The following is a 55,668-nucleotide window of genomic DNA, read 5'->3' as shown; positions in this document are numbered from 1 at the left end:
CGCCAAGCCAAGCTGATCGTCGCGACGATCGCGCCCGAGATCGAGCGTAATCTCAACATCTACAACTCCGATACCTATTGGGGCCAGCAGCTGCGCAAGTTCGTCAACGACAATCCCGCCAGCGGGGTGCCCGAGATCGAGATGGTCGTGCGCAAGGGCGCCGTGCATCGTCAGATCGTCAAGCTGGCAGACGAGCGCAAGGTGGACCTCATCGTGATGGAAGCCGCCAACCCGAAGGTGAAAGACTATCTGCTGGGCACCACGGCGTCGCATGTCGTGACCCATGCGGAGTGCTCGGTCTACGTCGTGCGCAGCTAAGGACAGGGCCCGGGATGCGACAGCACACCGGGCAGCGCGCACCCCGCTCCTGCGGCATCCCACGCTTATATTTGGGAAAAGCCCGCGCCTGTCGCGCGGCGGGTCGGACCCGCCCCAATACAGGGGCGGATCCCTTTCTTCTTACCTCTTGGCGGTTTCGCCCGAGGATTGCGCGGGCACCAGCGCGCGCATGATCGAGGGCATGGTGAGGCTGCCCACCGGCTCGCCCCCCATCATCACGCGGTAGCGGCGGTCGAGCGCCCCTTCCGCCTTGGCGATGACGCTCTCGAGGTTGTCGTTGCCGTCGATATCGCCCGACATTTCGCCTTCCGGCGCGCCACGCTCCATCACCGAGCGCACGCGCAGCACGCGGGCGCGGTTGATGTCGGCCACGAAGTCCTCGATGTAGGGATCCGCCGGGTTGAGAAGGATCTCCTGCGGTTCGCCCTGCTGGACCACCCGACCGTCATTCAGGATCACCAGGTGATCGGCGAGCTTGAGCGCCTCGTCCAGATCGTGGGTGATGAAGATGATGGTCTTGTGCAGCTCGGCCTGAAGCTCGAGCAGCAGGTCCTGCATGTCGGTCCGGATCAGCGGATCGAGCGCCGAGAAGGCTTCGTCCATCAGCATGATGTCCGAGTTCGACGCCAGCGCCCGGGCGATCCCCACGCGCTGCTGCATCCCGCCCGAGAGCTGGTGCGGGTGGTGGTCCCCGTAGCCCCCGAGCCCGACACGGTCGAGCCATTTCTCGGCCTCCGCGACATAGTCCGAGGCCGGAAAGCCGCGGGTGGCCAGCGCCATCGCCGTGTTCTCCGCCACCGTGCGGTGGGGCAGAAGGGCGAATTTCTGGAACACCATCGACATCCGCTCGCGCCGCAGCTTGCGCAGCTGCGCCTCGTTATAGTCGAGGATGTTCTCGCCATTGACGAGAACTTCCCCCGCGGTCGGCTCGATGAGCCGGTTGAGGTGCCGGATCAGCGTGGATTTACCCGAGCCCGAAAGCCCCATGATGACGGTGATCTCACCCTCTTTCATGTCCACGTTGATGTCGCTGAGCCCGAGCACGTGGTTGCGCTTCTCGAGCAGTTCCGGCTTGCCCATGCCTGCCTTCACGTCTTCCAGCGCCGCTTGCGGATCCGACCCGAAGATCTTGTAGAGGTGTCGGATCGAGACCTTGATTTCCTTGGTCATGCCTGTCTCCTCACTTGCCGCTCTTGCTGGTGTCGATCCGCGCCAGCGAGGCTTTCGTCACGCGGTCGAGCAGGATCGCGATGATCACGATGCCGAAGCCCGCCACGAGACCAACACCCAGTTCGAGCGACCGGATACCGCGCAGCACGAGCACGCCCAGACCCGGGGCCGAGACGAGCGAAGCGATCACCACCATGGCGAGGCTCATCATGATCGTCTGGTTCACGCCGGCCATGATGTTGGGCAGCGCGAGCGGGATCTGCACGCCGAACAGCTTCTGGCGCTTGGTCATGCCGAAAGCGTCGGCTGCCTCGATCACGTCGGGATCGACCAGTCGGATGCCGAGATCGGTCAGGCGCACCACGGGCACGATCGCGTAGAGGATGATCGCGATACCGTAGAGCTTCGGCTCGGTCACCGAGAACAGGAAGATCAGCGGGATCAGGTAGACGAAGGGCGGCAGCGTCTGCAGCATGTCGAGGATCGGGATCACGGTGCGCTGGAGCCTGTCGCTCCGCGACATCGCGATACCTATGGGCACGCCGAAGAGAACGCATATGAACGCACAGACGAAGATGATCGCCAGCGTCTGCATCGCCGCGTCGTAATGGTTGATGAAGGCGAGGAAGGCGATCGAGACCAGCACGAAGACCACAAGTCTCCAGGACCGCGTGACCAGCCAGGTGATCAGCATCAGGATCGGCACCATCAGCCACCACGGCGTGTTGGTCATGATCCAGAGCATGTCGCGCAGCGCCCAGCTCAGCGGCTGTGTCAGCGGGTCGACGACGGCACGCAGACCGCCACGGATCGCGAGAAATCCGTCTTCGAGGCCCTGCGTCACGTCGCGCGAGGGCGGGATCGCCGCGCAGGCCTTGTTGAGGGCGTCGAGCGAGGGAAAGGGCCAGTTCCACAGGGAGGGGCCTTGCGTCGTGGTGCCGTCGGTCTGTGCGATCAGGTCGGCCATCGACGTCATGCCGCCGCCACCGTCACCGCCAGCCGAGCACCAGTCCTTCAGCCCCACGGCGTTAAAGAAATTCTCGTAAGCTGCCATTGGTTTTCCGGGTCATTGGGGAGGACCCGCCCCATGTTGTTGCGTGATGGATCGAAAAAGGACGGGGCCTGCCTCGGCCCCGTCCAAGGTGTGCGCATCAAGCGCGCGTCACGATCATCCGCCGATCAGCTTCGAAAGCTTCTTCTGGGCGTCTGCGTTGAGCCAGTTCTTCCAGGTGTCCTGGTAGTTCTTGATGAAGTAGACCGCGGTCTCTTCACCCGACGCCTTGTTCTCGTCCTGCCACGCGAGCAGTTTCGACATGGTGTCGGTCTTGAAGCTCATCTTCGAGAAGAACTCGGTCTCGGCCGGGTGGGTCTTCGCGAAGTCGCTCGTCACCGAGGTCAGCACGGGCGCTGCCGGGAAGTCGGAAACCTGCGGATCCTTGGTGTCCTTGTTCTGGAGCTTGTCGAACTTGGCCTTGTCGTAGTCACCAAGCTTGACGCGGGTCATGTCATAGTTGCCCATGACCACGGTCGGGCCCCAGTAGTAGCCGAACCACGGCTTCTTGTCGGCGAAGGCCGAACCGATCGACGAGGCGAGCGTCTGGCCGGAGCCGTGGTTGAACACCTCGATGCCCGAGCTCTTGAGGTCGAGCGCCTTGATCAGGTTGTCGCTCACGACGCGGCAACCCCAGCCGTCCGGGCAGTTGTTGAACGTGCCGCCGACCCAGTCGGGGTGCGCCATCACGCCCTCGATGGTCTTCAGCTCGGGGTGCTCCTTGGCGAGGTAGGTGGGGATCCACCAGCCTTCGACGCCGCCCGGCTGGAGCGTCTTGGCGACGCGCTTGATCTTGCCTTCGCTCTCGAGCTTCTTGTAGGCGTCGCCGGCCGAGTTCAGCCACAGGTTGGTGACGACGTCGGGGCGGCCGTTTTCGGCGATCGAGGTGATGGCCGGGATGGTGTCGGATTTGACCAGGCTGGTGTTACAGCCGTAGCCTTGGTCCAGCATGAATTTCGCGATGTTGGTGGTGACCTCGGCAGCGGCCCAGTTCATCTGGGCGATCGAGATGTCGCCGCACTGCTCGGCAGCGCGGGCAGTCCCGGTCTGAGCTGCAAAACCGGTCACAATTGCAGTCGCACCGGCGACCGCGAGAAGTGTCGTCTTCCGCATGTGTTTTCCTCTCATCCGTTGGATTGTTTGCGATCGTTGTCGGACCGCATTCGCTTTGCGCGTGATGAGACCGCCTGACCTCCCCGCACGGGCGTGTTTTCCCACCCGGAGGAGCGTCTCGGCCCATCGTCGACCATCAGGTTGCGCAATGCACGCGAATGCGCCCGCTCGACGATTGCCGCAAAACCTAGCCTCCACGGCCCCGATCAGCAATCGTCCGCCGGTAACATTAATTTGAGAAAAGCGTCACGGAACCCAATGATTATTGAGAAAAATTATGTAAACGCCGCCGCTTGCCCGACCTTCCGCCAGTACAACAGCCCGATCGCCAAAAGGCATCGGACTGCCGATTTCGGTGCCTTTGAACGGCGAGCTAAGGCCTGCGCCCTGCCCTGCGGCCCGGGATGAGCGCCCGGGCGCGCGGTTTCAGACCGCCATGCCATCGGCGTCGAAGAACACCGTGCGGTCGGCCTCGAAGGCCAACCCAGAGACATCGCCCGGGCGCAGGTCGGTATCGCCCGCGACGCGCACATTGATCGCGCCCAGCGGTCCGCAATCGAACAGGATGAACGTATCGGCGCCCAGGAATTCCACCACATCGACGCGACCGTCGCATTGCCCCTCGCCTTCAGCCACGAGCGAGATATGCTCGGGCCGGATACCAAGCTGCGTGGTCTGCGGCGCGGGACAGGCCCCGCTGCGCCCGCCTTCGAGGCTGTAGCGACCATCCGTGACCGCGCAGGGCATCACGTTCATCTTCGGGCTGCCGATGAATTGCGCCACGAACAGGTTCGCGGGCTTCTCGTAGAGCTCGCGCGGGGTGCCGACCTGCGCGATCTTGCCATATTCCAGCACCACGATCCGGTCCGCCAGCGTCATCGCCTCGACCTGGTCATGGGTGACGTAGATCATCGTGCGCTTGAGATTGCGGTGCAGCCGCGCGATCTCAAGCCGCATCTCCACGCGCAGCGCCGCATCGAGGTTCGACAGCGGCTCGTCGAAAAGGAACGCGGTCGGGTCGCGCACGATCGAGCGCCCGATTGCCACGCGCTGACGCTGGCCGCCAGACAGGTCCTTGGGCCGCCGGTCGAGGAAGCTCTGCAGTTTCAGGATGTCCGCAGCCTCGTCGACCTTGGCGCGCCATTCGCCCTGCGGCGCCCCGGCCATCTTGAGCGAGAAGCCCATATTCTCGGCCACCGACATATGCGGGTAGAGCGCGTAGGACTGGAACACCATCGCGAGGCCGCGTTTCGAGGGCGGCTGATCGGTGACGTTCGCGCCGTCGATCTCGATCGCCCCGCGCGAGGTATCCTCGAGCCCGCCGATCATCCGCAGAAGCGTGGACTTGCCGCAGCCGGACGGGCCCACGAAGACGACGAATTCGCCATCCTTGATCTCGAGGTCGATCCCCTTGATGACCTGCACCTCGCCGAACCATTTCTCGACACCGTTTAACGTGATCGAACCCATGTCAGCCCTCCTTGCCGGCCCAGGCGAGCCAGACGGCCGCCGTCCAGGTGAATGCCTTGCCGCCCGCAGCCGCGCCCGTCATCGGGTCGAAATACTCGACGAAACCGTAGCGCCCGATCACCTCGCGAGTGCGCTTGCGGACCTCTTCGCCAAGCGTGACGCCCCGTTCCGAGGCGCCCTCGCCGATCATCATGTTCATCATCCCCCAGGTCGGGCCGCGCCAGTAGCGCTTCGCGTCGAAGCGCGGATCGAACGGCGCGAGCGAGGGCACGCCATAGGGCGCGGCATCTAGCACGCGGGCGAGGTGTTGCTCCATCTGCGGCGCGTCGAGCCCGCCGAACCAGCACAGGAAGGAGGCGTTGGTCAGCGCGTTCGACCAGATGCCGTTGTTGCAGTTGTAGCTGTCGTAGAAGCCCATGCCGGGGTTCCACAGCGCCTGAGCACCGGCCTCCAGTTCGGCCAGCTGCGCGGCCATGTCGCCGGTGTCGAGATCCTGCGCCTCACCTGCCGCAAGAAGGTCGCGCAGGCCCCGCATCAGGATGAAATGCATGGTCGGATCGGCCACCTTGAACGGGTTGTCCTCGGCGACCTTGGCATCGTCCCAATCCAGCGCCTTGGCACGCTGCACCAGCCAGATGTAACGGTCGTAATCGTATTTCGTGGGCCGCATCGAGGCGTCGACATGCTGGGTGTCGCGGCGCTCGTAATAGCCCACGTCCTGCGGGTCGATCTTGCTCATCGCGTCGTCCCAGTCCGGCGCATTGTCGCGGCCGGATTCCCACGGATGGATCACGAAGATCGCGCCCTTCTCGTCACGGCGCCATTTCAGGAACCACTCCGCCCATTTGCGCATCTTCGGATAAAGGGCTGCGAAGCGAGCTTTCCCCGCCTCCGGATCGGCCGCCAGAAGCCGCGTCGCGAAGCTGAGTGCCACGGGCGGCTGGGTGATGCCCGAGGACGCGATCGGCCCGTTGCAACCCCAGACGTCGGGACCGGGGAAATAGCCCGGATCGGGTTTGTGGAAGATGATATGGGGGACCATGCCGCTGTCCCATTGCCCGGTGAACAGCGTCTCGATTTCCTGCCAGGCGCGGTCCAGGTCGAATTCGGCGAAACCGAGACTCGCAAAGGCGCTGTCCCAGTTCCACTGGTAGGGATAGAGGCCATCGGTCGGCACGGTATAGCCGCCCCGGTCGTTCTGCGTAAGGATTTCGCGCGCCGCAGCGTCCCGGTCGGAGAAATCGGTGGCGGCCACAGTTTCGGTCATCATGTCTTATCCTTTCACCGCGCCGGCCGTCAGGCCGCGGGTCATGAAACGTTCGAGCCCGAGGAACAGCGCCATGATCGGCACCGTCGCGATGACGGCGCCCGCCATCAGGTGCTGGCGCGGGATCTCGGAGGAGTTGAGCGAGGCGATGCCTCGCGTGAGGGTGAATTTGCTGGGATCGTCGAGCAGCATGAAGGCGAGCAGGAACTCGTTCCACGCGATCATGAAGACATAGAGCCCGACCGAGGCCATCGCGGGCAGCGCCAGCGGCAGCGTGATCTTCCAGATCACCTTGAGCCGCGAGAGCCCGTCCATCAGCCCCGCCTCCTCGACCTCGACGGGGAGGCCGCGGAAATAGCCCTGCAGCATGTAGAGCGCGACGGGAATAGTGGTGACCGGATAGATCATCACGATCCCGAGGATCGAGTTGCGCAGACCCACCATCGAGTAGGCGATGTAGATCGGCAGCGCGAGCACGATCATCGGCACCATGTAGATCAGCAGGATACCGCGCGAGAACACTTTCTGCCCACGGAAGCGCAGCCGCGCCACCGCATAGGCGCCGGGCACCGAGAACAGCAGCGTCAGCAGCACGGTCAGCACCGAGACGTAGAAGCTCGTCCAGAGGTAGCGGCCGAAATGGAACCGCGTCATCAACTCGTAATAGCTGTCGAACAGGTGCCAGCCCCGGCTCAGGTCGATCGAGAAATCGAGCGGGTTGAGCATCAGCTGCTGCTGCGACTTCATCGAGGTCATGACCATCACGTAGAACGGGATGACCACGATCGCGGTGAAGAAGATGTAGCCGAAACCGGTCAGGAAGCGGATCACCGCATCCTCGAACTGGTGGCGGGTGAGCGCGCCGAATTGCAGCTCGCGCAGGATCGAGTTGAGCGGGATCGACACCGTGCCCGCGAGCACAACGCTGAGGACGACGCGCCAGACAAAGTTGAAGCTTTCGTCGAATTGCAGCGCGCCGAGGCCGATGGCCATCAGCACCAGCGCCACGACCACCGCCACCGCATCCGCAGCCCAGCGATTGGCGATGCGCACGCGGGCAAACCCGGTCGCAAGCCCGAGGATCAGCGAGCCGATCAGCGCAGGCTTGGCCGCAGCCCCGGTGGCGAAGGAAATCGCGACCCCCAGCGTGACCGACATGACCAGCGCCCAGAGCGCTCCGATGATCGGCCCGGCGAGATAGCCTTTATGCAGGATTTTCATAGCCCTTCCTCCCGGCTCATGGTGCGGAAGAACAGCCCCGAGAAGACCAGAAGGCAGGCGAAAATCACCACGGCGACCGCGGCACCCGCACCGATATTCGACACCGCGAAAGCCTGTTCGTAGACATTGACCGTCAGGACCCGCGTGCCGGCATTACCGCCGGTGAGCAGGAAGATGTCGTCGAACTTGTTGAAGGTCCAGATGAAGCGCAGCAGGAACAGGACCGAGAGGATCCCCAGCAGCTGCGGCATCGAGAGATACCAGAATTTCTGGAACGGCGAGGCCCCGTCCATATCCGCCGCTTCGTACATATCCGTGTCGATGCTCTGCATCCGCGCGAGGATGAAAAGGAACGAGAGCGGGAAATAGCGCCAGATCTCGAACACCGTCACCATGATCAGCGCGAGCGGCTTGGCCCCGAAGAAGTTGATCGCGCCTTCGCTCACGCCCATCTGCACCAGCAGCGCGTTGGCGGAGCCGGAATAGGGATCGAAGAGCGTGATCCAGGTGAAGGCCACCGCGATCACCGGGGCCACATAGGGAAACAGGTAAAGCCCGCGCAGGATACCCTGCCCGCGGAAGCTCTTGTTTAGCAGCAGCGCCGCGAACAGCCCCACGACCAGCGCGCCTAGCGTGCCGAAGACCGTGTAGAACAGCGTGATGCCCAGCACGCTCCAGAACTCGCTGCCCGAAAAGAGCCGGCGGAAGTTGTCGAGCGTGAAGGTGGAATTCGTCAGGACGTTCGAGACGTGACCGGTCGACGTGACCTCGGCGTCGCGCATCGCGCGCTCTGCCGCGCGGGTATCGCCGGTCACCTGCGCATCGACGCGGAACCGCTCGTTCGCGCCGGGTTCGAGCGTGCCGAAATCGCAAGACAGGTCCTGCCCGTCCATCGCGCAGCCCTGAGGCAGATCGCCGGTCAGCGTCACGCCCTCGGGCAGGGTCACATTCAACCCCGCCTTGGTCATCTCCTGCTCGCCCGACGGATTGATCACGCGCAACTCGAGAAGCGGCTGATCGCCCCGCTCGCGCAGCGCCACCCGCGTGCGGATCTCGGCGGGACGCAGATCGCCCAACGTCACCGGCTTCACGGAGATCCAGAAGATCGCCAGCAGCGGCACGATCACGACGAGCGCCACGATCGCGATGGTCGGGAACAGCAGGCCCCAGGCGAGACGCGCTTCGCGACGGGCAAGCGCGCCGCGCCCCTTGGGCGGCGATATGTCGGTCATGACAGTCTCCAATCCATGCAGTCAGAGCGGGCTTCGGCCCCGGGGCAAGGCGCGACCGCCCTGCCCCGGCCAGAGATCGGATCAGTTGATCTTGCCCAGCTCGTCATTCATCTTCGCGACCGCATCCTCGGCCGAGATGTTGCCGTCGATGAAGTCGCGCACAACCCGGTTGATGACCTGGCTGTTGAGCATCTTCGAGGCCAGCGCGAGCTGCCCGTCTTTCACGCCCCAGCGCTGTGCAGTGTCGAGACCCTTGGTGATCTCGTCGACCACGGCCGGATCGTAGAGATCCTTGAGCGGCGCCTTGCGATCCACGCCCACCGGCAGGGTCGCCCAGAGCTTGGTGAACTTCTCCGGATCCGCGTCGGTGCCGCGACGGGTCGGGAACTTGCCCTCGGGCGCGATCGACAGCGTCTGCTCGTAGCCGTCATTCATCGAGTAATCGACGAATTTCTCGGCCGCATCGGTGTCGGCGTCGGCGGTGATGGTGAAGTAACGCAGGTCCGCCCAGCTCGCACCGTCGGGATTCGACGGGCCCGCGAGGTTGGTCACGACGCCAGTATCCTTCGACAGCTCGGTAGAGGTCGGGTCATCGTTGATCATCGGCGGAGCGCTGTCACGCAGGCCGGCCAGTTCGTCGAGGATGAAGGGCGACCACATGATCATCGCCGCCTTGCCCGCGAAATACAGCTCGCGCGACTGCTTCCAGTAGTTCTCGCCGGGCGGGGAAGCGTCGGCCAGCTTCTTGTAGAAGTTCAGCACTTCGACCGTCTTCTTCTCGTCGAGCGGCTTGAAGCCGTCCGGCCCCACCGGCGAGACGCCGTTGGCGAGGAAGATCTGCTCGAGGATCTGGCTCATGTAGTTGTCGTCGACCTTGGTCGCTGCGACGAAACCATACATGTTCGGCGGATCGTTGAGCTTGTCGAGCGCGGCCTCGATCGATTTGAAATCGGTCGGCGGCGCGAGGCCCGCCTTGTCGAACAGATCCTTGCGGTAGAGGATCATCTGCGTCCAGCCATCGACCGGCACGGCGGCATAATCGCCATCGGTCTCGACCATCTTCAGCGCGCCGGGCGCGAAGGTGGCCGGATCGAGCTTGTCGACCACGTCCGAGCTCGCCAGCGTGTCGAGAATGCCCGCATCGGTCCAGGGCAGCACGTTCTGCAGCGGCGTGTAGATCACGTCGGGCAGGTCCCCCGCCGCGAAGGCTGCGGTCGCGCGCTGGTTCAGGTCGCTTTCGGTGACCGGGATCACGTCGACGGTGATGCCGGTCTTGGCCTTGAAGTCGTCGGCCATTTGCTGCTGCTTGGCCAGACGCTCGGGCTGTTCCTCGGTGGTCCAGAACTTGATCGTCTGCGCCTGCACCGCGACGGCGCCCGCCATCAGCGCAAGCACGGTCGAGCCCATCAGCATCGCCGTTTTATGTCCAAGTATCGATTTCATTTACTTTCCTCCCGGTAGATTGCGTTACTCTTATGGGTCGACGGGCGGCCCGTCGGAGCCTCCCGGTTCCAGTTGCGCCGCCACCAGTTCCGTCAGCTCACCGGGCGGCGCACCACGGAGCTGCGCGATCAGCAGCGACGCGAGACGCGCGCCCGCATGCTGGCTGTCGACTGCGAATGTCGTGAGGGGCGGATCGACCATCCGGCCCTCGGGAATGCCGTCATAGGAGATGACCGACAGATCGCGCCCGATCGTCTGCCCCCGCTCGCGCGCCACGTCATAGGCGCCGAGCGCCGTCGCGTCGGTGGAGTAGACGATCGCCGTCGCGGGCTCGGCCAGATCGAGCAACTGGCGCGCGGCCTCTGCCCCTTCCGCGCGGTTCGAGACCTCCATCACCTCGAGCGCGGGATCGAAGGGCAATCCGGCCTCTTCCAGCCCCTTTCGGTAGCCGTCTCGGCGCAACAGCGCGAAATTGTAGCTCGTATGCGACCCGGCGAAGGCGATGCGGCGATGGCCGAAACCCGCCAGACGCGCGACGGCGGCGCGCATCGCCCCCTCGCCATCGACGTCGAACCACGACAGGCCCGGATCGGGCTTGCCGTGACCGGTGCGGCCGAACAGAACGAAGGGCACATGTTTCGATTGCAGGAATTTCACCCTCGGGTCGACGACCTGCGTTCGCGGCAGGATGAAACCATCGACCTTGTGCTCCTGCAGAAGCCGCGTGACCGTGTCCTCCATCTCCTCGCGCGAATTCGACGAGGCGATCGTCAGGGTCCAGCCTTCCAGCGAGGCTTCCTGCGTGATCCCGCCCAGAAAATCCGTAAGGAACGGGCCGTAGCGGTCCGGTGCGTCCAGTTCGAGCACCAGCCCCAGCGCCCGTACCCGCCCCGTACGCACCGCCTGCGCATAGGGCATCGGCGCGTAGCCCATCTCGGCCGCCACCCGCGCCACGCGTTCGCGGGTTTCGGGCGAGATGTCGGAATAGTTGTTGAGCGCGCGCGACACGGTGCTCTTGGTCAGCCCCAGCGCCTGCGCAAGGTCGGAGATCCGAACTCGGCGCGGTGCCGGCTCGGACGGTTTCTTATCGGTGTCGCGAATCTCCTCCATGGCGAGAGACTAGGTCACCGAAACCGATTTCGTAAAGCCGAAACCGGTTTCGAAGCGCGATTTCAGCCTCAAGTCGCCGTGTGCCGCACTGCGGCGTCGCGGGCGCGGATCATTTCGGTTGGGGGCGCGCCGATTTCGAGAAATCATTCAAAACCAAAACCCTAGGAGGCGACTTTAAAGTGAGAGTATGCCGCCGCAGGTTCCGCTCACGTGCCTGCCTTTCGTCGATGACGAAAGCTGACCGTGGAACCGGTGCGCCAGCCAGCGATCACAGCTTGGTGTTGAGGTCGGAAAGCTGTGCAGATCCAATAACACGAAACCAAGCGCTTTCAGGCACCTACAAGGCGACCTTAAACCTAGAGGATAACGTCGCGTGTCCCCGCTTTCTCCTCCTTGCGGCTGAACCAAACCCGGCTCCGGGCCGTTGTCTTACAGGGTAGTCCAGCGCGCCCCCGAGATTTTCGAACAGTTTCCTCAAGGACTGACCAGCATCAGCCTTCAGCGAAAAGGAATTGCCATGTCAGTTTACCTCCACGGTCTCTCCACCGCCCTGCCGCCGCATTGCCTCGCGCAATCCGAGGTGCGCGAGCGGGCCGAGATCATCTTCGGCGAGACCTACCCGCAATTCGAGCGGCTCTCGAAAACCTTCGACACGGCGGGGATCGACCGGCGTTATTCGGTCGTGCCGATCGACTGGTTCTCGGAAGCCCACGGCTGGGCGGATCGCAACGCGGCGTTCATGGAGGGCGCGAAAGCGCTGTTCATCGACGCGGCGCAGGCGGCGCTCGACGCCGCAGGCTGGCAGGGTTCGGAGGTCGATTGCGTGGTCACCGTCTGCTCGACCGGCCTCGCGACGCCCTCGCTGGAGGCGCAGGTTCTGGGCGAGATGGGCTTTCGCGACGACATCATGCGCGTGCCGATCTTCGGCCTGGGCTGCGCGGGCGGCGTTTCGGGACTGTCGACGGCGCAATCCATCGCGGCGGGCCGTCCGGGCGCGAAAGTGCTGCTCGTCGTGGTCGAGACCTGCTCGCTCTCGTTTCGCGCCGACCGGATGCAGAAGGCCGATATCGTCGCTGCCGTCCTCTTCGCCGATGGCGCGGCAGCGGCCTGCATCAGTACCGACGCGCCGGGCGCGGGTCAGGTGATCTCGCTCGGTCAGGGGCACCAGAAGACATGGCCCGACACGCTCGACATCATGGGCTGGGACGTGGACGAGATCGGCTTCGGCGTGATCTTCGACCGCTCGATCCCGGGCTTCGTCAATTCCGAATTCGCGACGGCGGCGGAGGGCGCGCTGCGGGCCGCGAACCTCGATCACGCCGATATCGACCGCTATGTCTGCCATCCGGGCGGCGCGAAGGTCGTGGAAGCGATCGAGGCCGCGTTGCATCTGGAACAGGGCGTGCTGGATGCCGAGCGCAACGTGCTGCGCGAGGCGGGCAACATGTCGGCGCCGACCATGCTCTTCGTGATGCGCGCGGTGTTGGATGCGGGCAAGACCGGACAGATGATGGGCTGCGCGCTCGGGCCGGGCTTTACCGCCTCGTTCCTGCCCTTCCATGTCGGCCCGTCCCAAATCGAGGCGGAGGCCGCGTGATGTCCCTCCCGAGCGTTCTCTTTCTGGCCTTCATCATCGTCCAACGGCTGAGCGAGCTTGTCATCGCCAGGCGCAACACCGCCCGGCTTCTGGCGCGTGGAGCCCATGAGGTCGGCGCGGCGCATTACCCGGTGATGGTCGCGATGCACAGCGCGTGGATTCTGTGCCTGATCGTCTTCGGCCTCGGCCAGCCCGTACACCTCGGCTGGCTCGCTCTCTTTGCGGTGCTGCAGGTGCTGCGCATCTGGATCCTCACCAGCCTCGGCGGACGCTGGACGACACGGATCATCATCCTCGAAGAGCCGCTGGTCGCGCGCGGGCCGTTCAAATACGTCTCGCACCCCAATTACATGCTGGTCGTGGCCGAGATCTTCGTCGCCCCGATGGTACTGGGCCTGCTCTGGGTCGCAGTTCTGTTCACCGTACTGAACGCCGCGATGCTCTGGGTGCGGATCGGGGTCGAGAACGAGGCCCTCGCCCCGATGCGCGCGGGGTGAATGCGAAACGGGGGGCGATTGCGCCCCCCGTTCCGTCTCATCCGCTTGTCTTGAGTGGATCAGCCACCAAGCACGCGAGGCAGCCACAGCGTCAGCGCCGGGAAGCCCAGCAGAAGCGCGACGCGCACGAGCTCGGACAGGAAGAACGGGAAGACACCGCGGAAGGTGGTGCCCATCGGAACGTTCTTCGCCAGCGCCGAGATCACGAAGACATTCATCCCCACCGGCGGCGTGATCAGCCCCAGCTCCACCACGACAAGCGCAAGGATACCGAACCAGACCTTCAGCTCGTCGGTCGAGAGGCCGAAGCCCGAGCCGTCCGCCATCTGGTAGAGACCGCCATTGATCTCGACCAGCACCGGCCAGAAGAAGGGCAGCACCAGCAGGATCATCGACATCGAGTCCATCAGGCAGCCCAGCACGATCAGAGCGATCAGCAGGATCGCCATCACCATCATCGGCGGCAAGCCGGAATTCACCGCCATATCGGCAGCCGCCTGCGGCACCCCTGCCCGCGACATGAAGATCTTCAGAAGCTCCGCGCCCAGCAGGATCAGGTAGATCATGCCAGTGGTGCCCGCCGTCTCGAGGATCGACGAGCGCAGGGCTTCGCGCGACATCAGCCCGCGGAAGAGGCCATAGACGAAGACCGCGAAGACGCCGATCGCAGCGGCGGGCGTGGGGTTGTAGAAGCCCGCATAGATGCCGCCGATGACGACGCCGAAGATGCCCAGCACCGGCAGAACGCCGCGCGTGGCCGCCCAGAACTCGGCCTTGTCCGACACGCCCTGCGCAGGGCCCGCGCTCGGCACGAGGCGGACATAGATCGCGATGGTCAGCAGGAACAGAGCGACCGCGATCAGGCCGGGCACCAGTGCCGCCATGAACATCGTGACGATATTGGCCTCCACGATCACCGCGTAGATCACAAGGATCACCGAAGGCGGGATCAGGATGCCCAGCACGCCGCCTGCCGCGACCGAACCGGTCGCGAGCGCGGGAGAGTAGTTGTAGCGCTCCAGTTCCGGCAGGGCGACCTTGCCCATCGTCGAGGCGGTTGCGAGCGAGGAGCCGCAGACCGCGCCGAAGCCCGCGCAGGCGGCGATCGAGGCCATCGCGGTGCCGCCGCGCATCCAGCCGAACCACGCATTGGCGGCGCGGAACATGTCGCGCGATAGGCCCGTCTTGGTGGCCAGCGCCCCCATCAGGACGAACATCGGCACGACCGAGAGGTCATAGATCGAGAATTGACCGTAAGCGAGCGTCTTGAGCTGGCTCAACAAGATCGCCGGGCCGTTGATGATCGCGGTGCCGCCAGCGCCCACGAGGATCATCGCGTAAGCGATGGGCACACGCATGACGATAAGCGCCACGAGAATGGCGAGGCCAAGCAGGCCGAGAGTAATCGGGTCCATCAGGCACGCCCCGTCCAGTTGTCCCGCAGGCTCAGCGCTGCGGCGATGAAAAGTAGCGCAAGCGAGGCAAGCGCGGGAAGGTAAGCCCACCAGACCGGGATCTGCAGGATCGTGGTGGCGAGCGAATAGGATTTCTGATCGAGCATCCCGAAATACATCCGCCACAGCAGAAGCGCGGCAAACCCCAGCGCCAGCACCGAGCCGATGGCCGAGAAGCGACGCTGCACGGCGGCGCTAAGTTTCGAGGTGAAGATATCCGCCGTCACGTTCTGATCGGCCAATTGGCAGTAGGGCAGGAACATGAAGGCCGCGATGGCGACCCCCATCTCCGTCAGTTCGAAGTCCCCCGCGAAGGGCAGCCCGATAAAGCCGCCCAACACTGTCCAGACGTTTACGGCGACGATCGCTGCAAGCACCCCGCCTCCGGCGAGGGCCCAGGCATAGATCGCCTTGCGCAAGAAAGTCTCAGTTGCAGAATGCATGATCGTCGCCGCTCCGTTGGTTACTGGCTCGCCAGGTTCTTTTCTTCTTCAGCGGTCAGCTCGCGGGCTTCTTTCACCAGCGCCGGACCGTCGATGCCCTGGCCCTTTACCTCGTCTTCCCAACGGGTAACGACCGGCTGCATCGCATCCTTGAAGGCTTGGGTCTCGTCGGCCGAGAGCGTGATCAGCTCGTTGCCATCCGCTTCGGCGGCCTTGATCCCGTTATTGTCGCTGGTGCGCCAGATCTGGCCGACTTCCTTCAGCCACTCCTCGTCGGATGCCTTGCGGAACGCCGCCTTGACGTCATCGGGCAGGCTGTCCCATTTCGCCTTGTTCATCGACACCTGGAAGATCGAGGTGCCCAGACGCCAATGGTCCTGCCCTTCGATCTGGTACTGTGTCTGCTGCTGCAGCTTCAGCGCGGGGATGATTTCCCACGGGATCAGCGCCCCGTCGACGACCTTCTTCGACAGCGCCTGCGGCAGTTCCGGCACCGGCATCGCGACCGGCTGCGCGTTCAGCGCCTCGATCACCCAGGCCCCCGTGCGCGACGGCGTGCGCAGCTTCAGGCCCTTCACGTCGGCGGGGCTGTGAACCGGGGTATCGACGGTGTGGATGCCGTTGCCCGCATGGGCGTGCAGGAACATCACTTCGAGGCCCTTGTCCTCGTATTCCTGCTTCAGTTCCTTGTCGAACATGTCGCGCATCGCGAGGTTGGTCGCGGCCGGGTCGTTGTTATAGACCGTCGGCAGCTCGAACACCTCGGTCCGCGGGAAGAGACCCGGCGTGTAGCCATTGAGCGTCCAGATCAGATCGACCACACCATCGCGCGCCTGCTGCACGAGTTCCGGCGGGCGACCGCCCAGCGTCATCGCCGGGTAGATGTCGATCTTGACCTTGCCGTTCGACAGCTCTTCGACGCGCTTGGCCCAGGGCTCCAGCATCTGCGTCTGCACCGGCGCCTTGGCACCAAGGAAATGGTGCAGCTTGAGGGTGATCTCCTGTGCGAAGCTCCCGCTTGCCCAGAGCATGGCTGCGGCGCTCAGGCCTAGCAGTTTCGTAAGTTTCATAGTTATTTCCTCCCTTTGTGCCCCTTGCGCGGGGGCGGTTCGGCCCGTCAGTAAGGCAGGCCCACGTAGTTTTCGGCAAAGCTCTTGCGTGCGGTCTCCGACATCTGGAGATATTCGAACTCCGCGCGCTGCATCCGGCGCTCGAACGCGCCCGTTTCCGGGAAATCGTGCAGCATCGAGGTCATCCACCACGAAAAGCGCTCGCATTTCCAGACCCGCGACAACGCCGTCTCGGAATAGGCGTCGAGCCCTTCGGACGTGCCGTGGTTGTAGAACCGATCGAAGGCGCGGTGCAGATAATAGACATCCGAGGCCGCGAGGTTCAGGCCCTTCGCGCCGGTCGGCGGCACGATATGGGCACTGTCGCCAGCCAGGAACAAACGCCCGTGGCGCATCGGCTCGGAGACGAAGCTGCGCAGCGGCGCAATCGACATCTCCAGCGGCTCGCCGGTGACCAGCGTCTCTGCCACATCGGCCGGGATGCGGGTGCGCAGCTCGTCCCAGAACCGCTCTGCGGGCCAGTCTTCCAGCTTTTCGCTCAGCGGCACCTGCACGTAATAGCGGCTCAGCGTGGGCGAGCGCATCGAACACAGCGCAAAGCCCCGATCATGGGCCGCGTAGATCAGCTCGGGCGCGGCGGGCGGCGTCTCGGACAGAAGGCCAAGCCAGCCGAACGGATAGGCACGCTCGAATTCCTGACGGTGGCTCTCCGGGATCGCCTTGCGCGACGGCCCGTGGAAGCCGTCGCAGCCCGCGACGAAATCGGCGGTCAGCGTCTTGGCCTCGCCCTCATGGGTGAAATGCACGGTGACGCCGTCGCCCTCGATCCCCTCGATTGCCGTTACCTCGGCCTCGTGCAGCACGGTGCCGCCGCGCGCATCGCGGGCGGTGTAGAGGTCCTGCGTCACCTCCGTCTGGCCATAGACCATTACCCCTCGGCCCGTCAGGCTCTTGATGTCGATATTGAGCCGCTCGTCGTGCCACGAGATCTCGACACCGTCGTGGATTTCGCCCTGACGGTCCATTCGCGCGCCCACTTCGGCGGCGCGCAGCAGATCGACGGTGCCCTGTTCGAGCACCCCGGCCCGGATGCGCGACAGCACGTAATCGCGCGAGCGGCGCTCCAGCACGACGCTCTCGATCCCGTGCAGGTCGAGCAATTGCGACAGCAGCAGCCCGGCCGGGCCACCGCCGATGATGGCGACTTGAGTCTTCATGCGTTTCCTCCGCAAAGGTCATTGCAGCGCTGCGCGAAAGCGCGCGCCTGCGCCGGGGCCTGCCCTGCCGCAAGAAGCGGATCGGTCAGGGAGTCCCCGTCGAGTTCGGGATGGGCGGCCAGAAGCGCCGCCACGGGATCGGGTGCGGCCATCGCCTCTTGCACCGCTTTCTTCGCCGCGTTGCGCGGCAGCGTCTTCGCGAGCGTAAAGATCGCGCGCTCGGCATAGGGGCCGAAGCCCGCAGCCTCGAGATTGGCGCGCATCCGGGGGGCGTCGGCCTCGAGCCCTTCCAGCATCTCTCCGGCAAGACGCAGCGACGCGCCACAGGCCACGAGGATCGGGCGCAGGCTCATCCATTCCAGCGCCCAGGCGGCGCCGTCGCGGAACTGACCATGGAGCGCGGATTCAAACAGGCTCCCCTGCAGATGCGCCGCGTGACGCGCCAGCGCCACCAGCGCCTCGGCGGCCACGGGGTTCGATTTATGCGGCATGGTGGACGAGCCCCCCCCCGCGATCCGCACCTCGTTGATCCCCGATTGCGCGAGGGTCACGACATCCGTGCCGATCTTGCCCAGCGACCCGGTCAACAGCACCGCCTGCGCGCCGAGCCCGGCCATCGCGTCGCGGCGGCTGTGCCACGGCTGATCCTCGGCCTGAAGCCCCAGCGCCTCCGCCATGCGGTTACGTACCGCCTGCGCCTTGTCGCCCAGCGCCGCGTCGGTGCCGACGGCGCCATGTAGCGCGACCCGCCCAGCGCCCTGCATCACCGCCATGCGCGCCGCCGCGTCGATCAGCGGCTGGCCCCAGGACGCGACCAGCGCGCCGAAAGTCACCGGCAAACCGATCTGGCTGCGGGTTCGCCCGGCCATCACCGTCTCCGCCTCGCGCCCGGCCAGTTCACCGGTCACGCGGATCACGCGCCGCAGCCGCGCCGCGATCACGGCGAGCGCCTGCGTCATCAAAAGCGCCGTCGCACTGTCGATGATGTCCTGCGAGGTCGCGCCCCAATGGATCGCCTCCCCCGCCTCTTCCGACAGCTTGGCGCGCAGATCGCTCAGCAGCGCCGGAACCGGCACGCCGTCGCGCGCGGCCCCCTCGGCCAGTGTCGCCGGATCGGGCTGGTACCCGGTCAGCTTCTCGGCAATTTCGGACGCCGCAGCCTCGGACACGACGCCTTCGGCCGCGCAGGCCTCGGCCAGCGCCACTTCGACGCGCACCATCGCCGCCAGCAATGCGGCATCGTCGAGCATCGCACCCAGTTCCGCATCGCCGTAGAGACCGGACCAGAGCGGGCTGTCGAGGGGAGAGAGGCTCATGCGGCCCCCTTCATGGGCAGCGCGAGGATCTCGCGCGCCTGCTGCCAAGTGGCAACCGGACGGCCCGCTTTTTCACACAGATCGACCGTGCGCTGGACAAGCGCCGCGTTCGAAGGTGCGAGCGTTTCGCGATCCAGCCGGATATTGTCCTCCAGCCCCGTGCGGCAATGCCCGCCGGTCTCGATGCACCATTGGTTGACGACCACCTGCCCCGGCCCAACGCCTGCCGCGCACCACGTCGCCTCGGGCAGAACGCGGGCACGGGTCTCGCGCATGAAATCGAACGCCGCGCGGTCGACCGGCATCGCGTTCTTCACGCCCATGACGAATTGCACATGGACATTCGCGGGCAACCGCCCGTCGCCGACCAGTTTCGCGGCCTGAAAGATGTGGCTGAGATCGAAACACTCGATCTCGGGGCGCACATCGTAGGTCTTCATCTCCGAGGCCAGCCAGTCGACCAGATCCGGAGGGTTCTCATAGACCCGCGTCGGGAAGTTGTTCGACCCGACCGAGAGCGAGGCCATGTCGGGCCGCAAGGGCAGCATCCCGCCGCGCGTCTTGCCCGCGCCGGAGCGCCCACCGGTGGAAAGCTGCACGATCATGCCGGGACAATGTTCATGCAACCCCTCCATCAGTCGTGCGAAGCGGTCGGGATCGGAACTGGGCGAGCCGTCCTCGTTGCGGACGTGGCAATGCGCAATCGTCGCTCCCGCCTCGAACGCGGCCTGCGTGGACTCGATCTGCTCGGAGATCGTGATCGGCACCGCCGGATTGTCGGATTGCTGCGGCACGGAGCCGGTGATCGCGACACATATGATGCAGGGGTCCTGGGTCATGGCTCAGATATCGAAGAAGACGGTTTCGCCCGCACCTTGCAGGCGGATGTCGAAGCGGTATTCGCCCGGGCCGGTCGCCTCGGCGACCATCGTGGCGATCCGGTCGCGATGCTCGATCCGCGCGAGAAGCGGGTCGCCCGAGAGATCGTCCTCGGGGAAATACATCCGGGTGTGCAGCCCGTGATTGATGCCGCGCGCGAAGATCCAGAACGAGATATGCGGCGGCGTCTCGCGGTCGCCCGAAAGCGCAATCGCGCCGGGCTTGATCGTTTCGAAAATGATCTCGCCCGTGCTGAAATCGGCGGGGATGCGACCGAAGCCGGAGACCGCCGGATCTGCGCCCTTCTGGCCGGGATAGATCCCGGCGGCATCGGCCTGCCAGGTCTCCACCAGACAATCGCGCAGCGGCAGATCGCCCCCGTCGACGACGCGGCAGGTCACCTTGATCCGCTCGCCCTTCGCCTCCGGCCCGGCGATCTCGCGGCCCAGCGTCTCGAAAGGAGCCCCCTCGATGCCGCCCGCCTCGGGAGCGAGCCCGATATGGACGTAAGGCCCTGCCGTCTGCGAGGGCGTCAGGATCGGCTTGTCGAATTTCTGCACCATTACATGCCCTCCGGACGGTTCTCGAAATGGGTCTGGCGGTGGCCGCGCAGCACGATGTCGAAGCGATAGGCGATCGCGTCCATCGGTTTCGTCTCACTCATGTCGAGCGCCGCCACGAGCCGGTCGAGCGCGGCCTTGTCGGGGATCGTCTGCGCGATCGGGCAGCGTGCGATCAGCGGATCGCCCTCGAAATACATCTGGGAGATCAGGCGCTGGCCGAAGCTGTGCCCGAAGATCGAGAAGTGGATGTGGGCCGGGCGCCATTCGTTCGGACCGTTGGGCCACGGATAGGCGCCGGGCTTCACGGTGCGGAACGCGTAGGAGCCGTCCTCGCCCGTGATCGTGCGCCCGCAGCCGCCGAAATCGGGATCGAGCGCCGCCAGATAACCGTCTTTCTTGTGGCGATAGCGCCCGCCCGCATTGGCTTGCCAGATCTCGATCAGCGCGTTCGGTATCGGACGGTTGTTCTCGTCGAGAAGCCGACCATGCACGATGATCCGCTCGCCAATGGCGCTGGTGCCGGGGCGGGCATAGTTCAGCAGCAGGTCGTTATCGAGCGCGCCGAGCTTCACATGGCCGAAGGTCGGCCCGGTCTCTTCGCTGGGCGAGCTGTCGAAGGCGATCAGCGCACGCTGCGGGCTGCGCAGCACCGAGGTCTTGTAGGCCGGCGTGAAGAGAGGCGGGTGGATACCGGCCTCGCGGGGGATCAAACGACCGGTCATTGGCCCATCTCCTTCAGCGTTTCCTTGATGATCTTGATCGCGTGATTGGCGCGGGGCACGCCCGCATAGACCGCGACATGCAGCATCGCTTCTCGCAGATCCGAAGGCGTGGCGCCGGTATTGGCGGTGGCGCGGGTATGCATCGCGATTTCCTCGTGATTGCCCTGCGCCGCCAGAAGCGCGATCGTCACGATGGAGCGTTCGCGCGGCGTCAGGTCAGGCCGCGACCAGACCGAGCCCCAGGCGCCCTCGGTGATGAACTCCTGAAACGGCGCGTCGAACTCGGTCTTGCTCGCATCGGCGCGGTCGACATGGGCGTCGCCCAACACACGGCGGCGCGTTTCCATCCCTGCTTCATATCGCTCAGACAAGCTCGTGCTCCTTCAGAAATTCAGTGATGAGGCGCGCCACGTGCTCGGGCGCCTCGATTGCGGGAATATGCCCCGCGCCTTCAATCAATTCGGCCCGCGCGCCGGGAATGGCGGCAGCCATTTCCATGACCTGCTCGGGCGGGGTCGCGCCGTCATGGCTGCCCGCGATCACCAGCGTCGGGGCGGAAATCTCGGGCAGAGCGTCGCGCAGATCAGCTCCGGCGAGCGCCTTGCAGCAATTCGCATAGCCTTTGGCATCGGTGCGCGCGACTTCCGTCACCCAGAGCGCGCAGTCGGGATGGGCGCGGAACGCGGGGCCGAACCAGCGCTCGATCACGCCGTCCGCCATCGCGGGCAGACCTTGACTTTCCACCGTGGCGATCCGCTCTGCCCAGCTTTCCTCGGTGCCGATCTTGGCGGCCGTATTGCTGAGCACCAACGCACGCACCCGCTCGGGGGCGATCCGCGCGATCTCCTGCGCGATCATGCCGCCGATGGAGCAGCCGACGAACACTGCCGCCTCGATACCCAGATGATCGGCGACCGTCAGCGCATCCTGCGCCAGATCGGTGATCGTGGGGGCGGCGTCAGAGGTCGCGCTCAACCCGTGACCGCGCTTATCCATGCGCACAAGACGATAGCCGGAGAGCGGGGCGACAAGGCCTTCCCACATCCGCAAATCGGTGCCCAGCGAGTTCAGACATATAACCGGGACGCCCTGCGCCGCGCCGTCTTCGCGGTAATGGATATGCCCCCAGTCGCAATTAAGTGCGTGCATCCTCTTCCTCCCGCCATAATCTTTTCTGAAGTTTTCGCTTGAGCCAAATATAAAATGCACGTTAATCCATAACCCCATGGCTATGCATAAAGGTCTCAAGCTCCGTCACATCCGCGCCTTTCTCGACACGATCGAGGCAGGCGGGGTCTCGGCTGCGGCGCGTAAGCAGGGGATTTCACAGCCTGCCTTGTCGAAGACCCTCTCCGAGATGGAGGCGATGCTGGGCGGTGCGCTACTGGAGCGACGCGGGCGGCGGTTGACCGTGACGCCGGCGGGCGAGGCGTTTCGCCGCCATGCGATTCAGGCGTTGCAGGAACTGGAGGCTGGCGCGGCTGCGCTCAGCGGCGACGGGATCGGCGACGTGATCAATGTGGGCGCGCTGCCGACGGTGGCGGGCTCGATCTTTCCGGGCGTAGCCCTCGAGTTCAGCCGCGCCCATCCGGGCACGCGGCTCTCGATCAGCACCGGGCCCAACCTGTATCTGCTCGACCGTCTGCGCTCGGGTGCGATCGACCTGATGATCGGACGGATGCCCGCCGCCGCCGACATGCCGGGGCTGCGCTTCGATTTTCTCTACGAGGAAGAGGTCATTCTGGCCGCGCGCGCGGGCCATCCATTCGCGCACCGCCCCGCCCCCGAGGCGCTGCGCCAATGCGACGTGATCCTGCCTACGCGCGGCGCGATCATCCGGCGCATCGTCGACGATTATCTGGGCGCGCAGGGCATCACCGAGCCGCGCTGCCCGATCGAGACCGTGTCGCTCGCGACCGGACTCGGGCTGTTGGAAGGGTCGGATATGCTGTGGTTCATCTCGCGCGGCGTGGTCGCTCGCGAACTGGCCTCGGGGCTTCTGGTGAGCTTGCCGCTGGGCGCGCAGTTCATGTCGGGCGCTGTCGGGTTGACGATGAAGCACGAGATGACCGAGCGCCCCGAGGTCGCCCGGCTGACCGCGATGATGCATGAGGCCGCCCGGTTGCGCGCGGCGACGTCCGGCTGAGGCTTGGCCAAGCCGCCCTGCTCCAGTGCGCCAAGCCGCGTGCTGCAGGCTGGACCCCATTTGTGCTATCCGCCATATTGTGAACGATTTTTCATGATTTCTCGCCCCCCGAGAGACGCCCGACATGGCCACGATATCGGGCCCTGCCAAACCGCCGAGATAGGTTATACCAATGCCTGATACCGCCTTGAAAGACCGCCAGATCGCCTGGACTGGGCAGCTCGAACGGATCGGGGCAGATCATGGATTCTACCGCCGACTCGATGCCGAGCATAAGGCACTATTCGTCGAGGGCGACGACACGCTGGTCGTGACCTTCGACAATCTCGACGATGCGCGCCAGAAGGTCGAAGAGCGCCTGCCCTGGGGCGTGAATTTCATCAACTCGCAGGGCTGGTCGGCGCTTGGCATCGGGGCGCATGGCTGGACATGGTACCGCGCCGAGGCGGTCTATGATTTCTTCGACGAGATGCGCGAGACCGGATTTTTCGAGCGGTTCCGCCGCGTGGTGTTCTACGGCACCTCGATGGCGGGCTACGCGGCAGCGGCGTTTTCCTCGGCAGCTCCCGGCGCCACGGTGCTCGCACTCTCGCCGCAAGCCACGCTCGACCGCGACGTGACCGGCGGCTGGGAAGGGCGCTATCGCGCGGTCTGGCGGCGCAATTTCACCGATCGCTACGGCTATGCGCCCGATGAGGCCGCACAGGCGGCGCAGATGTGGCTCCTCTACGATCCGACGGTACGCGAGGATTCGATGCACGCGACCTTGTTCCGCGCGCCCAACGTGACCCGGATCCGCTGTCGACGCTTCGGCCATCGACTGGGGTCATCGCTTACCGCGATGGGCGTTCTGAAACCGATCACGCAACGGGTGGTCGCGGGCGACGCGACCCCGGCGGAGATCTACGCTTTGCTGCGGGCGCGCCGCACCGTGCCCGCTTATCAGAAAACCCTGCTGAAACAGCTTCTCGCGATGAAGCGGCCGCGCCTGACCTATGACTATGCCCATGCGGTGCTGAGGTCCTCCCACCCCGCGCGGCGCCCGCATTACCGCAAGGCGATGGACGAGATCGCCAAGAAATTCGACTGGCCCAGCTACACCCCGCCTTCCGTCTGAGCGCCGCGAAAGACCCTTCCGAACAGGAGCCTACCCTTGTCCCAATTGCCGACGATCGCAACCCTGTGGATCGGTGACCGCCTGTCCTGGCTCGAACAGCTGAGCCTGAAATCCTTCGTCGATGCGGGCCATGACACCCTGCTCTATTGCTACAACCTGATCCCGAACGCCCCGCCCGGCGTGACGCTGCGCGATGCGCGCGACATATTTCCGGGCGACGAGATCATCCGCCACAAGCGCACCGGCAGCCCCGCTATCCATGCCGATCTGTGGCGGCTGCACCTGATGGAAAAGACCGATTACATCTGGGTCGATGCCGATGTGCTTTGCGTGAAACCCTTCGATTTCACCGATGATTACGTATTCGGGCTCGAGAAACCGCACCTGATCTGCAACGCGGTGATGCGCCTGCCGGCGGAGTCGCAGACCCTGCGCGGGCTGCTGGATTTCGTGGCCGACCCTTACGCGATCGGGCCATGGCTGAAGGAAGAGCAGCAACAGGAATTGCGCGCAGCCCGCGATCGCGGCGAACCGGTGCATTTCTCCGAGCAGGAATGGGGACTGACCGGCCCGGCCGCGCTGAGCCACTTCCTGCGCGAGACCGGCGAGTGGGACCATGCGCTCTCGCAACAGGCCTTCTATCCGATCTCCTTCAAGGACCGGAACAAGATGATCATGTCGCGCTTCGACGTGGAGGCGGATTTCCTCACCGACGACACCTATGCAGTGCATATGTGGGCGCGTCGAATGAAGCCGCGTCTGGAAGAGGCCGAGAACAACCGCCCCCGGCGCGGAAGCTATATGCACAAGGCGCTGCTGAAACACGGCATCACGCCCTCCGAAGCGCCGATCCCGCCGAAGGTGAAGCCCGTCGACGCCTGACGCAATGGCGCGTCGCCGCGTCGACATCGGCAACGCGCGCGCCCAAGGCGTGGCAGAGGGACATCATGCGCTGCGAGAAACGGATCCGGCCGAGCTGCGCCATATTGCCCGAGCGGTGATTTGCGGCTATCGAACGGACAGGTGCCGGGCACCTGCCGCCTGCAGACAAACGTCACGGTGAAGCCCGGAGCAAGATGACATCTCACCCTCGATGCATTTCGCAGGTGGGCAATGCAGGCACCCTCCCCATTCGAAATGCCTCTGCGGAGGAGTGAGCGATGTCTGTTGGACCCGCTTCGAACACTGTTGAAAACCGCTTCCTGACCCGCCCCGTCGGGCGATTGTTCCTCTCGAATGCGCTCCCCATGGCGGTTGTCATGTCCACCGGGGGGCTGTTGAACGTGATCGACGGCATCTTCGTCGGTCGTTTCATCGGCGCTGAAGCCCTGGCCGCCGTCAGTCTGGGCTTTCCGGTCGTCATGTTGCTCACCGCGCTGACCGCCCTGGGCGGCGGCGGCATGTCGAGCCTGCTCGCCCGCCATCTCGGAGCCGGCGATCGAAGCAAGGCGGGCGCCGTGTTCGCCCGCGCGCACGGCCTGGCGCTCGCGATCAGCGCGGGGTTGATCGCCGCGGCGCTGACTCTCGGCCCGTCCGTCGTCTCCGCCCTCGCCGCCGGGAACGAGGCGGTCGCGGCGGAAACGCGCAGCTACCTGCTGATCCTGATCCTCGGCGCGCCGGTCCAGTTCACCTTGGGGCTGCACGCCGATGCCCTTCGCAACGAAGGACGCGCGGGGCTGATCGCGCTGCTCTCGGTGCTGGTGAACCTGCTGAACATCGCGGCGAACTATGTCGCGATCGTGCTCCTCGGGCTGGGCGTCGCGGGCTCTGCCCTCGGCACCGTGAGCGCGCAGATACTCGGGCTGGCGCTGGTGCTGATCGTGCGGGCGCGCGATCGGGATTTGCTGCCGCTCGGGGCGCTCGTGCAGGCCAGTTGGCTGTCGGGATGGGGGCGGATTCTCGCGCTCGGCCTGCCGCTGTCGCTGACCTTCATCGGGATGGCGCTGGTGAGCAGCACGGTTCTTCTTCTGATTGGCACCACCTCCGCGGATCACGCGAGCTATGTCGCGGCCTATGGTGTGGTGACGCGCATCCTCGGGCTGGCCTTCCTGCCGCAGATGGCGATCGCGCTGACGACGCAGAGCATTACCGGAAACAATGTCGGCGCAGGCCGCATCGCGCGCGCCGGTGCGGCCCTGCGCCTTGCAATCGCTGTCGTGTCTCTCTGGTGTGCCGGTGTGGCGCTGACGTGTCTCGTCGCGGGTGAACCGCTTGGTGCGATGTTTTCGGAAGATCCGCAGGTCACGGCGGCAGTCGCCGCGATCCTGCGACCGATGACGGCGCTCTACGTCTTCACCGGGCCGATCCTCGTTCTCGCGATGCACTTTCAGGCGATGGGCCATCCGCTGCGGACGGCGGCGCTGACACTGGTGAAGCCCTGGTTGTTGGTGCCGGCCCTGCTGGTCCTCATGAATGCGCTGGCCGGTATCGAGGGCCTGTGGTTCGCCTTTCCGATTGCGGATGCAGTGCTGCTTGGCCTCGCGCTGCTCCTGATCAGGCGGGTCCGTCCTATCGCCTCCCTCTCGGCGGCCCCGTCTGCCGAGAAAGCGGCCTGACATCGCCGCTCCCGAGATCGCGTCGGCCGAGGCCGGATGACGCGGCTGCGAACGGACGCGCGCCCCCAACCGGGGCGCGTGTCTGTATGTGACCCGACCTTTCCAAATGCGATCGGCCGGTTCGCCTTAGCGGCCCACCAGTCGGCGACGAGATCGCGTTATCAGCCGTCGGACCGGTTCCAGACGGCGCTGGAAGACGCGGGCCTCAGGTCGGGCGGCGCGGTCTCGAGATAACGCCGGAACTGCCGGACCAATTCGTCGGCGATCACCGGCTTTTCGAATTCCGCGACGATGTTCGGGAACTTGGATCGTTCGAAATTGACGACCTCCGCACCGCTGCCGACGATGACCGCGGGAATCCCGTGCCGTTTCAGCCAGGGAAGCGCTTGGGCAGCGGCGGCTTCGTGCAGCGTGACGTCAATCACCGCCGCCAGAATCCCGGCGGGGCCATACGCCTTCAGCTCACTCACATCGCACGTGGCGCAATGCGCGACGCGGAATCCGGCCTCCTCCAGCACCTGCTCGAGGTCGAGCGCGAGGACTGTTTCACTCGTAAAAAGCACAACAGGGCGAGAACGAACCAGATCGCCTTGATATGTCTCTGCGTTCTTCTGTTCCATGTATGAAGTCTAGCATGAATCTGACGTTTTCGGTATTCATTTCAATTACATAAACTTAACACCCTCGGCCACTTGACAACCTTGACTGCGAGCAGTTCGTGACCTCCCTGCCCTCAATTGACAAACTGCTCGAAGGTATTAACCTTGAGTAAGCTGATTTAAGTTGAGTAAGTTTAGTCGGTCCGGAGGGTTTCATGGCGAACGACCGCGGCAAGCGCCTGACCAGACTCCAGATCATGGTTTCGGACGACGAAATCAAAGCACTGGATGACTGGCGTTTTTCCCAGCGGATGCCGAGCCGTGCTGCCGCCATTCGCGAACTGCTCCGACGCGGCCTCGGGGCCGAAGGCTATATCGGAGAGGCCGGCAAGCAAGGCGATTCCAGCAGTTTCGGCGTCATTGACGTCAACCCTGATCGCCCGACATCGCGGTGATGCGCGCTCGGGCGCTGTCCGTCGTGACGCTCTGCGCGACGAGCCAGTCGCGGAATTTCTTCGCCTTTGCGGAGGCGCGCCGGTGAACCTTGATGTAGAAGCACTGCGGTGACACGACGCTTTCCGCCCCGAGCGTGACGAGCTCTCCGGCCTCGATCAAGTGACCCACGAGGCCGTCCCAGCCCAGCAAGGCGCCGATGCCTTCCTTCGCCATCTGCAACCCGATCATGTAATTGTTGACGGTGATCCGTTTGCCGGTCGGCTGCGGGCACCCAAGCTCGGACAGCCAGTCGGGCCATTCGGTCCAGCGATGGCGCTCGCGGGTGATGTGGATCAGCGGGACACGGTGCAGGTCATGCGCGGAGGCGATGCCGTAACGCGCGGCAAAAGCCTCCGAGCCGACCGCGCAGATACGGTCCTGAAAGAGCTGCGTGCAGCTTTCGTCCCCTTCGGGGAACACGCCGTAATGCAGGCTCAGATCGACGGTCGCTTCCAAATCCACCGCGTCGCTCACGATCTGCGAGACGTTGATGTCCGGGTGGGTCAGCCAGAATTCCGTCAATCTCGGGGTGAGCCAAAGCGAACTCACCGCGGTCGAGGCCAGCACCATCACGTCGTCTTCCGCGACGGGCCCGCGCATGTCGCGCACGACGTCGGAAATGGCTTCGAAGCTGCGCTGCACCGCGTTGAACAGATAGGCCCCGGCTTCGGTCAATTCGACGCCGCGATGCTGGCGCCGGAAAAGCTGCTGGCCAAGCTCCGTCTCGAGCGCCCGAATCTGATGGCTGACGGCCGTCGGGGTCACGTTCAGCTCTGAAGCCGCCGCCTTGAAGCTTAATTTTCGGGCAGCCGCCTCGAAACAATTCAGTGAGCTAAGCGAGGGAAGATCATAGGGGCGCTGCATGATGTCGGTTTCGAACCATTCCATGTCGAAATATGTCTTGGGTGAGTTCAACTCACCCCGGATGAATATTTATGACGTTGAGAGGCACAAAAAAGCAAATTTGAAATGAGGTGAAATCACGCTTGGATAGGAAAGGCCGCGCCCGTGACACCTCCTCTTGCCGATCTGCTCGCACATCGCAAACCCGGATATTCGCTCGACCGGGCCTTCTATACCGACCCGGGCATATTCAAGGCGGATCTCGAGCATATCTTCTATCGCCAGTGGCTCTTCGCCATTCCCGCCTGCCAGTTGGTCAAGACCGGCGACTATGCGCGCCTGAAGATCGGGGCCTATGACGTCGTTCTGGTCAAGGGCAGCGACGGCGAGATCCGGGGCTTTCACAACACCTGTCGTCACCGTGGCTCGATCCTGTGCAAGACGAGCGCGGGCCGCGTGGCCAAGCTGGTCTGCCCCTATCACCAGTGGACCTACGATCTCGATGGCAGCCTGCTCTGGGCGCGCGACATGGGGCCGGATTTCGACCCGGCAGGGCACAGGCTGCGCCCGGTTCAGACCCGCGACCTCTGCGGTCTGATCTATATCTGCCTTGCCGATGACGCCCCCGATTTCGAGGCCTTCACCGCGATGGCCCGCCCCTATCTGGAGGTCCACGACCTGCACCGGGGCAAGGTCGCCTTCACCTCGTCGATCATCGAGGAAGGCAACTGGAAGCTGGTCTGGGAGAACAACCGCGAGTGTTATCACTGCTCGAGCAACCACCCCGAGCTGTGCAACTCCTTCCCGCTCGACCCGGAAGTCGCGGGCGTTTCCCCAGATGGCTCGATCTCGAGCCGGCTGCAGGGGCATTTCAACCGCTGTGAGGCATCCGGTGCCCCGGCGCAGTTCCGTCTGGGTGGCAACGGCCAATACCGCCTGGCGCGGATGCCGCTGCAGGACAACGCCGTCAGCTACACGATGGACGGTCGGGCGGCGGTGCGCCGCCCGCTTGGCCGCGTCGCCCTGCCCGATGCCGGCTCGCTTTTGAAATTCCACTACCCGTCGACCTGGAACCATTTCCTGCCCGACATTTCGCTGACCTTCCGGGTGATGCCGATCAGCCCCACGCAGACCGAGGTGACGACCTGCTGGATCGTCGATCGCGATGCGGTCGAGGGGGTCGATTACGATCTGCAACGGCTGACCGAAGTCTGGATCGCCACCAACGATCAGGATCGCGAGATCGTCGAGGACAACCAGCGCGGCATCAATTCTCCGGCCTATACGCCGGGCCCCTACAGCCCGGACTGGGAATCGGGCGTGATCCAGTTCGTCGACTGGTATGCCGCCACCATGACCCGCGCGATTGCCCCGCGCAGCCTCGCGGCGGAGTAGGCTCATGGCTGCAAATGCTCAACCGCTCCTTCAGTTCTGGACCGACGACGAACCGCTGGAATGCGTCAACTTCCTGCCCGAGGCTCCGAATACGGCGAGCTTCACCTTTCGTCCGCCCTCGGGCGCGCTGTTTCACTTCAATGCCGGGCAGTTCGTGACGCTGGAATTGCCGGTGGCGGGCGGCCCGCTGCACCGGACCTTCACGATCTCCTCCTCGCCGTCGCGCCCCACCTCCCTGACAGTCACGGTCAAGGCACAGCCGACCTCGCTCGGCACGCGCTGGATGCTCGACAATCTGCGCCCCGGCATGCGGATCAAGGCGTTGGGGCCTGCGGGGATGTTCTCGAACGTCGTGCATCCGGCGTCGAAATACCTGTTCATCTCGGCAGGCTCCGGCATCACCCCAATGATGTCGATGACGACGCAGCTCTATGATGCGGGCAGCGACCCGGACATCGTCTTCATCAACTGCGCGCGTCGTCCGTCCGAGATCATCTTCCGCGAACGGCTGGAGCATATGGCCTCGCGCCTGCCCGGCATCGCACTGACATGGGTGGTTGAAGAGCAGGATCCCTACGCGCCCTGGACCGGGATCAAGGGGCAGCTCAACCAGCTCATCCTTGGCCTCGCAGCCCCCGATTACCTCGAGCGCGAAGTGTTCTGCTGCGGCCCCGAGCCCTTCATGCGCGCGGTGCGCGAGGCGCTGACCGGGTTGGGTTTCGACATGGACCACTACCATCAGGAGAGCTTCAACGCGCCGGTCGCCGACCGCCCCGTCGAGCCCGAAGACGACGTGACCCCCGACGAGGATGCCGCCGTCGAGGTCACTTTCGCCAAATCCGGCAAGACCGCGAAGATCAAGGAGACCGAAACCCTGCTCGCCGCCGCGAAAGCTGCGGGCGTGCCGCTGCCGTCCGGCTGCACTTTCGGGGTCTGCGGCACCTGCAAAATCAAGACCAAGGGCGGTCAGGTCCACATGGTCCACAATGGCGGCATCACCGATGACGAGATCGAAGACGGCTACGTCCTCGCCTGCTGCTCGAACCCGATCGGGGATGTCTCGATCGACGCCTGACGCCCCCTGCCCTCAAGACCCGACCTCAAGGAGTCCGCCCATGTCCAGTGATCCGCTTCTGCAACCCTATCAGCTCAAGCATCTGACGCTGAAGAACCGCCTGATGATCACGAGCCACGAGCCCGCCTATCCCGAGGACGGGATGCCGAAGGAGCGTTACCGTGCCTATCACGTCGAGCGGGCCCGCGCGGGCGTGGCGCTCACGATGACGGCGGGCTCTGCCTCCGTCGCCCGCGACAGCCCGCCGGTCTTCAACAACATCCTCGCCTGGAAAGACGAGGTCGTCGGCTGGATGAAAGAGCTGACGGATGCCTGCCACGAGCACGACTGCGCCGTGATGATCCAGCTGACCCATCTCGGACGCCGCACCCGCTGGGACAAGGCAGACTGGCTTCCGGTCGTCTCGCCCAGCCACGAACGCGAAGCCTCGCACAAGGCCTTTCCGAAGAAGGCCGAGGATTGGGACATCTCGCGCATCATCGAGGACTATGCCGACGCCGCCGAACGCATGAAAGCGGCAGGGCTCGACGGGATCGAGCTGCAAGCCTATGGCCACCTGATGGATCAGTTCTGGTCGCCTCTGACGAACGAACTGGACGGGCCTTACGGCGGCAGCCTGGAGAACCGGCTGCGCTTTACCTTCGACACGCTCAAGGCGATCCGCGCGCGGGTGGGCGACGAGTTCATCGTCGGCGTGCGCTACACCGGCGACGAGGATCTGCCCGGCGGCATCACCCGCGAAGAAGGGTTGGAAATCTCGCGGCGGCTGAAAGACAGCGGGATGGTCGATTTCCTCAACGTGGTGAAGGGCCATATCGACACCGACGCGGGTCTGACCGACGTGATCCCGGTGCAGGGCATGCGCAGCGCGCCGCATCTCGACTTCGCCGGAGAGATCCGCGCCGCCACCCAGTTCCCGACCTTCCACGCCGCCAAGATTCAGGATGTCGCCACCGCGCGGCACGCCATCGCGGAGGGCAAGCTCGACATGGTCGGCATGACCCGCGCCCACATGGCCGACCCCCATATCGTCGCCAAGATCATGCGCGGCGAGGAAGAGCGTATCCGGCCCTGCGTCGGCGCGAATTACTGCCTCGACCGGATCTATCAGGGCGGCATGGCGCTGTGCCTGCACAACCCCTCGACCGGGCGCGAACTGGAAATGCCGCATGAGATTACCAAGGCCGATGCGTCGCGCCGGGTGGTCATCGTCGGCGCCGGTCCGGCCGGACTGGAGGCCGCGCGCGTGGCCGCCGAACGCGGCCATGAGGTCATCGTGCACGAGGCCGCCAACGATCCCGGCGGACAGGTACGCCTCACGGCGCAATCCAAGCGCCGCCACGAGATGATCCAGCTGATCCAGTGGCGTTTCGCGGAATGCGCGCGTCTTGGCGTGAGTTTCCGCTTCAACAGCTATGTCGATGCGGACACCATCCGCGCAGAACAGCCCGATGTCGTCGTGATCGCGACCGGCGGGCTGCCGCATACCGAGGTGCTGGCCGCAGGCGATGATCTTGTCGTCTCGTCTTGGGATATCCTGTCGGGTGACGCCCGCCCCGGCAGCAACGTGCTGATCTATGACGACGCTGGCGACTACGCCGCCCTGCAAGCCGCCGAGACCCTCGCCGCCGGCGGCGCCAAGGTCGAGATCATGACGCGCGACCGCAATTTCTCCTCCGAGGTCATGGCGATGTCCCTGACCCCGTCCTTGCGCGAATTGCAGGCCCGCGACGTGACCTTCACCGTGCTCTGGAAGCTGACGGGCGTGGCGAAGGCCGGCAACGGCCTGGTCGCGACCATCGGCAGCGATTACGGCGACTTCACCCGCGAGCGGCATGTCGATCAGGTCGTCGTCAATCACGGCACCCGGCCGCTGGACGACATCTATTTCGATCTGCGCGACGGCTCGAGCAATCAGGGCGAGGTCGATTACGAGGCTCTGATCGCGGGCGAACCGCAGAGGGTCGCGCGGAACCCGGACGGCACCTATCAGCTTTTCCGGATCGGCGACGCGGTCGCGGCGCGCAACACTCACGCCGCAATCTACGACGCGCTGCGGCTGGTGCGGACGGTCTGATGCGTTCGTGACGGCTCGATGGCGCGGGGCCGACAGCCCGGGCCCTTGCGCATCAGATCCGGGTCTCGCTGACGAGGCGCAGGCCCAGATGCGCGGGCGGGCTTCCGACGGCACAGCCGCCCCGCGCCGGATCTCGCACCAGAAACGGGATAGCTGCGACATGCTCGCCGCCCGCGAAAAAGGCCGCGCAGCGCTTCGGATCGACCGGGCCGCCGCCCTCCCCGCCATAGCAGTCCTGCGTCCATTCCCAGACCGACCCGTCGAGATCGACGATCCCCTCGGCGCTGGTCGAGAAGCTGCCCCGCGGCGACAGCTTGCGCGGCGCGAGACCGCTCGTCAGGTAGGTCGAGGCCCAGGTCAGGTCAGGATCGGTGAAGATCGGGTCTTCCTTCTCTGGCAGCACGTCCTTGGCCATGAACTGCCACTCGGCGATCGTCGGCAGCCGGAATTCGTGACGCGCCTTGCGGTTGATCCAGCCGAGATACTGCTCGACGTCGACATGGCTCAGCCCGGTCGCCGGGGTGGCCTCCGGCGCACTGCCGTGCGGCGCGCGCAAGGCAAGCTCGCAGGCGCCGTCCGCGTGGCAACGGTTCCACTCCGCGACGGTCACCTCGTATTTCTGAACGTAGAGCGCGTGGCCGTCGGGCAGCGTCACCGCCCGCTCGGCCATCTGGGGCACGTAATCGAGATCGGGGCCGCGCAGGAAACCCCACGCGGCCCCGAGGGCGAGGATCGCCGCACCCGCCGCAAGCACCTGACGAAGGGAAAGACGTGGCGCGCGCGAACTGGGCTTGGCGATCATCTCCGGTCTCCTTCGATCAGGTTTCCACCACGTGGGGCGGCATCACCTGCTCCATCAGGGCGTTGTCCCAGGCACCGTCCACCACGAAGTGGGCCGTCGCGCCCAGCAGGGCCGCCTCGATCAGGTTGTGGTTGACGTAGGCATAGACGCCCGGCTGCAGGAAGGTGTACATCGCCGCCCCCGCGCTGCCGCCGCGGATGAACCAGGTCTCCTGATCCTTCTGCGGGGGATTGGCGAATTTGCCGTTCTCCCAGACATAGTCGCCATGACCGCCGATCAGGTGCGGACGGGTGTCGCGGTTCGCCTGATTGTGGATCATCAGAACCGTGTCGCCGACCTTGGCCTTGAACGCGTTCTCGCCCGTCAGAGCCCCGACCGAACCGTTGAACACGGAGTGGGTCGGCGTGAGCGTGCGCATCGCCTCGACGCTGTCGGAGAAGTCCTCGCCGGCGACCTCGTAGGTCTTGTAATCGCCGTTCTCGTCCATCGGCAGATAGAAGTCCTGCTCGCCGATATAGGCGATCGTGTCGTAGCGCAGCGGGTTGCCCTCGGCATCCTTGAGCCCGTCACGCGGCAGCACCATCAGCGTGCCGTTCATGCCGTGGGTGACGTGGTAGGGGATCATCGCCCCGCCCGGCGCGCAGTGATAGGTGAACACGCCCGGCCGCGTCGCCTTGAAGCGCAGCACCGTTTCCTCGCCGGGATAGACATGGGTCAGGCCACCGCCGCCCAGCGCGCCCGAGGAGGCGTGGAAGTCGATATTGTGCTCCATCTGCGAGTCGGCGGGGTTGGCGAGGGTCAGTTCGACATAGTCGTCCTGGTGCACGATGATCAGCGGGCCGGGAACCGAGCCGTTATAGGTCAGCGCCCAGATGCTCGCGCCGGTATCCTCGTCCACCGTCAGCAGAACCTCCTTGGTCTCCATCCGGATCTCGACGATTTTCGGGCCACCGGTCGCGACCTGTTCGTGTGCGGGAGCAAAAGGCGGCGCGACCAGCTCCTGGCGGACGCGGGTATAGCCCGACAGGTCCACCTTCGGAGCGGCGACCTGCGCCTCGGCTTCGGCGAGGATGAATTTCGGCGCGGCAGGGCGCGGCGCGACATGGGGCGCCATGCGCTTGGACGGGGTTCCGGCCATCCCGGCCCCTGCGGTCATCGCCGCGGCACCTGCCAGAAGCGACCCGCGCAGCACATTGCGCCGATTGGTTTTCACGAGAGCTGGATTGATAAATTTAGGCATTTTAGCCTCCGATGGTTAAAAGTAGCAGGAAGTTGTCGCGCGTTTCCTGCCGCGGGCGCTCACAGCGCGCCCAATTCCGCTTCGAAGCGTTCCTTGGCTTTCTTCGGCACACGGCCATCGAGGAACCCTTCGGGTGCCTTGGCGTCGCCCACCGAGATCAGCATCACCATGCCCATCGCGTAGTGCGGCTTGCAGCGCACCGCGTAGAGCCCTTCGGTGTCGAGCGTAACCTCGACGTCCTTGTTGACCTTGCCGGCGAAGCCCTCGGCCCCGTCCGGGATCATGCCGTCGATGGTTTCGGCGTTATGGCCCTTGTCGGTGGGAACGAAGCGGATCGTGTCGCCGGGGGCGGCCTTCACGAAGGCGGGTTCGAAGACCATCACGCCCTTTTCGCCCTTGTTGAGCATGTGGACTTCGTAGGTCTCGGCGCTTGCCGCCCCGCCCAGAAGGGCGGTCATCGCGAGGGCGGAAATCAGGGTGCGGATCATCTCTTGTCCTTTCCTTGCATCCTTGGATTGCCCTTGGTTTAGCGATGTCCGCGCCGCCGCATTTTGCTCTGGCGCAAACTTCGCGGCGCTTTTCACGAAATCGCGATATTTTTTCACCCGCCGCTCGCGCGCGCGTGACTTTTCGTATTGGACGTGGCGGGGGCCGTATGTTTAGAGAAGGCATGAGCGCGCCTGCCCCCCGCAAGATCATGCCGCGGCTCGACGAGAGCCTGCTGACGCCGATGCCCCCGTTCTCCCGACTGGAGAAACGGCAAATTCGCGAGATTCTCGATCTCGCCAGCGTACGCCGCTTCGACGAGGGCGTGGCCGTCTTCGAGGAAGGCGCCCCGGCCGAACGGTTCTACATGCTGCTCGACGGCTATATCCGGGTGATGCGGATCACCCCCACGGGCGAGCAGGTGATCGCGCTGCATATCCCCTCGGGGCAGCTGTTCGGGATCGCGCAGGCGATCGGGCGTACCACCTACCCCGCCACTTCGGTCACCGCTTCGGAGGCGATCGTGCTGGGCTGGCCGATGCGGCTCTGGGATCAGTTCGTGGCGCAATATGACGGCTTCGCGACAGAGACCTACAAGACCGTCGGACAGCGTCTTGGCGAGATGAACAACCGCATCGTCGAGATGGCCACCCAACAGGTCGAGCAGCGGGTCGCCAATTCGCTCCTACGACTGATCAATCAGACCGGGCGCAAGGTCGAGGCCGGAATCGAGATCGATTTCCCGATCACCCGGCAGGATCTCTCGGAGATGACCGGAACGACGCTGCACACGGTCTCGCGGCTGATGAGCGCGTGGGAAAAACAGGGGCTGGTCGCCAGCCGCCGCAAGCGGATCACCGTGACCGATGCGCATCGTCTGGTGCTGATCTGCCGCGGGGAGCTGCCCCCCTCTCGGTAGCTGCCCCGATAGTCGTCTAGGCAGCCGCCTCGATCGCCGCCCCCAGCTCGGCGATGAACGCGTCGAGATCGAGGTGATACTCGGTGCAGGCATCGTCGATCGTGTGGAACGGGTTCACGAGACAGCCGACGCAGAGCATCTTGTGACGCATGAACACCTCGATCGTCGCGGGCCATTCGCGCATCAGCGCGTCAAGCGTGACATCCGGGTTCTTCCAGCTGAGTTTTGACATGGCGGGACCTCTCTGCCGACCACGTTAATCCCAGCAATCCCATCAAACGTTGTGCTGGCGCAAACTTCCCAGTCGCGAACGCCGCTATCCCTCGGGCCATCGACTGACCCCAAGGGAGGCCCCAATGGCTGAAATCCTGACCAAGTCGCGGGCGCGAAACATCTTTTACGGAGGATCCATTTTCTTCGTGCTGGTGTTCATCGCACTGACCGCGCAGAGCCACTTCTATATCGTGAACAACTCAACCGCCTCCGCCCCGCTGACCGAACAGGTCGCGCGCGGCAAGGCCGTCTGGGAACGCAATTCCTGCATCAACTGCCACACCCTGCATGGCGAAGGTGCCTATTTCGCGCCCGAGGTCGGCAACGTGATGACCCGCTGGGGCGTCGCCGACGATCCGCAGGGCGCCTACGAGACGCTCGACGCCTGGATCGCGGCGCAGCCTTCCGGCATCGAGGGCCGCCGCCAGATGCCGCATTTCGACATCAACGAAGAGGACATGCGCGCACTCGCGGAATTCCTCCGCTGGGCCGATCACACCGACACGCAGGGCTGGCCGCCCAATGATGCGGGCTGAGGAGACAAACCGATGAAATACCAATCCCAATCCGTGGCGAAAGCCTATTTCTACTGCGCGATGCTGCTGTTCGGCGTGCAGGTTCTGGGCGGCCTTCTGGCCGGCTGGATCTACGTCTCGCCCAACACGCTGTCCGAAGTACTGCCCTTCAACGTGATCCGGATGATCCACACCAATGCGCTGATCGTCTGGCTGTTGCTGGGTTTCTTCGGCGCGGCCTATTTCCTCGTGCCCGAGGAAAGCGAGCGCGAGATCTTCTCGGTCAAGCTCGCCTATCTGCAACTCGCGATCCTGATGATCGGGACGCTGGGCGCGGTCGGCTCCTATCTCGTCGGTATCCATGGCGGGCGCGAGTTCCTCGAACAGCCCCTCTGGGTGAAGTTCGGCATCCTCGTCGCCGCGGTGATCTTCCTGATCAACATCTCGCTGACGGTGCTGGCGGGTCGCAAGACCGCGATCACCAACGTCCTGCTGATGGGCCTTTGGCTGCTGTCGCTGCTGTGGATCTTCGCCTTCATCAACCCCGACAACCTGTCGCTCGACAAGATGTACTGGTGGATGGTCGTGCACCTCTGGGTCGAGGCGACCTGGGAACTGGTGATGGCCGCGATCCTCGGCTTCCTGATGCTCAAGCTGACGGGCGTGGACCGCGAGGTAGTCGAGAAATGGCTTTATGTCATCGTCGCGACCGCGCTGTTCTCCGGTATCCTCGGCACCGGGCACCACTTCTACTGGATCGGCACGCCGGGTTACTGGCAATGGGTGGGCTCGATCTTCTCGACCTTCGAGGTGATCCCGTTCTTCCTGATGATGTCCTTCGCCTTCGTCATGGTCTGGAAGGGCCGCAAGAACCACCCCAACAAGGCAGCGCTCCTGTGGTCGCTGGGCTCGTCCACCGTGGCCTTCTTCGGCGCGGGCGTCTGGGGCTTCCTGCACACGCTGCACGGGGTGAACTTCTACTCCCACGGCACGCAGATCACCGCCGCGCACGGGCACCTCGCCTTCTACGGGGCTTATGTCGCGCTCAACCTCGCGGTCTTCACCTACGCGATGCCGATGCTGCGCGGGCGCGATCCCTACAACCAGGTCCTCAACATGGGCGCGTTCTGGCTGATGACCGGCGGCATGGCCTTCATGACCTTCGTTCTGACCTTCGCAGGCACGATCCAGACCCACATGCAGCGGGTCGTGGGCGACTACTACATGGATGTGCAGGACAGCCTGTCGATCTTCTACCTGATGCGCTTCGGCGCGGGGGCGGCGGTCGTGCTGGGGGCGCTTCTGTTCATCTACTCGCTCGTCGCGGTGCGCCGGCGTGAAGTCATCGCCCCCGGTCCCGCAACCCCCGTGGCAGGAGAATGATGATGTCCCTCGACATGACCAACGACCGCATCCCCTACTACCACCCCACCGGCCGCGAATGTGCCCTGTTCGAGCGCGCGCATGACAACGGTTTGCCCCTTCTTCTGAAGGGGCCGACCGGCTGCGGCAAAACCCGCTTCGTGGAGCATATGGCGGCGCGGCTGAACAAGCCGGTCTACACCGTCGCGTGCCATGACGACCTGTCGGCGGCGGACCTGATCGGGCGCTATCTGCTGAAGGGCGGCGAGACCGAATGGGTCGACGGGCCGCTCACCCGGGCGGTACGCGAAGGCGCGATCTGCTATCTCGACGAGGTGGTGGAGGCGCGCAAGGACGTCACCGTGGTGCTGCACCCGCTCACCGACTCGCGCCGCCGCCTGATCATCGACCGCACCGGCGAGGAGCTGGACGCGCCAGAGGGCTTCATGCTCGTGGCCTCCTACAATCCGGGCTATCAGAGCGTACTCAAGCGGCTCAAACCCTCGACCCGGCAGCGGTTCCTCTCGATAGCCTTCGACTTTCCCGAACCCGATGCGGAAACCCGCGTGATCACCGCCGAGACCGGCCTGCCGGTGGCCCAGGTGGTGCCGCTGGTGCGCCTCGCCGGGCATATCCGCAAGCTCTCGGGCATGGATCTGGAGGAAGGCGTCTCGACCCGGCTTCTGGTCTATGCCGCGCGGCTGATCGGCGCGGGCATCGCGATCGAGGAGGCGCTGGAGACCGCCGTGGTCCAGGCGCTCAGCGACGAGGCGGACGTGCAGCAGGCGCTGCGCGACCTGATCGCCACGATCTACGGCTGAGGAGCACGCCATGAAACTGATGGACCTGATGGAGCCCGAGGAAACCGTAGGCGAAATCTGGCACGATCTGGCCAAGGATATCGGTCGGGACGATCGCCATCCCGACGCCGCGGTCGAGCTGGCCGCGTTGCGCCCCTCGCTCGCGCTGCTGCTGCGCGCGCTTGGCGGCGGTGCGGATGTCGAAATCGTCGAGGCCCCGGCCACCCCGGTCCGTCACCGCCAACCCGTCCGGCGTCGCCTTGGCGCCGGGCGCGAGACCGAGCACGTCGCCCGCTTCGACGGCGCGCGGCTGCGCCTGCCGCCGGTGATGGATGTCTTCCCCCGATCTGATCTCAACCGCGCGGCCTATTTCTGGCTGACCGCACTGGCTGCGCTCAGCCGCGACGCGATGCCCGATCTGCCCGTCGAGACCGACGGCCCGGCGATGGATTGCGCGCAGATCCGTGCCAATGCGCGAGCCTGCGATCTGGCCTATCGCCGCTGCATCGGGCTGCGCGCGCCCTACCACGAGATGGCGGCGCTCACCCTCGCACGTCGCCGCAGATTGTCGCGCCCGGCGGCCGAGGCCGCGCTGGAGGCCGCGCTCTGCGACCAGCTTTCCGCCGATGGCACCCCCGCCCCGCTGCCCGAGACGGCGGAGGGCGCACGTGGTTACATGCCGCTTGCCCCGGTGCCGATCTGGCTGCAATTTGCCCCCAACACCGCAGGCCGCAGCGCCGCCTCGGAAGAGGCCGATGCCCCCGCCTCCGCCCCGGCCGCGATGGCCAGCACGCAGCGCAAGCATGGCGAGCGCCGCGATCTCGATCAGGCGCGCCGCCGCGACAGCTTCATCATCCACCGCTTCGAGTCGATCCTGTCCTGGGTCGAGGCGCTTAACGTCAATCGCTCGGTCGACGACGATGACGAGGAGAACGCCGCCAAGGCCGCCGAGGATCAGGACCAGATCACCCTGACGCGGCATGATCGCAAGGCCGCGACGCGTCTGCGGCTGCATCTCGACCTCTCGCCCGCCGAGGCGGAGCACGAGGCGCTGGCGGGCGAGCATGTCTATCCCGAATGGAACCACCGCAGCCGCGCCTACATGGAGGGTCACTGCCGGGTGCTCGACGCGCCCGCGCGGCCCGAAGCCGCGCAAACCTTCCGCGCCGATCCGCGCTATATCCGCGCCGTGCGCCGTCAGTTCGAGGCGCTGCAACCGCGCCGCATCCTGCGCCCGCGCGAGATCGACGGGACCGAGCTGGACCTCGACGCCGTCATCGCCAGCCGCGCCGATCTTGCCGCGACCGGGCGGGGCAGCGACCGGATCTGGCGAAGCCTGCGCAAGGTCGAGCGCGACCTCGCCGTGGCCTTCCTGATCGACACCTCGCGCTCCACCGAGGCCGCGATCGGCGAAAGCTGCGTGATCGACATAGCGCGCGAGGCGATGTCCGCGCTGGCCGAGGGGCTGGACGCGGCGGGCGACCGTTTCGCGATCTGGGGTTTCTCGTCGCTCCGCCGCGACCGGGTGTTCCTGACGCGGGTGAAAGGCTTCGACGCCCAGATGGCCCCGCCGATCCACGCCAACATCGCGGCGCTGCGCCCGGGCCATTACACGCGCCTCGGGACCGCGATCCGTCACGTCTCGGCACAGCTCGCGCAGGAAAGCGCGAGCCGCAAGCTGCTCATCGTGCTGACCGACGGCAAGCCCAACGACCTCGACCATTACGAGGGCCAGCACGGCATCGAGGACAGCCACATGGCCGTGCGCGAGGCCCGCCGCGCGGGCCAGAGCCTGCACGGCGTCATCATCGACGAGGACGGGCAGGACTGGTTCGCACGGATCTTCGGGCGCGGCGGCTTCACCCTGCTGCCCCGGCCCGAACGGCTGCTGCGCGCCCTGCCCGACATTTACCGCTCGCTCACACAGGAGACCTGACATGCGTAAACTGACCCTTCTTCTCGCCCTCGCCCCGCTCACCGCACAGGCGGCAAGCTTCGATCGCCCGATCCCGCAGGCGCAATCGGCCACCGCCGAGTTCTGGTTCGCGCTGGCGGCGCTCGCGCTCGTCGCGGCACTGGCGGTGGTGGCGCGGGTGGTCGCCCGGCGATGAGTGCGCGCTGGTCCCCTGCCCGGATCGCGCTGCTGCTCTACCCGTTCGGCTGGGGCGCTTTCGCGGTTAACGTGTTCTTCGCCTCGCTGATCGGGTCGTGGGTGGGGCTGCCGGTCGCGACTCCGGTCGTCTCGCTGGGGCTGGGCGCGGTAGTTGCCGTGCCTGCGACCTACGCCTTCGCATGTCACATCCGGCGGCTGATGGACGCCGCCGAAAACTGAAAGGAGCCGATCATGGCCATGTCTTCCGCAGAGCAGATGCGCCGCTGGCAAGGCCCGGCGCTGCTGTCGGGCGGTTTTCGCCCGTTCTTCTTCTTCGGCGCCGTCTGGGCCGCTCTGGCGATGGCGCTTTGGGTGCCGGCACTCACCGGGCTGATCGCGTTGCCGACGCGGCTCGACCCGGTCAGTTGGCACGCCCATGCCTTCCTCTTCGGCTATCTCGGCGCGGCGATCGCGGGCTTTCTGCTGACGGCGGTGCCGAACTGGACCGGACGACTGCCGGTCGTGGGCTGGCCGCTGCTTGGCCTCGTCACGCTCTGGGCGCTCGGGCGGTTGGGGTTGCTGGCCTCGGCGCATCTGCCCTTGGCATTGGTCGCGAGCGTCGATCTCGCCTTCCCGCTCGCGCTTGGAGGCGTCGTGCTGCGTGAGATCGTGGAAGGGAAGAACTGGCGCAACCTGCCGGTGCTGGGATTGCTGAGCATCTTTACCCTCGCGGACCTTCTGTTCCTGATCGAAGCCGCGCGTGGCGGCTATGCGGCCGCGGGTATCGGGATGCGGCTCGGCCTTGCCGCCGTGCTGATGATGGTCGCGCTGATCGGGGGGCGGATCATCCCCTCCTTCACGCGCAACTGGCTGGTCAAGGAGAACCACCCCGCACGCCCCGCCCCGCCGATGCAACGTTTCGACAAGCTCGCGATGCTGGTCGCTGGCGCGGCACTGCTCGCGTGGGTCATTTCGCCAGAGATGCGGCTGACCGCCGCGCTGCTGCTGGCGACCGGCGTGCTGCATCTCGCGCGGCTGTGGCGCTGGAAAGGCGGGCTGACGCTGCGCGCGCCGATCCTTTTCGTTCTCCATCTGGCCTATGCCTGCCTGCCGTTCGGGGCGCTGGCGCTTGGGTTCGCGATCCTGTTTCCCGCCGCCCTCGCCCCCGCGACCGCGATGCACCTGTGGACGGCGGGCGCGCTTGGCGGGATGACGCTGGCGGTGATGAGCCGCGCCTCGCTCGGCCATACCGGTCGCCCGCTGGAGGCCGGCACCGGCACCGTCGCGGTCTATGCCGCCCTCTTCGTCGCGATGATCGCGCGGCTCCTCGCGGGCTGGCTCAACGTGAGCGCGCTTTATTCGGTCTCCGGCGTGGCGTGGTGCGGTGCTTTCCTCGGCTTCGCGATCCTCTATGCTCCGGTGCTGTGGCAACCCAGACGGAGGGCGCAATGATGTGGCTGGCTTATGGCGGAGTGTTCGCGGCGTTCCTCGCGACCCATTCGATCCCGACACGCCCAACGGTGAGGGCGCGGCTGGTGGCTGCCTTCGGACACGCAGGCTTCGGGCTGGGCTATTCGCTGCTGTCGACGGCAATGCTGCTGATCCTGATCCGCGCCGCCGCATGGCCGGACCCGATTTACCTTTGGCCCACCACCCTTTGGGCGATGGAGGCAACAAAGATTGGGATGGCGCTGGTCTGCATGTGGTTCGCCGTCGCGCTTGGCCATGCCAACCCGTTCTCCTTCGGCGGCAGCCGCCGCAAAAGCTTCGACCCCGAGCGTCCCGGTCTCGTGCGGCTCACGCGCCACCCGATGCTGCTGGGCCTCGCGAGCTGGGCCGGGCTGCACCTGCTGCCGAACGGCGATCTGGCGCATGTCCTGCTGTTCGGTGCGCTCGGCGGCTTCGCCCTGCTCGGAATGCGCCTGATCGACCGCAAACGCCGCCGGGAGATGGGTCCGGAGGTCTGGGCGGAGACGCTGCGCCGGACGAGAGCGGCGCCCCCCTTCGCGGGGCTTACGCTGGCCGATCTCGGGCGTGCAGCGCTTGGCCTCGTGGCCTATATGGCGCTGCTGCACCTGCATGAATATTTCGCAGGCGTCGCCTTGGTTTAAGCCCAGCGTCAGATGCCATTTGCCTCCGCCTTGAACCGCAGCAGGCGCAGCGCGTTCATCGTGACCAGCACGGTCGCCCCGGTATCGGCCATCACCGCGATCCAGAGACCGGTGAGACCGAGCAGCGTCGTCACCAGAAACACCCCCTTCAGCCCGAGCGCGATGGCGACGTTCTGACGGATGTTAGCCATCGTCGCGCGCGCCAGCCGGATCTGCTCGACGACATCGGTGACCCGGTCGCGCAGCAGCGCTCCGTCCGCGGTCTCGAGGGCGACATGGGTGCCCGATCCCATCGCGATGCCGATATGGGCGGTGGCGAGCGCCGGGGCGTCGTTGATGCCGTCGCCCACCATCATCACATGCGCATCCCGCCCCAGATCGCGCACTGCCGTCACCTTGTCCTCGGGCAGCAGCTCGGCACGGGCTTCGATGCCCAACCCGTCGGCAATCGCGCGGGCCGTCACCGGATTGTCGCCGGTCAGCATGACCGAGGAGACCCCCATGCGCTTGAGGGTGGAGACCGCCTCGGCCGCATCGGCGCGCGGCTCGTCGCGCAGCGCGATGAGGCCCAGAAGGCGCTCGGGCGTGAAGACGGCGACGACGGTCTTGCCCGCGCTTTCCAGCCGGTGGAGGGTGGCGCTGTCGGAGGCGCTGAGCACGCCTGTTTCGGTCGCCAGCCGCGGCGCCCCGACATTCCAGACCGCGCCGTCGATCTCGGCGCGCGCACCACGGCCCGGGATCGCCGTGGCTGCAGTGGCCTGCGGCACCGCGATCCCGCGCGCCTCTGCCCGGGCGAGAACCGCCTGTGCGAGCGGGTGACTGCTGCCGGTCTCGACCGCCGCGGCGGTGGCGAGAAGCTCAGCCTCGGTCCCGTCGAGCGGCAGAAGATCGGTGATCTGCGGCCGACCCTCGGTCAGCGTACCGGTCTTGTCAAAGGCGACGAGGCTGGTTTTGGCCGCCGTCTCCATTACCGCGCCGCCCTTCATCAACAGCCCGCGGCGCGCCCCGGTCGAGAGCCCGGCGGCGACCGCGGCGGGAACCGAGATCACCAGCGCGCAGGGGCAGCCGATCAGCAAGAGCGCGAGGCCGCGATAGATCCACGTCTCCCAGGGCGCGCCGAAAGCCAGCGGCGGCACGATCGCGGCCAGAAGCGCCACGCCCACCACCGCGGGCATGTAGACGCGGCTGAACCGGTCGATGAACCGCTCCACCGGGGCGCGCGCGCTCTCGGCCTCCTCGACGAGGTGCAGGATGCGCGAGATGGTGTTGTCCTCGGCGGCTTTCTCGACACGGATGCGCAGCTCGCCTTCGGTGTTGATCGCGCCCGCGAAGACAGCATCGCCGGGCTCTTTCAGGACCGGCACGCTCTCGCCGGTCACAGGGCTTTCATCGACGCCCGAATTGCCGGAGACGATTGTGCCATCCGCCGGGATGCGATCGCCCGGACGGGCCTGCACGATCTGTCCGATGGCGAGGCTGTCGGCCGGAACTTCGCGGATCCGCTCACCCGTGACCAGCCGTGCGGTCTTCGGCACAAGATCGGCCAGCGCCCGGATCGAGCCGCGGGCGCGCGACGCCGCAAGCCCCTCGAGCATCTCGCCCACCGCGAACAGGAAGACGACGAGCGCGGCTTCCTCCGCCGCACCGACGAAGAGCGCGCCGATCGCGGCGATGCTCATGAGCATTTCGATGGTGAAGGGCATCCGCGCCCGCGCCATCAGGGCGGCGCGCCGCGCCACGGGGGCAACGGCGATCACGGTGACGAGCACGAAGACCCAATGCGCGATCGGGCCGCCGACCAGCAGCTCCACCACCCAGGCCGCGGCCAGCATAAGCCCGGTCGCGATCAGGTAGCGCCCCTTCGGGGTCGCATACCACGCGGGATCGGCGGGCGGCGTTGGCGCGCTCTCGACCGCAGGTGTCTCATCCGTCTCGCCCGCCGCCGGAAGGGCGCCCTCGGGAAGAACGAAGCCGCCCTTGGGCTTTTCCGGCGCAGCCCCCTTGGCCGAGACGCCGTAGCCGAGGCGGCGGATCGCCTTCTCCACGCTTTCGCGCGAGGTGGTCGCCGTATCGAGCCGCAGCCGCAGACGCTCGTTCATCAGCGTCACCTCGACCCCGTCGACACCGGGCAGAGCCTCGACCGCGCCGCGCACCTTCGCCGCGCAGGCGCCGCAATCCATGCCCGTCACGCGCCATTCCTGAAGATCTGCTGTCTCGGTCATCTGCTGTCCTCTCGCGTGGTTTTCTCGACAGAGGGGAAGATAGGAGCTACAGCAACTATAGGTTCAAGGGGGAAATCCGCACTCACGCAACCGTGAAGGGAGGTGCAGCATGCATACGATCGGAACATTGGCCCGCCGCACCGGAACCAAGGTGCAGACCATCCGCTATTACGAGCAGATCGGCCTGATGCCCGAGCCCGGGCGGACCGAGGGCGGCCAGCGGCGCTACGGCGATTCCGATCTCGACCGGCTCGCCTTCATCCGGCACTCGCGCCAGCTGGGCTTCCCGCTCGAAGCGGTCCGCGAATTGCTGGACCTGTCGGACCACCCTGCGCGCGATTGCGGGGCCGCAGATTCGATCGCGCGGCGGCAATTGCGCGAGGTCGAGACCCGGATCGCGCGGCTCGAGGCGCTCAAGCGCGAACTGGAACGGATGATCGGCGAATGTCGGGGCGGGCCGACCTCGGAGTGCCGGGTGCTCGAGGTGCTGCGCGACCATTCGGAATGCCTCGCCGACGACCACGACACGATCGGCTGACGCCGCGGCGCCGCGGTTCGATCTATGGGCCTTCGGGAAGAGGCTGGCCCGGAAAGCCCGAACGCTGCGCGCGTGACGACCCGCCGCGACGAGACGAAAAAAGCTTGAGCCCGACGAGCGCGGCGTGATCGCTCGCTCAGCCCCGCGACGGTTTGTCAACGATTTCAAACGCATCACAATGCGCGCCCCCGAGGAGAGAGGCGCCCTGCAGCCTCTCATATCCGCAGCGGAGCCCCGGCTTGCGCCACCGGTCGCGTACGCTCGCAGGAACATTCTGGATCAGATCTTGTTGTTTTGAAGCTGATTTGATCGATAGGAATAGGAGGCAGACATGGCTGGCGAGAGCGGCAAAACGGTTCAAACTGACATTCCCGCCCGCATGGACCGCTTGCCGTGGTCTCGATTTCACCTGACGATCATCGTCGCGCTCGGCGTCACGTGGATTCTCGACGGACTCGAAGTCACCCTGAAAGGGGCCGTCTCCAGCGTTCTTCAGGAACCCGAAAGCCTTGGCTTCACGAGTTCGCAGATCGGGATGATCGCGTCGTTCTACATCACCGGCGCGGTTCTCGGCGCGCTCCTGTTCGGCTATCTCACCGACCGCTTCGGGCGCAGGATGTTCTTCTTCATCACGCTCGCCGTCTATCTCGTCGGTGCGCTGCTGACCGCCTTTTCGTGGAACCTGTGGAGCTTCGTCGCCTTCCGGTTCATCACCGGCCTCGGCATCGGCGGCGAATATGCCGCGATCAACTCCACGATCGACGAGATGATCCCGGCGAGGGTGCGCGGTCAGGTCGCGCTCGGCGTGAACGGTTCCTACTGGCTCGGTGCGGCCCTCGGCGCGCTGTCGACGATCGTGCTGCTCAACCCGGACTACCTCCCGATCGATATCGGCTGGCGTCTGGGCTTCGGTATCGGCGCGGTTCTCGGCGGCATCATCCTCTACATGCGCCGCCATCTGCCGGAGAGCCCGCGCTGGCTCGCCACGCATGACCGGTTGGACGAGGCCGAGGAGGTCGTGAGCGACATCGAGAAGCGCACGAGCGAGCAAACCGGCGAGGAGCTTTCGGAGGTTCCGGACGACGACAAGATCAAGATCCGGCCGCAGAAATCCTTCTCTCTGATGAAGATCGTCAAGGCGATGTTCTCGACGCACCGCAAACGGGCGCTGCTCGGCCTCATCCTGATGAGTTCGCAGGCGTTTCTCTACAACGCAATCTTCTTCACCTATGCGCTGGTTCTGTCGAACTTCTTCGACGTGCCCTCGAAGAACACCGGGCTTTACCTCGTGCCCTTCGCCATCGGCAACTTCCTCGGCGTCATCGTTCTGGGGCGGCTGTTCGACAAGATCGGGCGCCGCGTGATGATCTCGCTCAGCTACGGCCTGTCTGCCGCACTCCTGATGGCCACCGGCTACATGTTCGCGCAAGGCTACCTCACGGCGATCACGCTCACGGCGCTCTGGTCGGTGATCTTCTTCTTCGCCTCTGCGGCCGCGAGTTCCGCCTATCTCACCGTGAGCGAGGTCTTCCCGCTCGAGACCCGGGCGCTCGCCATCGCGATCTTCTACTCGATCGGCACCGCCGCGGGCGGCATCGTCTCGCCCTGGGTCTTCGGCGCGCTGATCGACACGGGCTCCGCCTGGAACGTGTTCTATGGCTACCTCTTCGCCGGTGCCCTGATGACGGTCGCGGCCGTCACCGAAGCGGTCATCGGGATCGATGCAGAACAGGAGTCGCTGGAGAACGTGGCCGATCCGTTGTCCGCCGAGGGCGCGGAATAGGGGCAGGCCTCTGACGGTGGAGGTATTCCAGTCCTGAGATAATGCGTGCTGCGAGGCTCCTTGGATGGGGCCTCGCTTCGCTTTGTTACCGCCCTCCCCTTTGCGGGATGGAGGCGGCGCATTGTCCGGTCCTCGATAGCAGCGCTCCGACCATTGGCGCAAACCCTTCGTTGCCGCCGTGGCGCACCGCAATCGTCATCTTTAGGCCGTCCACGTAAGCGTGCCGCTGACATCAATCTATTCCACCGCTGATGCGATGGACCGCACTTACCCCCGGGCCGAGCGCGACATGAGAAAGCCCCCCGCCGCGTGCGACGAGGGGCTCCGGGGAGGATTTAGGTGTGAGGGTCGATCAGGCGTTGCCGTTGACCACGACGACCAGGTTGCCATCGGTATCGATGAATGCGGTTTCGACGTCATCTGCGGTGTAGCCGGTGCCGTCGAACACGCCGTCCGGCAGCTGGCTGTAATCGGCGTCGACGTCGGACCCGGCCGCGTTCTTCAGAGCCGCAGAGCCATTCTCGGCACCTTTGCCCTTCAGGTCCGACAGCGCGACGATCTCCACCTCACCATCGGTTCCGACCTGATAATCGGAGAACTGATCGGTGGAGGCGGCACCGTTCGCCTTCAGGCTCGAGATGAGCTGACCGTAGGTCTTCACCGTCTCGCCTTGGCCCATGCCGGAGGTCGTGCCCGCATCCGCCGAGGCGCCCGTATCCACATTCGCGCCGACATCGGTGCCCGCACCCTGCGCAGCAACCGAAGCGCTGCCGCCCATGTCAGTCGAGACACCGGCAGCGGCGTTGCTATCCTGGGCCAAGGCCGCAACGGGAGCCGCAGAGGCGAGAAGGCCGACGAGGGCGATCGATTTGAGGCTATAGGTCATAGTAGTCTCCTTCCATTTCATGCGCCGACCATCGGCCGGCAGGAGGAGAACACGGGTGAGGTAATTGCCGTTCCGCGGGGCGAAAAGGGTCGGAAGAACCCTGCCCAAACTTCGATTATCGTGAGCGCGATCACGCCGGACAGAGACCGACATTCCGATTGATAACCGGAACCACGGGGCGCGTGCCCGACGCTCGTTCTTCAGAGCGCCGGGCCGCGTTGTCAGCCGATCTGGGCGGCTGCGGGCCCAAAGAACTCGTAGTGAATCCGCGCGTCCGGCACATTGGCGGCCTTCAGGCCCTTGACCATCTCCTGCATGAACCCGGTCGGGCCGCAGATGAAATAGTCGGCCTTTTCGGCATCGCTGATCTGGACCAGCCAGCTGGGATCGACACGTCCGGAATGTACACCGTTCGCAACATCAGTCTCTTCCGGCGCCTCGTAGAAGACATGGGTTTCATGTGCCTTTGTACGGGGCGTATTGCTGAGCGCATGGGTTTGACCATTCCGGGTGGCGTGGACATAGACCATCCGCAGATCGCCGCCACCGTAGCTCTCGAGCATCGAGATCATGGGCGTGAGACCCACCCCGCCCGACAGAAGCACGATTTCCTGCTTGCCCTTCGGATCGAGGAAGAATTCGCCGGCGGGCGCGGCCACGTCGAATTCGGCGCCGACCTCGACCGTGTCGTGCAGCCAGTTGGAGATCCGCCCGCCGGGTTCGCGCTTGACCGTAATCCGGTAGGACTGGCCATCCGGCGCCGAGGAGATCGAGTAGTTGCGACGATATTCCTCGCCCTCCGCAGGGGTGAAGCGGAAGCTCAGATACTGGCCGGGGCGATGCTTGAGAACCGGCATGCCGTCAACCGGATAGAGCGTGAAGGACGCGATCTCGGAGGTTTCCTTCTCTTTCGCACCGACCCTGAAGCGCCGCCAGCCACGCCAGCCGCCGTCCTGCTCTTCCGCACCGGCGTAAATCTGTTCCTCGCGGGCGATCAGCGTATCGGCGAGGAACCAGTAGGCTTCGCCCCAGGCGTTCAGAATTTCAGGCGTGGCGGCGTCTCCCAACACCTCCGCGACAGCCCCGAGCAATGCTTCGCCGACATGCGGATAATGCTCGGGGAGAATCTGCAGGCCCACGTGTTTTTGCGCGATCCGCTCCAAGGCGTCCGCGAGGACGCCGGGGTTCCGGATATGGGTCGCATAGGCCACCAGGGCACCCGCGAGCGCCTTGTGCTGCGGCGAGTTGCCATGCTGATGCGACATGTTGAAGAGCGCGCGAATTTCGGGAGCGGCCAGCAGCCGCCGATACATCACGGGCACGATCTGATCGACGTGTTCCGCCACGACCGGCGCAGTAGCTTCAATGATCGCGAGTGTTTCTTCTGAGAGCGGCTTTGCCATTCCTGTCTCCTAGGCTATAAACATACCAACAAGACGCATCTATTTGCTCAGCCATTAAGATGCCAATCACAGGTATGTTTTTCCCGTGCGACATTCTGTCCGGTCTCGTGGTACGAGACGGGTCGCTGAGGAGGCTGCATCAGGAGAAGTGCGAATGCGCTTGAACGACACCACGGACCTCGCCTTGCGCGTGATGATCTACGCCGCTTCGATGAAAGACCGACGTTTCACGATCGATCAACTCGTCGAAGCCTATCGCGCACCACGCAGCACTATGATGAAAGTCGTCAACGCGCTGACCCGGGGGGATTTTCTGGTGGCGCAACGCGGACGCTCCGGCGGGTTGGGACTTGCACGGCCAGCGCAGGAGATCGGCGTGGGGACGATCGTGCGCCACATGGAGACGGATTTCGACCTCGTGGAATGTATGCGCAGCGGCGGCGACTGCACGATTACCGCCGCATGCCGCCTCATCGCGCCCTTGGCCGAGGCGCGCGCAGCGTTCCTGACGACGCTGGACGCCTACACGATCGCCGATATCGCAATCTCCCCGCGCGATTTTGGCCTCGCCGCGTCGTGACGCGAATGGTCAGGCTTGAGCGTCTGCGGGTTGCGAGTGCCGGAGGCAGAGCAAGCGGGTAAAAGCGAAGCTGCGCGATGACCGCCAGAAAGTTGTCGCTGCGAATGGTGTTTGGGCGATGGATTTCGCTTCGCGGACCTTCGGTTCGTTCACGATCAGCTCGCGTTACCCAAGAAACCGCGGTTTCTGACCATCGTCGACAGTCATTCACATTACTGTCCACCGACGGATGTGCGGTTTCGGTATCGCGGTGAAGATGTCGTTCATACGCTTGAACGGATTTGTAGCAAGCCCGGCCACCCAAAAACGATACGGGTCGATGAGGGCCATGAGTTCATCTGCCGCGACCTCGATCTCTGGGCTCATGCCAGGCAGGTCACCTTGGGCTTCTCACGGCCCGGAAAGCCAACCGACAACGGCTTCATCGAGGCCTTCAACAGCAAGCTGCGGGCCGAGTGTTTAAACGCCCGTCGCCACTGTCGCTCGGATCAATGGCGCAACATTGGCACCTTCATGAGCCTTGCGGAGGCCGCGGAAAACTGGAGGATCGGCGCAAACACTACAACCAAGCCACTAGTGAAGCGCAGGCTTGGCAATTTTCAGAGACAGCCTCTCGACATTCATCTGATACCCCCCTAGCTTTCGAAGCTGCAGACATCGAAATAGGAAGCGCAAGTCCATGAAATCAAAGGGAGAGGTACTTAACGGCGCCTGCGCAGACCGTCAGGCAAAGGCGCTCTACCGAGGTTTTCGAGATCAAATTTCCGACTGATCTAAGTCAGTGAAATCCTGCGACCTGGAAGATGAAAGCTCTGTAACGAAATCTCAGAAGATATCGAGAGGGCACCGCCCCTTGATGATGCGATGAAAAATCTGGCACATCCACCGCACCGTAATTGATGTGCTTGAAAACTGCGGAAAGTAGCTTCGATTAGTCAAGCAGGAAGACAGAGCGTATTTGGCAATAAATACTACCCAAGCCCGTGTGGCACCTGCCAATATTAGCTCACTCACACAAGCTGCTTACGTATCGGTGTTGATGTCAGGGCGCCCAAATGAAAAAATCGACAGCTAGCCTATATGTCACGAACTTCAAAAAAAGGTTCACAGGCGTATCTTCAACTGCGGCAGCGGTGTTACGGCAGCAGCAAAATTTACTGAATGTAGCGCTTGTTGGTTACGCATTGCCGAAATGCGCAAAACCGATTGGTTTTTTCCGCGCTCTCCGGGAATGTCGCGAGCCTCCTGCCGGACGTAAATTTTCAATTTGGCACACACGGCGAAACATTGAAATGCAACTTGCTATATTGGCCCGAGATGTCCTGCGCCTGCCAATAAGAATTGTTTTCACCTCAGCCGCACAACGTCGCCATTCAGCTTGGCCACGCTGGCTAATTTCGCGAATGGATGCGGTAATTGCAACAACTGAAGAGGCCGCCAAATATGTGCCTAATGTGGTTGCAGTAGTGCCTCATGGAGTGGATACGGAGCACTTCTTACCCGCCCAAGAAGAAAGCTATAAGCGCAAGTGGAAAGAACTGCAACTTCCCGGGGAATATGGGATCATAACGGTGGGGCGCGTGCGTCCAGAGAAAGGCACGGACCTTTTTATCGACGCTATGATTACCGCGCTTCCGGACCTGCCGGGAGCTTGCGCTATTGTTGTCGGAACGGCGAGACCCGAACACCAAAAATTCCAGGAAAAAATAGAGAAACGCGCAGAAGCAGCTGGGCTTTCAAGTCGGATTGTTTTTTTGGGAGAAGTAGATCCCGACAAATTGCAACAGATATTGCAGGGATGCCGAGCGCTCGTGGCACTCCCCCGTTATGAAGGATATGGGATGACGCCTCTGGAAGCCATGGCTACCGGACTTCCAGTGATTTTGAGTGAGACCGGCTACTTCAAAGAGTTCGTGGGAGAAAATGATACAGACACCGGCTCATGTGGCGCGGTTGTACCAATAGAGGGCGCCGAATTAGCAGCAGAGGCTCTAATAAGAATTCTCAAGGACAAAGACTTATACCATCAAAAATCGATAGCCGCCAGAAAAAGGGCCGTGCGAAAATTTAGCGTAACTTCCGAAGTGAATGCGATAAATATCGTTTACGAAGACCTATGGTCCCTTGCCGACAAAAATAATAAGATCACGCGATCGAGTTAACTTATATACGCTAAAGGTTGGGTCCTGAAGCGTTTCAATCAGATCTTCGATTTGAACCGGCATCCCAATGGACAAAAAGGCGAGATTGAGCTAACAGCAAACCAGACCAATCGCTCGGAGTATGCGTACGCCTATGTACTGCCTGGTAATTAATTTGAGCACTGCGACCGCGCGCATGTCATTTATGGCCGATCAGCTGAACAGGCTGAAAATACCTTTTCAGAGGATCGATGCATTCACGCCAGAAATGGTAATGAATTATGAGAATTCTTTTGAATGGTCAAGCTGGGAGCGCCCTCTCAAAGATACCGAGAAAGCATGCTTTTTAAGCCATGTGGAGGCGTGGAAATTTGCCGCAGCACAGGATGAAAGCACCCTCATACTAGAAGACGATGCGCTTCTTTCCTATCAGACGCCCAGTGTCCTAAATGCGATTGACGAAATCGAAGGCATTGAGCATGTGACCCTTGAGGTACGGACGCGCAAGAAGATCATTAGTAAGGTTGGGCGCGCGATCGGGTCCAAGCACCAACTACTCCGCCTCTATCAAGACAGGAGCGGCGCTGCTGCTTACGTAATTTCGCCTTCTGGGGCGCGAAAACTTCTTGCGCGGGCGTCCAAAGAGGTCGCCCTCGCTGATGCGCTGATCTGCAAAGCCTATGAATTGAAAAGCTTTCAAGTCGAACCGGCTTGCGGCGTGCAGCTAGACCGCGCCGCGGACTACGGCATTACAAATCCTTTTAATACCGTCTCTCAGATAGACTCAGGAAAACCAACGCCGATAACCAAACAGGCCTCTGGCTTTCGCGCCCGTCGGATCGGTGCGCAGCTCCGCATGGCCGCTCGCGCCCTAAGGCACGTTGGAATAGCTGAACGACGTGAAATTCGCCTAGACCCCGCGCATTTCCTCTAGGGCTGACTTCGTCAGGCTTTCCACCACCGTTTTTTTCGCGCCGTTGCAAGCGGCGCACCCGATTGAAAACCCTGTCCTCAATTTGGAACCTACGCCAAATTTCATTGGGAACCGGCCCCGCAGGTTCGCCCGCCGAAGAACGGATGCAGCCGCCATACCATGTGACCTGCCACGGGATTTTTCCTCCACCAGCGATTAGAGTCCGACCCAACTTTGATCTGATCCCCGGAAACTGGACCGTTTGAAGCTGGAGTTTTCAGCTAAGCTTTCCTAGCTGGGAGAGGAGCGGAAACGCATGAAGCATCGAAGTTCACGGAAGCGCGAGACAGGCGTTCATTCTGAAGCAAGGCGAGGAAGGCACATCAGTTGCCGAGATTTGTCGCAAGGCTGGGATCGGGCAGTCGACCTATTTCGCCTGGAAGAAGAAATACGGCGGGTTGTTGCCTGATGAGATGCGTCGGCTGAAGCAGCTTGAAGATGAGAATGCACGACTGAAGCGGATCGTGGCGGATCTGACACTTGACCGTGAGATGTTGTGAGACATGTCGTGCGGCGAAAACTCTGAAGCCGGAACGGAGACGTGAACTGGTTCGCGGGATGTGCGCAGACTGGGCGGTCTCGATCCGCAGGGCATGTGGGGCCCTGAGGTGCGACCGCTCAAGCTACCACTACAAATCTCGCCGCATCGATCCGGCAGAGCTGAATCGGCGGATCAAAGAGATCTGCGAGACGCGTGTGCGCTATGGCTTTCGGCGTGTCTACGTCGTTCTCGACCGGGAGGGTTGGGATGTCAGCATCAGGAAGGTCTACAATGTTTACAGAGCCTTGGGGCTGCAGCTGCGGAACAAGACGCCGAAACGAAGAGTAAAAGCGAAGCTGCGAGATGACCGCGCTGACGCCGTTGGTCCGAACGATGTTTGGGCAATGGATTTCGCTTCGCGGACCTTCGGTTCGTTCACGATCAGCTCGACTTGGGCAAGAAACTGCGGAGACGCCTGCTTCCCCATTGCTTCTGGGGGGCTTAGCACAACGCAAGAGACCGCCCGAAGGCGGCTGCGCAGCGTCTTGACCCGAGTTCGGTAGAATTGGTTGCGGGAGTAGGATT

Annotated in this window: 53 protein-coding genes and 2 pseudogenes (1 of these 55 only partly in view); 27 read left to right on the top strand and 28 right to left on the bottom strand. The window is 64.3% G+C overall.

The annotated features are described in order from the left end of the window. On the top strand, positions 1 to 318 hold the 3' portion of the coding sequence (locus B6V74_RS15155; protein WP_075777047.1) for a universal stress protein. The gene continues 99 nt to the left of window position 1, outside the view; 318 of the gene's 417 nt are visible here — the last part of the coding sequence; its start codon lies off the left edge, out of view; the stop codon is at positions 316 to 318. Between the two features lie 141 nt (positions 319 to 459). On the opposite strand, the gene B6V74_RS15150 is transcribed toward B6V74_RS15155, so the two are convergent. The 9 genes from B6V74_RS15150 to B6V74_RS15110 form a co-directional block, all read right to left on the bottom strand. Beyond that, positions 460 to 1,509, bottom strand: coding sequence for a betaine/proline/choline family ABC transporter ATP-binding protein (locus tag B6V74_RS15150; RefSeq protein ID WP_075777046.1), 1,050 nt, complete (start codon positions 1,507 to 1,509; stop codon positions 460 to 462). A 10-nt stretch (positions 1,510 to 1,519) separates the two neighbouring features. Further along, a complete protein-coding gene (locus B6V74_RS15145; RefSeq protein WP_075777045.1) occupies positions 1,520 to 2,563 on the bottom strand; it encodes an ABC transporter permease subunit in 1,044 nt (347 codons plus the stop codon). 114 nt (positions 2,564 to 2,677) lie between these two features. Next, a complete protein-coding gene (locus tag B6V74_RS15140; protein WP_088718383.1) occupies positions 2,678 to 3,673 on the bottom strand; it encodes an ABC transporter substrate-binding protein in 996 nt (331 codons plus the stop codon). Between the two features lie 426 nt (positions 3,674 to 4,099). Then, entirely contained in the window at positions 4,100 to 5,143 is a 1,044-nt protein-coding gene (locus B6V74_RS15135; RefSeq protein ID WP_088718382.1) for an ABC transporter ATP-binding protein, read from the bottom strand. Position 5,144: 1 nt separating this feature from the next. Next, complete coding sequence (locus tag B6V74_RS15130) at positions 5,145 to 6,413, bottom strand: hypothetical protein (protein WP_240497123.1); 1,269 nt, start codon at positions 6,411 to 6,413, stop codon at positions 5,145 to 5,147. Positions 6,414 to 6,416: 3 nt separating this feature from the next. Then, positions 6,417 to 7,631 (bottom strand): carbohydrate ABC transporter permease, encoded by a 1,215-nt coding sequence (locus tag B6V74_RS15125; protein ID WP_075777042.1) that lies wholly within the window; start codon positions 7,629 to 7,631, stop codon positions 6,417 to 6,419. After that, positions 7,628 to 8,863 (bottom strand): sugar ABC transporter permease, encoded by a 1,236-nt coding sequence (locus tag B6V74_RS15120; protein ID WP_088723275.1) that lies wholly within the window; start codon positions 8,861 to 8,863, stop codon positions 7,628 to 7,630. The genes B6V74_RS15125 and B6V74_RS15120 overlap by 4 nt, the downstream gene beginning before the upstream one ends. Positions 8,864 to 8,944: 81 nt before the next feature. Beyond that, positions 8,945 to 10,306 carry an extracellular solute-binding protein gene (locus B6V74_RS15115; protein WP_088723274.1) on the bottom strand — a complete coding sequence of 454 codons (1,362 nt, stop codon included), beginning with the start codon at positions 10,304 to 10,306 and terminating at the stop codon, positions 8,945 to 8,947. A gap of 30 nt (positions 10,307 to 10,336) precedes the next feature. Then, positions 10,337 to 11,416: a LacI family DNA-binding transcriptional regulator gene (locus B6V74_RS15110; protein WP_075777040.1), complete on the bottom strand. Its 1,080-nt coding sequence runs from the start codon at positions 11,414 to 11,416 to the stop codon at positions 10,337 to 10,339. Between the two features lie 517 nt (positions 11,417 to 11,933). Between B6V74_RS15110 and B6V74_RS15105 the strand changes: the two genes are divergently transcribed. Together B6V74_RS15105 and B6V74_RS15100 are read left to right on the top strand one after the other, a co-directional pair. Next, positions 11,934 to 13,013, top strand: coding sequence for a type III polyketide synthase (locus B6V74_RS15105; RefSeq protein WP_088723273.1), 1,080 nt, complete (start codon positions 11,934 to 11,936; stop codon positions 13,011 to 13,013). Then, the gene (locus tag B6V74_RS15100; RefSeq protein WP_088723272.1) at positions 13,013 to 13,510 is read left to right on the top strand and encodes an isoprenylcysteine carboxylmethyltransferase family protein; all 498 of its coding nucleotides are present in this window, start codon (positions 13,013 to 13,015) and stop codon (positions 13,508 to 13,510) included. The genes B6V74_RS15105 and B6V74_RS15100 overlap by 1 nt, the downstream gene beginning before the upstream one ends. Positions 13,511 to 13,569: 59 nt before the next feature. Here the strand turns inward: B6V74_RS15100 and B6V74_RS15095 are convergent, their stop codons facing one another. From B6V74_RS15095 to pcaD, 10 genes are read right to left on the bottom strand one after another with little or no spacing between them, the layout of a single operon-like run. Continuing rightward, positions 13,570 to 14,925, bottom strand: a complete 1,356-nt coding sequence (locus tag B6V74_RS15095; protein ID WP_075777037.1) for a TRAP transporter large permease subunit — start codon at positions 14,923 to 14,925, stop codon at positions 13,570 to 13,572. Continuing rightward, a complete protein-coding gene (locus B6V74_RS15090) occupies positions 14,925 to 15,407 on the bottom strand; it encodes a TRAP transporter small permease subunit (RefSeq protein WP_075777036.1) in 483 nt (160 codons plus the stop codon). The genes B6V74_RS15095 and B6V74_RS15090 overlap by 1 nt, the downstream gene beginning before the upstream one ends. A 20-nt stretch (positions 15,408 to 15,427) precedes the next feature. Next, complete coding sequence (locus B6V74_RS15085) at positions 15,428 to 16,477, bottom strand: TRAP transporter substrate-binding protein (RefSeq protein ID WP_075777035.1); 1,050 nt, start codon at positions 16,475 to 16,477, stop codon at positions 15,428 to 15,430. 47 nt (positions 16,478 to 16,524) lie between these two features. Then, on the bottom strand, positions 16,525 to 17,694 hold the full coding sequence (gene pobA, locus B6V74_RS15080; protein ID WP_088718375.1) for a 4-hydroxybenzoate 3-monooxygenase: 1,170 nt from the start codon (positions 17,692 to 17,694) through the stop codon (positions 16,525 to 16,527). Further along, the gene (locus B6V74_RS15075; RefSeq protein ID WP_088723271.1) at positions 17,691 to 19,010 is read right to left on the bottom strand and encodes a lyase family protein; all 1,320 of its coding nucleotides are present in this window, start codon (positions 19,008 to 19,010) and stop codon (positions 17,691 to 17,693) included. The genes pobA and B6V74_RS15075 overlap by 4 nt, the downstream gene beginning before the upstream one ends. Continuing rightward, positions 19,007 to 19,849, bottom strand: a complete 843-nt coding sequence (locus B6V74_RS15070; protein WP_088723270.1) for a 3-keto-5-aminohexanoate cleavage protein — start codon at positions 19,847 to 19,849, stop codon at positions 19,007 to 19,009. Before B6V74_RS15070 ends, B6V74_RS15075 begins: the two co-directional genes overlap by 4 nt. Positions 19,850 to 19,852: 3 nt before the next feature. Continuing rightward, positions 19,853 to 20,452 (bottom strand): protocatechuate 3,4-dioxygenase subunit alpha, encoded by a 600-nt coding sequence (gene pcaG, locus B6V74_RS15065; protein WP_088723269.1) that lies wholly within the window; start codon positions 20,450 to 20,452, stop codon positions 19,853 to 19,855. Beyond that, positions 20,452 to 21,174, bottom strand: coding sequence for a protocatechuate 3,4-dioxygenase subunit beta (pcaH, locus tag B6V74_RS15060; protein ID WP_088718372.1), 723 nt, complete (start codon positions 21,172 to 21,174; stop codon positions 20,452 to 20,454). Before pcaH ends, pcaG begins: the two co-directional genes overlap by 1 nt. Continuing rightward, entirely contained in the window at positions 21,171 to 21,545 is a 375-nt protein-coding gene (pcaC, locus tag B6V74_RS15055; RefSeq protein WP_206184168.1) for a 4-carboxymuconolactone decarboxylase, read from the bottom strand. Before pcaC ends, pcaH begins: the two co-directional genes overlap by 4 nt. Then, positions 21,538 to 22,323 carry a 3-oxoadipate enol-lactonase gene (pcaD, locus tag B6V74_RS15050; protein WP_088723268.1) on the bottom strand — a complete coding sequence of 262 codons (786 nt, stop codon included), beginning with the start codon at positions 22,321 to 22,323 and terminating at the stop codon, positions 21,538 to 21,540. The genes pcaC and pcaD overlap by 8 nt, the downstream gene beginning before the upstream one ends. Positions 22,324 to 22,399: 76 nt before the next feature. On the opposite strand from pcaD, the gene B6V74_RS15045 reads away from it, so the two are divergent. From B6V74_RS15045 to B6V74_RS15030, 4 genes are all read left to right on the top strand, one after another. Continuing rightward, the gene (locus B6V74_RS15045) at positions 22,400 to 23,320 is read left to right on the top strand and encodes a LysR substrate-binding domain-containing protein (protein ID WP_075777028.1); all 921 of its coding nucleotides are present in this window, start codon (positions 22,400 to 22,402) and stop codon (positions 23,318 to 23,320) included. 172 nt (positions 23,321 to 23,492) lie between these two features. Next, a complete protein-coding gene (locus tag B6V74_RS15040) occupies positions 23,493 to 24,437 on the top strand; it encodes a phosphoadenosine phosphosulfate reductase (RefSeq protein WP_088723267.1) in 945 nt (314 codons plus the stop codon). A gap of 36 nt (positions 24,438 to 24,473) precedes the next feature. Next, positions 24,474 to 25,319, top strand: coding sequence for a hypothetical protein (locus tag B6V74_RS15035; RefSeq protein ID WP_088723266.1), 846 nt, complete (start codon positions 24,474 to 24,476; stop codon positions 25,317 to 25,319). Between the two features lie 278 nt (positions 25,320 to 25,597). Next, on the top strand, positions 25,598 to 26,992 hold the full coding sequence (locus B6V74_RS15030; RefSeq protein ID WP_088723265.1) for an MATE family efflux transporter: 1,395 nt from the start codon (positions 25,598 to 25,600) through the stop codon (positions 26,990 to 26,992). 161 nt (positions 26,993 to 27,153) lie between these two features. On the opposite strand, the gene B6V74_RS15025 is transcribed toward B6V74_RS15030, so the two are convergent. Continuing rightward, positions 27,154 to 27,612 (bottom strand): hypothetical protein, encoded by a 459-nt coding sequence (locus tag B6V74_RS15025; RefSeq protein WP_088723264.1) that lies wholly within the window; start codon positions 27,610 to 27,612, stop codon positions 27,154 to 27,156. A gap of 194 nt (positions 27,613 to 27,806) precedes the next feature. Here B6V74_RS15025 and B6V74_RS15020 point away from each other — a divergent pair, with 194 nt between their 5' ends. Further along, the gene (locus tag B6V74_RS15020) at positions 27,807 to 28,046 is read left to right on the top strand and encodes a hypothetical protein (RefSeq protein WP_075777024.1); all 240 of its coding nucleotides are present in this window, start codon (positions 27,807 to 27,809) and stop codon (positions 28,044 to 28,046) included. On the opposite strand, the gene B6V74_RS15015 is transcribed toward B6V74_RS15020, so the two are convergent. After that, positions 28,018 to 28,974 carry a LysR family transcriptional regulator gene (locus B6V74_RS15015; protein WP_240497122.1) on the bottom strand — a complete coding sequence of 319 codons (957 nt, stop codon included), beginning with the start codon at positions 28,972 to 28,974 and terminating at the stop codon, positions 28,018 to 28,020. The two genes, B6V74_RS15020 and B6V74_RS15015, sit on opposite strands and share 29 nt — an antisense overlap. 120 nt (positions 28,975 to 29,094) lie before the next feature. Between B6V74_RS15015 and B6V74_RS15010 the strand changes: the two genes are divergently transcribed. Genes B6V74_RS15010 through B6V74_RS15000 form a run of 3 tightly spaced genes read left to right on the top strand, consistent with a single transcriptional unit; the run spans position 29,095 to position 33,476 of the window. Beyond that, positions 29,095 to 30,324: an aromatic ring-hydroxylating dioxygenase subunit alpha gene (locus B6V74_RS15010; RefSeq protein WP_088723263.1), complete on the top strand. Its 1,230-nt coding sequence runs from the start codon at positions 29,095 to 29,097 to the stop codon at positions 30,322 to 30,324. 4 nt (positions 30,325 to 30,328) lie between these two features. Next, on the top strand, positions 30,329 to 31,399 hold the full coding sequence (locus B6V74_RS15005; RefSeq protein ID WP_088718364.1) for a hybrid-cluster NAD(P)-dependent oxidoreductase: 1,071 nt from the start codon (positions 30,329 to 30,331) through the stop codon (positions 31,397 to 31,399). 40 nt (positions 31,400 to 31,439) lie between these two features. Beyond that, positions 31,440 to 33,476 carry an NADH:flavin oxidoreductase gene (locus tag B6V74_RS15000; protein ID WP_088723262.1) on the top strand — a complete coding sequence of 679 codons (2,037 nt, stop codon included), beginning with the start codon at positions 31,440 to 31,442 and terminating at the stop codon, positions 33,474 to 33,476. A 52-nt stretch (positions 33,477 to 33,528) separates the two neighbouring features. Here B6V74_RS15000 and B6V74_RS14995 read toward each other — a convergent pair whose 3' ends face one another. The 3 genes from B6V74_RS14995 to B6V74_RS14985 are packed head-to-tail and all read right to left on the bottom strand — an operon-like array spanning position 33,529 to position 36,006. Further along, complete coding sequence (locus B6V74_RS14995) at positions 33,529 to 34,278, bottom strand: SUMF1/EgtB/PvdO family nonheme iron enzyme (RefSeq protein ID WP_088723261.1); 750 nt, start codon at positions 34,276 to 34,278, stop codon at positions 33,529 to 33,531. A gap of 16 nt (positions 34,279 to 34,294) precedes the next feature. Continuing rightward, positions 34,295 to 35,518: a copper-containing nitrite reductase gene (gene nirK / locus B6V74_RS14990; protein ID WP_075777019.1), complete on the bottom strand. Its 1,224-nt coding sequence runs from the start codon at positions 35,516 to 35,518 to the stop codon at positions 34,295 to 34,297. 59 nt (positions 35,519 to 35,577) lie between these two features. Then, positions 35,578 to 36,006, bottom strand: a complete 429-nt coding sequence (locus B6V74_RS14985) for a pseudoazurin (protein ID WP_088718361.1) — start codon at positions 36,004 to 36,006, stop codon at positions 35,578 to 35,580. A 209-nt stretch (positions 36,007 to 36,215) separates the two neighbouring features. On the opposite strand from B6V74_RS14985, the gene B6V74_RS14980 reads away from it, so the two are divergent. After that, positions 36,216 to 36,923 (top strand): Crp/Fnr family transcriptional regulator, encoded by a 708-nt coding sequence (locus B6V74_RS14980; protein WP_075777077.1) that lies wholly within the window; start codon positions 36,216 to 36,218, stop codon positions 36,921 to 36,923. Between the two features lie 16 nt (positions 36,924 to 36,939). On the opposite strand, the gene B6V74_RS14975 is transcribed toward B6V74_RS14980, so the two are convergent. Further along, complete coding sequence (locus B6V74_RS14975; RefSeq protein ID WP_088723260.1) at positions 36,940 to 37,155, bottom strand: DUF1858 domain-containing protein; 216 nt, start codon at positions 37,153 to 37,155, stop codon at positions 36,940 to 36,942. Positions 37,156 to 37,279: 124 nt separating this feature from the next. On the opposite strand from B6V74_RS14975, the gene B6V74_RS14970 reads away from it, so the two are divergent. Genes B6V74_RS14970 through B6V74_RS14935 form a run of 8 tightly spaced genes read left to right on the top strand, consistent with a single transcriptional unit; the run spans position 37,280 to position 44,076 of the window. Next, positions 37,280 to 37,732 carry a cytochrome c gene (locus B6V74_RS14970; RefSeq protein WP_075777016.1) on the top strand — a complete coding sequence of 151 codons (453 nt, stop codon included), beginning with the start codon at positions 37,280 to 37,282 and terminating at the stop codon, positions 37,730 to 37,732. Positions 37,733 to 37,744: 12 nt separating this feature from the next. Next, positions 37,745 to 39,094 carry a cbb3-type cytochrome c oxidase subunit I gene (locus B6V74_RS14965; RefSeq protein ID WP_088723259.1) on the top strand — a complete coding sequence of 450 codons (1,350 nt, stop codon included), beginning with the start codon at positions 37,745 to 37,747 and terminating at the stop codon, positions 39,092 to 39,094. Positions 39,095 to 39,096: 2 nt separating this feature from the next. Continuing rightward, a complete protein-coding gene (locus B6V74_RS14960; RefSeq protein WP_075777014.1) occupies positions 39,097 to 39,894 on the top strand; it encodes a CbbQ/NirQ/NorQ/GpvN family protein in 798 nt (265 codons plus the stop codon). A 10-nt stretch (positions 39,895 to 39,904) separates the two neighbouring features. Then, the gene (locus B6V74_RS14955) at positions 39,905 to 41,809 is read left to right on the top strand and encodes a VWA domain-containing protein (RefSeq protein ID WP_088723258.1); all 1,905 of its coding nucleotides are present in this window, start codon (positions 39,905 to 39,907) and stop codon (positions 41,807 to 41,809) included. Between the two features lies 1 nt (position 41,810). Next, positions 41,811 to 41,984: a protein NnrT gene (locus B6V74_RS14950; RefSeq protein ID WP_075777012.1), complete on the top strand. Its 174-nt coding sequence runs from the start codon at positions 41,811 to 41,813 to the stop codon at positions 41,982 to 41,984. Next, positions 41,981 to 42,205 carry an NnrT protein gene (locus B6V74_RS14945; protein ID WP_075777011.1) on the top strand — a complete coding sequence of 75 codons (225 nt, stop codon included), beginning with the start codon at positions 41,981 to 41,983 and terminating at the stop codon, positions 42,203 to 42,205. The genes B6V74_RS14950 and B6V74_RS14945 overlap by 4 nt, the downstream gene beginning before the upstream one ends. A 12-nt stretch (positions 42,206 to 42,217) precedes the next feature. After that, on the top strand, positions 42,218 to 43,417 hold the full coding sequence (locus B6V74_RS14940; protein ID WP_088723257.1) for an NnrS family protein: 1,200 nt from the start codon (positions 42,218 to 42,220) through the stop codon (positions 43,415 to 43,417). Continuing rightward, on the top strand, positions 43,414 to 44,076 hold the full coding sequence (locus B6V74_RS14935) for an NnrU family protein (RefSeq protein WP_075777009.1): 663 nt from the start codon (positions 43,414 to 43,416) through the stop codon (positions 44,074 to 44,076). The genes B6V74_RS14940 and B6V74_RS14935 overlap by 4 nt, the downstream gene beginning before the upstream one ends. Positions 44,077 to 44,084: 8 nt before the next feature. Here the strand turns inward: B6V74_RS14935 and B6V74_RS14930 are convergent, their stop codons facing one another. Beyond that, positions 44,085 to 46,298 (bottom strand): heavy metal translocating P-type ATPase, encoded by a 2,214-nt coding sequence (locus tag B6V74_RS14930; protein ID WP_240497121.1) that lies wholly within the window; start codon positions 46,296 to 46,298, stop codon positions 44,085 to 44,087. A gap of 109 nt (positions 46,299 to 46,407) precedes the next feature. Here B6V74_RS14930 and B6V74_RS14925 point away from each other — a divergent pair, with 109 nt between their 5' ends. Both B6V74_RS14925 and B6V74_RS14920 read left to right on the top strand, forming a co-directional pair. After that, entirely contained in the window at positions 46,408 to 46,836 is a 429-nt protein-coding gene (locus B6V74_RS14925; RefSeq protein WP_088723256.1) for a helix-turn-helix domain-containing protein, read from the top strand. Between the two features lie 331 nt (positions 46,837 to 47,167). Next, a complete protein-coding gene (locus B6V74_RS14920) occupies positions 47,168 to 48,619 on the top strand; it encodes an MFS transporter (protein ID WP_075777006.1) in 1,452 nt (483 codons plus the stop codon). A 352-nt stretch (positions 48,620 to 48,971) separates the two neighbouring features. On the opposite strand, the gene B6V74_RS14915 is transcribed toward B6V74_RS14920, so the two are convergent. Together B6V74_RS14915 and hmpA are read right to left on the bottom strand one after the other, a co-directional pair. Continuing rightward, complete coding sequence (locus tag B6V74_RS14915; RefSeq protein WP_088723255.1) at positions 48,972 to 49,505, bottom strand: hypothetical protein; 534 nt, start codon at positions 49,503 to 49,505, stop codon at positions 48,972 to 48,974. 221 nt (positions 49,506 to 49,726) lie between these two features. Beyond that, positions 49,727 to 50,908 (bottom strand): NO-inducible flavohemoprotein, encoded by a 1,182-nt coding sequence (hmpA, locus tag B6V74_RS14910; protein WP_088718354.1) that lies wholly within the window; start codon positions 50,906 to 50,908, stop codon positions 49,727 to 49,729. Positions 50,909 to 51,062: 154 nt separating this feature from the next. On the opposite strand from hmpA, the gene B6V74_RS14905 reads away from it, so the two are divergent. The 5 genes and pseudogenes from B6V74_RS14905 to B6V74_RS14885 form a co-directional block, all read left to right on the top strand. Further along, on the top strand, positions 51,063 to 51,488 hold the full coding sequence (locus tag B6V74_RS14905) for an Rrf2 family transcriptional regulator (protein WP_075777003.1): 426 nt from the start codon (positions 51,063 to 51,065) through the stop codon (positions 51,486 to 51,488). A gap of 28 nt (positions 51,489 to 51,516) precedes the next feature. Then, positions 51,517 to 52,127, top strand: a pseudogene (locus B6V74_RS14900) (DDE-type integrase/transposase/recombinase); the annotation flags it as partial. 416 nt (positions 52,128 to 52,543) lie between these two features. Beyond that, a complete protein-coding gene (locus B6V74_RS14895; protein ID WP_088723253.1) occupies positions 52,544 to 53,650 on the top strand; it encodes a glycosyltransferase family 4 protein in 1,107 nt (368 codons plus the stop codon). A 121-nt stretch (positions 53,651 to 53,771) separates the two neighbouring features. After that, positions 53,772 to 54,563, top strand: coding sequence for a glycosyltransferase family 25 protein (locus B6V74_RS14890; protein WP_346425923.1), 792 nt, complete (start codon positions 53,772 to 53,774; stop codon positions 54,561 to 54,563). Positions 54,564 to 54,883: 320 nt separating this feature from the next. Next, positions 54,884 to 55,552: pseudogene (locus B6V74_RS14885) on the top strand (transposase); the annotation flags it as partial. Between the last annotated feature and the right edge of the window lie 116 nt (positions 55,553 to 55,668).

Source organism: Thioclava sp. F42-5 (assembly GCF_002213195.1).
In the GTDB taxonomy this organism is placed as follows: Bacteria; Pseudomonadota; Alphaproteobacteria; order Rhodobacterales; family Rhodobacteraceae; genus Thioclava; species Thioclava nitratireducens.
Note: the sequence above shows the minus strand (reverse complement) of the source record. Positions and strands in the feature narration are given on the sequence as shown.

Coding starts and splice junctions, on each gene's coding strand:
- B6V74_RS14960 (WP_075777014.1), top strand. CDS start 39,097: ATGTCCCTCGACATGACCAACGACCGCATCCCCTACTACCACCCCACC.
- B6V74_RS14975 (WP_088723260.1), bottom strand. CDS start 37,155: ATGTCAAAACTCAGCTGGAAGAACCCGGATGTCACGCTTGACGCGCTG.
- pcaG (WP_088723269.1), bottom strand. CDS start 20,452: ATGGTGCAGAAATTCGACAAGCCGATCCTGACGCCCTCGCAGACGGCA.
- B6V74_RS14925 (WP_088723256.1), top strand. CDS start 46,408: ATGCATACGATCGGAACATTGGCCCGCCGCACCGGAACCAAGGTGCAG.
- B6V74_RS15075 (WP_088723271.1), bottom strand. CDS start 19,010: ATGAGCCTCTCTCCCCTCGACAGCCCGCTCTGGTCCGGTCTCTACGGC.
- B6V74_RS15095 (WP_075777037.1), bottom strand. CDS start 14,925: ATGGACCCGATTACTCTCGGCCTGCTTGGCCTCGCCATTCTCGTGGCG.
- B6V74_RS15085 (WP_075777035.1), bottom strand. CDS start 16,477: ATGAAACTTACGAAACTGCTAGGCCTGAGCGCCGCAGCCATGCTCTGG.
- B6V74_RS14915 (WP_088723255.1), bottom strand. CDS start 49,505: ATGACCTATAGCCTCAAATCGATCGCCCTCGTCGGCCTTCTCGCCTCT.
- B6V74_RS15030 (WP_088723265.1), top strand. CDS start 25,598: ATGTCTGTTGGACCCGCTTCGAACACTGTTGAAAACCGCTTCCTGACC.
- nirK (WP_075777019.1), bottom strand. CDS start 35,518: ATGCCTAAATTTATCAATCCAGCTCTCGTGAAAACCAATCGGCGCAAT.
- pcaH (WP_088718372.1), bottom strand. CDS start 21,174: ATGACCGGTCGTTTGATCCCCCGCGAGGCCGGTATCCACCCGCCTCTC.
- B6V74_RS14935 (WP_075777009.1), top strand. CDS start 43,414: ATGATGTGGCTGGCTTATGGCGGAGTGTTCGCGGCGTTCCTCGCGACC.
- B6V74_RS14980 (WP_075777077.1), top strand. CDS start 36,216: ATGCCGCGGCTCGACGAGAGCCTGCTGACGCCGATGCCCCCGTTCTCC.
- B6V74_RS15090 (WP_075777036.1), bottom strand. CDS start 15,407: ATGCATTCTGCAACTGAGACTTTCTTGCGCAAGGCGATCTATGCCTGG.
- B6V74_RS14895 (WP_088723253.1), top strand. CDS start 52,544: ATGAAAAAATCGACAGCTAGCCTATATGTCACGAACTTCAAAAAAAGG.
- B6V74_RS14985 (WP_088718361.1), bottom strand. CDS start 36,006: ATGATCCGCACCCTGATTTCCGCCCTCGCGATGACCGCCCTTCTGGGC.
- B6V74_RS14920 (WP_075777006.1), top strand. CDS start 47,168: ATGGCTGGCGAGAGCGGCAAAACGGTTCAAACTGACATTCCCGCCCGC.
- B6V74_RS15105 (WP_088723273.1), top strand. CDS start 11,934: ATGTCAGTTTACCTCCACGGTCTCTCCACCGCCCTGCCGCCGCATTGC.
- B6V74_RS15140 (WP_088718383.1), bottom strand. CDS start 3,673: ATGCGGAAGACGACACTTCTCGCGGTCGCCGGTGCGACTGCAATTGTG.
- B6V74_RS15115 (WP_088723274.1), bottom strand. CDS start 10,306: ATGAAATCGATACTTGGACATAAAACGGCGATGCTGATGGGCTCGACC.
- B6V74_RS15045 (WP_075777028.1), top strand. CDS start 22,400: ATGGCTATGCATAAAGGTCTCAAGCTCCGTCACATCCGCGCCTTTCTC.
- B6V74_RS14965 (WP_088723259.1), top strand. CDS start 37,745: ATGAAATACCAATCCCAATCCGTGGCGAAAGCCTATTTCTACTGCGCG.
- B6V74_RS15005 (WP_088718364.1), top strand. CDS start 30,329: ATGGCTGCAAATGCTCAACCGCTCCTTCAGTTCTGGACCGACGACGAA.
- B6V74_RS15000 (WP_088723262.1), top strand. CDS start 31,440: ATGTCCAGTGATCCGCTTCTGCAACCCTATCAGCTCAAGCATCTGACG.
- B6V74_RS14940 (WP_088723257.1), top strand. CDS start 42,218: ATGGCCATGTCTTCCGCAGAGCAGATGCGCCGCTGGCAAGGCCCGGCG.
- B6V74_RS15120 (WP_088723275.1), bottom strand. CDS start 8,863: ATGACCGACATATCGCCGCCCAAGGGGCGCGGCGCGCTTGCCCGTCGC.
- B6V74_RS15100 (WP_088723272.1), top strand. CDS start 13,013: ATGTCCCTCCCGAGCGTTCTCTTTCTGGCCTTCATCATCGTCCAACGG.
- B6V74_RS15070 (WP_088723270.1), bottom strand. CDS start 19,849: ATGACCCAGGACCCCTGCATCATATGTGTCGCGATCACCGGCTCCGTG.
- B6V74_RS15025 (WP_088723264.1), bottom strand. CDS start 27,612: ATGGAACAGAAGAACGCAGAGACATATCAAGGCGATCTGGTTCGTTCT.
- B6V74_RS15110 (WP_075777040.1), bottom strand. CDS start 11,416: ATGGAGGAGATTCGCGACACCGATAAGAAACCGTCCGAGCCGGCACCG.
- B6V74_RS15130 (WP_240497123.1), bottom strand. CDS start 6,413: ATGATGACCGAAACTGTGGCCGCCACCGATTTCTCCGACCGGGACGCT.
- B6V74_RS14955 (WP_088723258.1), top strand. CDS start 39,905: ATGAAACTGATGGACCTGATGGAGCCCGAGGAAACCGTAGGCGAAATC.
- B6V74_RS14890 (WP_346425923.1), top strand. CDS start 53,772: ATGCGTACGCCTATGTACTGCCTGGTAATTAATTTGAGCACTGCGACC.
- pcaD (WP_088723268.1), bottom strand. CDS start 22,323: ATGCACGCACTTAATTGCGACTGGGGGCATATCCATTACCGCGAAGAC.
- B6V74_RS15125 (WP_075777042.1), bottom strand. CDS start 7,631: ATGAAAATCCTGCATAAAGGCTATCTCGCCGGGCCGATCATCGGAGCG.
- B6V74_RS14970 (WP_075777016.1), top strand. CDS start 37,280: ATGGCTGAAATCCTGACCAAGTCGCGGGCGCGAAACATCTTTTACGGA.
- B6V74_RS14930 (WP_240497121.1), bottom strand. CDS start 46,298: ATGACCGAGACAGCAGATCTTCAGGAATGGCGCGTGACGGGCATGGAT.
- B6V74_RS15015 (WP_240497122.1), bottom strand. CDS start 28,974: ATGGAATGGTTCGAAACCGACATCATGCAGCGCCCCTATGATCTTCCC.
- B6V74_RS15020 (WP_075777024.1), top strand. CDS start 27,807: ATGGCGAACGACCGCGGCAAGCGCCTGACCAGACTCCAGATCATGGTT.
- B6V74_RS15150 (WP_075777046.1), bottom strand. CDS start 1,509: ATGACCAAGGAAATCAAGGTCTCGATCCGACACCTCTACAAGATCTTC.
- B6V74_RS15040 (WP_088723267.1), top strand. CDS start 23,493: ATGCCTGATACCGCCTTGAAAGACCGCCAGATCGCCTGGACTGGGCAG.
- B6V74_RS14950 (WP_075777012.1), top strand. CDS start 41,811: ATGCGTAAACTGACCCTTCTTCTCGCCCTCGCCCCGCTCACCGCACAG.
- B6V74_RS14945 (WP_075777011.1), top strand. CDS start 41,981: ATGAGTGCGCGCTGGTCCCCTGCCCGGATCGCGCTGCTGCTCTACCCG.
- B6V74_RS15135 (WP_088718382.1), bottom strand. CDS start 5,143: ATGGGTTCGATCACGTTAAACGGTGTCGAGAAATGGTTCGGCGAGGTG.
- B6V74_RS14995 (WP_088723261.1), bottom strand. CDS start 34,278: ATGATCGCCAAGCCCAGTTCGCGCGCGCCACGTCTTTCCCTTCGTCAG.
- hmpA (WP_088718354.1), bottom strand. CDS start 50,908: ATGGCAAAGCCGCTCTCAGAAGAAACACTCGCGATCATTGAAGCTACT.
- pobA (WP_088718375.1), bottom strand. CDS start 17,694: ATGAAGACTCAAGTCGCCATCATCGGCGGTGGCCCGGCCGGGCTGCTG.
- B6V74_RS14905 (WP_075777003.1), top strand. CDS start 51,063: ATGCGCTTGAACGACACCACGGACCTCGCCTTGCGCGTGATGATCTAC.
- B6V74_RS15145 (WP_075777045.1), bottom strand. CDS start 2,563: ATGGCAGCTTACGAGAATTTCTTTAACGCCGTGGGGCTGAAGGACTGG.